The sequence below is a fragment of the Corynebacterium sp. HMSC073H12 genome (assembly GCF_001837775.1).
Lineage (GTDB): Bacteria > Actinomycetota > Actinomycetes > Mycobacteriales > Mycobacteriaceae > Corynebacterium > Corynebacterium amycolatum.
The window spans coordinates 72732-130402 of the sequence record NZ_KV834027.1; the positions used below are offsets into that span (position 1 = coordinate 72732).

Here is a 57671-nt window from a genome sequence, read left to right on the forward strand (position 1 = left end):
ATAAACTCGCACAGTTTCACATTTGCAGCCTGCATTCATACATGCAGCCAGCATTCATACATGCAGCCCGCAATTTTTGCGGTTGTCAGTTTTTTAGGGTGCCCTACTTGCGGAATCGCTGCTTAAACTCGTGACCAGCCAGGCGACCAATCTCCGACCCCAGGTTTTTTACCTGCTGTGAGCGGTGCTTGAATCCCCACTTGGTGACCTGCAGCAGTGACTGCTTCACAAAGCTGCCATCCATCTTGGACTCGCCGTACTCGCGCTCAGTAAAGGTGATCGGAACCTCCTCCACCAAGAAGCCAGCCTGTACAGCCTCAAAAGCGAGCTCGGTCTGGAACAGGTACGCAGCCTTGCCAATGTTGTCGAGATCGAGGGTTTCGAGAACTTCCCGTCGATAAGCACGGTAGCCAGCGGTGATATCCGAGATGCCCGCGCCGAGCGCCAGCGAGATGTAGAGGTTGCCGCCGCGGGAGAGAACCTGACGGCTCATTGGCCAGTTGACGGTCTTGCCGCCCGGAATGTAGCGGGAACCGATGACGACATCGGCACCGTCCTCGAGCTTCTCCAGCAGCAGATGGAACTGCTCTGGTGCGTGGGAGCCGTCGGCATCCATCTCGCAGAGAACCTCGTAGTCTCGCTCGAGACCCCAAGCGAAGCCCGCGCGGTACGCACCCCAGAGACCACCCTTGCCCTCGCGGTGCAGGACGTAGATGTGCTCTTCGCCGTTGTCCGACTTGTCAGCGGCAGCGATTTCATCGGCGAGCTCACCGGTGCCGTCTGGTGAAGAGTCATCGACAACCAAAATGTCGACGCGAGGCTCCGCTGCGCGCAGGCGTGCAATCACGCCCGGCAGGTTTTCCCGCTCGTTGAAAGTGGGAATGACAACCAGCGTCGACTCATTTAGGGCAGTCACTCGTGATTCTCCTTAGTGCATGTTCTGCTCAGTATCCCGGCCATCAACTTCATCTGCGCCTGCCCTGGCATCTCCGCCACGGCGACGCAGGACGGCACCAACCACACAAAGAATACCGAATGCGGTCAGTAGACCTTCAATCCACGTCCCGAAGCGGGCTGCAAAAGTCAGGTGGGCGTACTGAGGCAGAGTTTCAGTGAGTACCTTCTGCTCGAAGATTTTGCTCCGCTTTACGACGTCTCCGTGCGCATCCACAATCGCGCTCACACCGCTGGTTGCGGCGACGGCCGTGGAGCGTTGGAACTCCATGGCTCGCATGCGGCTCATGGCCAGCTGTTGGTAGGTCATGTCGGTGAAACCGAAGGTGGCGTTATTTGTGGGCGTGGCCAGCATGGTTGCGCCGTGTTTGACTGCGTTGCGGAAGGCACCATCGAAGACCACTTCGTAACAGGTGGCCACGCCTAGATTGACCTTCTTTAAACCATCGGTGCCTGGCGTTGTAACCACGGCATCGCCGTTGCCCGGAGTCATGTCTCCGGCGTGAGCGACCATGTCGGAAAAGTGACGTAGCAGTTCGCGGAATGGCATGGTCTCGCCGAAGGGCTGGAGATAGATTTTCTCGTGCTGGTCGCCGGGGCCGGTCTGCGGATCCCAGACCACCATGGTGTTTTGCACCCCATTGGTGTAGGTAAAGGTGCCGACCACGATGGGAGCGCCAATATTCATCGCGGCGTTTTCGATAATGCGTGCCGCTTCCCCATCCGTAAACGGGCTGACATCGGAGGAGTTTTCGGGCCAGATGACGATGTCCGGCTGCTCTTCCTTACCTTGGTGGACACGTCGGGCCAGCTCATTGGTGGCATCGGCGTGGTTTTGCAGGACTGCGCGGCGCTGGGCATTGAACTCTAAACCGAGGCGCGGAACATTGCCCTGGATAACCGCGACACGGGTGTTGTCAGCGGCCGTAGGCTCAGGCAGCGGTTGGGTCCACGCAGGAAGAACCCAGCCGACGAATAACGCTCCCACCAAAAGCGCAGCGGAGGTTGCATAGGAACGTAGCGTGAGCGCGACCAGACCCGCACCAACGCAAGCAGCGAGGAAAGTGACCAATGCAGTGCTGCCGATTGCCACTGCTGGGGCCAGCGGGCCGTCGACCTGCCCCCAGGCAACGCGGAGCCAGGGGAAGCCTCCGAAAGGCCAGCGGGCTAGCAGCGCCTCCCCTGCCACGAGCGCAGCGGCCATGCCAGGGAGCTTCAGCGCGAGGGGGAAACTGGATTGGGCAATCAGCCACATCGCAAGCGCCGCCGGAATTGCGAGCAGTCCCAGCACAATTGAGAGCGCCACGTAGGGGCCAATGCCGACGAAGGAGCCGATCCACGGCAGTGAGAAAAGAGCCGTCGCTGTTGCCCAGCTGAAGCCCACCACTACGCTGGATTTCCAATCGGCTGCGCAGAAGAAGGCAAAAATGAGCAGGGCGAGGCCGATCCAGGCCGTCCACCACCAGCTCATGGGCGCATAGCTTAAGAACTGCAATCCACCAGCGAGGATTGCAATGAAGGCGAGAACGAGGCGCTGCTTTAGTGGGGTAAGCGCGCGAAAGCGCGCCTGCCAGCGATTCGGATTCTCCAGAATGTCTTTCGAAGCGTCTTTCTGAGCGACGTTCCCGTGCTCGCTGGAGCGCGCTTGGCGGTTAGTGTGCACTTGTATAAGAGAACTCTCTACGTTTGCGAGTTTTTGAGTTAGCGCTTGTCGCTGTCGTCCTGGTCATCATCCCAGGCGTTGTCCGGTGCCGGTGGGACGATTTTATCCTGTGGGAAGGCCTTGCCATCCGCACCCGGGAAACCACCAGAGAATCCAGGGAAACCCGAAAAACCGCCAGCGCCAGCACCAGCACCAGCACCAGCGCCAGCTCCTGGAGTACCTGGGTTCATGCCGTACTGAGAGACCACCATCATGCTGCGGTCACTGAAGTTGCGGAGCCCGTTGAGCAGCGCCACCGATCCGCTCTTACGAATCAACCAGCGAGTCGGCGGTAGCACCATGAGGAAACCAACAACCGTGGTGACGACGCCCGGCAGGGCAATCAGCCAGGAGCCTACCAACAGAATTGCCGAGTCAGCCACAAAGTGTCCCGCGCCCTTTGCCGAGCGCTTGATTGCCTCCTCCGGATGCTTCTGTCCGTACTCGGTAAGAGTACGAGAAGTATCCAGCAGCAACTTCTGGTAGATGCGCTTGAACTCGATAGCGGCGAAGACCAACCCCACAATGAACAGGCCCAAAACCAATAGGACGGTCCAGCCGTAGCCAATCCATTCACCGAGTGCGATAAAGGCCGCAATCTCGGCAATGAGGTAAATAATTGTGAACCACTTGCTCATAGTTCCCCAGTGTAACCGCCACTAGATGAGCAAGTGGTTAGGGTTATCGGCCGGTTCTCTTGTCGTCTTCTAGCCGGCTGTAGCGGCAAGTTAGATGACGACTGGCGCTCGCCTACCGGTCAGCGCGCTCCTCTAAGTCGCCCTCTGTATCCAGGTAGGTCTGGCGCAGCAGATCCATGCGTTCCTGGTCGGGGTTTTCCCACATACCGCGCTCGGCGGCCTCCATCAGGCGCTCGGAAATATCGTGCAGAGCCCACGGATTCGACTGTTCAAAGAACTCGCGGTTTTCCGGGTTCGCAACGTACTCGTCGGTAAGCGTTTCATACATCCAGTCATCCATGACCTGTGCCGTCGCGTCGTAACCGAAGAGGTAATCGACCGTTGCAGCCATTTCGAAGGCGCCCTTGTAGCCGTGATTACGCATGGCTTGCATCCAGCGTGGGTTGACTACGCGGGCTCGGAAGACACGTCGCGTTTCCTCGTGCAGGGTGCGGGTGCGCACGGTGTCCGGGCGCGTGGAATCGCCCACATATGCCTCCGGAGCAGAACCCGTCAGCGCACGGACCGTGGCGATCATGCCGCCGTGGAACTGGAAGTAGTCATCGGAGTCGGCGATGTCGTGCTCACGGGTATCGGCATTCTTCGCGGCAACCTGAATACGGCGGTAGGCCGTCTTCATATCGTCAGCAGCCTCTTCCCCATCGACGCCGCGACCGTAGGCGTAGCCGCCCCAGGTCGTGTAAACCTTCGCCAGATCCGCGTCATCGCGCCAGGAACCGGAATCGATCAGCTGCAGCAGACCAGCTCCATAGGTGCCCGGCTTGGAACCGAAGATACGGCGCGGACGCTCCTGCTGGTCGGCCTTCGCATGGGCGCGCACGTAGTTGTCCTCATCGGATTCATCAAGCTTGACGACGAGCTGAAACGCATCATCCAAAAGGTCGATAACATGCGGAAACGCATCACGGAAGAAACCGGAAATACGGACGGTCACGTCAATGCGCGGGCGGCCCAGTTCCTCTAACGGAATCGGCTCAAGGCCGACGATACGGCGAGATGCGTCATCCCACACCGGATGCACACCAATCAGCGCGAGCACCTCGGCGATGTCATCGCCGGAAGTACGCATTGCGGAAGTGCCCCACACCGACAGACCAACCGACTTGGGATACTCGCCGTGGTCGGCGCGATAGCGCTCAATCAGACCATCGGCGAGGTTGACACCGGTTTCCCAAGCCAGGCGCGACGGCACCGCCTTGGGGTCTACCGAGTAGAAGTTGCGGGCAGTCGGCAGTACGTTGACTAGACCGCGCAATGGTGAACCGGAGGGGCCAGCTGGAACGAACTCGCCGTCCAAGGCCGAAAGAATGCGCGGGATTTCCTCGCTGGTAGCGGCCAAGCGCGGGAGAATTTCGTCGCGGGTGAACTGCAGCAGCTCGACAACCTGATCGAGGCCGTTCGGTGCCGCGATATTGGCAAATTCCTCGGAGCCGAGAACATCAGCCGCGATCTGTGCCACTGGTTGGTCAGGATTCTTCACCACGGCAGTCACCAACGCTGTGGCCAGTGCATCGATGGAGTCCACAGTGTGGCGCTCGTCGGAGCCATCCTCGGCCAGGCCGAGAGCTTCACGCAGGCCCGGGAGCGTCTGCTTGCCTCCCCACAGCTGGCGGGCACGCAGCATGGTGGTCACAGTGCCAATTAGAGACTCGTCTTCCGGTGCCTGGCTGAGTATGTGGAGACCACCGCGGATGGCGACGTCCTTAATCTCACAGAGCCAGCCGTCGACATGCATAAGCATGTCATCGAAGACCTCCTCGTCCGGGCGTTCGTCCCAGCCAAGGTCACGGTCCATCTTCGCGGCGGTCAGCAGCGTCCAAATCTCTTGGCGGATAGCCGGCAACTTGGCCGGATCCATGGCGGAGATGTTCTGGTGCTCGTCGAGAAGCTGCTCCAGACGGGTGATGTCGCCGTAAGACTCGGCGCGGGCCATCGGCGGAATGAGGTGGTCGACCAGTGTGGCGTGAGCACGGCGCTTGGCCTGTGTGCCCTCGCCCGGGTCGTTGACCAGGAAGGGGTAAATCATCGGCAGCTCGCCGATGGCAGCATCCGGGCCACAGGAGGCGGAAAGACCGACGGTCTTGCCCGGCAGCCACTCCAGGTTGCCATGCTTGCCCATGTGAACCACGGCATCGGCGCCGAAACCGCCCTCCGCCTGCGGCAGCGACAGGAAGCGGTAGCAGGCCAGGTAGTGATGCGTCGGCGGCAGATCCGGGTCGTGGTAGATACCCACCGGGTTGTCACCGAAACCACGTGGTGGCTGCACCATGACCACGACATTGCCGAAGGTCAGGCCCGCAATGTAGATGTCTTGGGTATCCGGGTGGACGTACAGGGTGCCCGGCGCGGCCCCCCACTTGTCCTGCATGTCGGAGCGGAGTTCCTCCGGCAAGGTAGCGAAAAACTTCTCGTAGGTGGCAGCGGGCAGGCGGAGCTCGGCTGCCTCCATGACCTCTTCGGTTAGCCAATCCGGGTCCTGGCCGCCGGCATCGATGATGGCGTGCATGAACGCATCTGGTTCATCGGCACCATCCTCGGCGGTGGCGTATCCGGGGATTTTGGTGGTGTCGCCGAGGTTGTATCCGGCGTCGGCAAGCGCGTGTAGCACCTTCAAAGTGGATGCTGGTGTGTCCAGGCCGACAGCGTTGCCGATGCGGGCGTGCTTGGTCGGGTACGCAGAGAGCATGACGGCGACGCGCTTGTCGGAATTGGCGATGTGGCGAAGTGCGGCGTAACGGGTGGCGATGCCGGCGAGGCGGTCGCAGCGCTCAAGGTCTGGAACGTAGGAAATGAGCTCGTCGGAGTCGATTTCCTTAAACGAGAACGCGACCGAGATGATGCGGCCGTCGAATTCGGGGACGGCGACCTGGGTCGCGACATCTAGCGGCGACAGACCCTCGTCGTTATCCTCCCACGTCGCCTTGGAGGATGTCAGAGCCAACCCCTGGATGATGGGGATGTTTAGGTCTGCGAGTGCGGCGACATCCCAACCGTCGTCGTCCTGACCGGCCTGCGCGAGCGCCGGGCGGTTGCCGCCAGCGGCGAGCACCGTGGTGATGAGCGCGTCGCAGGAAGCCAGCTCTGCCAGCAGCTCATCGCTGGCGGTGCGCAGGGACGCGGCGAAGATGGGCTTGGCGACGTAGCCACGAGCTTCGACTGCGTCAGCGAGCGCCTCAATATAGTGCGTATTTCCAGCCAGGTGCTGGGCGCGGTAGTAAATAATGCCGACGGTGCCGAGGGAATCTTCCTTGGTCACCTTGGAGCCGCGCTCCAGGAAACCCCAGGCCGGCATGCGAGTGGGCTCTTCAAAGCCAAGACCGGTCAGAAGCAGTGTGTCCGACAGGAAATTGTGCAGCTGTGCGAGGTTTTTCGCGCCGCCTTCCGCCAGGTAGATGTGCGTTTGCGTGGCGACGTTTGCGGGAACTGTCGAGTACTCGGTGAGTTCGGCATCGGGCGCCTGCTCACCCGAGACGAGGACGGTGGGAATACCGGAGTTCACAAAGTAGTCGATGCCGGATTCCCATGCGCGGCGGCCACCGAGAAGTCGGATGATGACGACATCGGCGCCGTCGGCAAGCGTGGGCAAATCATCGTCGAGCAGACGCGCCGGGTTTGCCCAACGGTAGGACACCTCCGGGTTGGCCTGAGCGGCCGCGCGGGCGGACAGAAGGTCGGTATCCGAGGTCGACAGCAGCAGAATCACGGTGTAGTCATTCACTTCCTGGGGAGCAACGCGTCCCCGGTCGGCGGGAGTCTGCCTTCTAACCGATGACGAGGTCTGACTGTGACAGTGGCGCGACCGTGCGGATTTTCACCGAGCTTCTCGTCAGCGGTATGGCAGTGGATTTCTCCATCACTCTACTGCAGCGTCTATTGCTCGAGTTCCAGCGACTGCTCCGCCGGCTGTTCCGGGAAGTGGGACCAGAGGAAGTCGGTGGCATTAGTCAGTTCCGCGAGCATCGGAACGACATGGTTCAGACCCGTCTTCGGCAGTAGCGGCGAAGTCGTGTTTTCGACGTACTCCAGGTCGGTGAAGCCGAGATTCAGCCAGGCATCACGTAGCTTGCGGACCTGGTTGATGGGAATGATGTCATCGTGCTCACCCGAGTAGAGGTACACCGGGGCATTCGGCACGAAGTTGCCGACGCGCTGGCGTGCCAGTTCCTTCTGTACCGGCTCGTAGCGCTTAATTAGCTCACTGAGTGACTCTCCGCTGGTCGTGTACTGGTCAGTGGTTTCAAACGCGTGATGGAAACCCAAGCCGCCCGCACAGTAGTTGCCCACGTTGTCCAGCAGGTTCTTGCCCTCGGGACTGATTTCTTCTTCGAGGACGCGGCGCAGCTCCGGATCTTTATCCAGGACAGAGTTGATTGCCAGCGCAATCGCGGCGGTCAGGGTCGTGCCATCAATCTGGTCGAGGACGTTTGCGAGGTCGGACGGCGGGCCGCCGGCGGCAGAAGCGGCGACGTTGAGCTCCGGAGCGTAGACACCTGCACGCTCAGCGGCTGCAGCGGCTGCGGAGCCACCCTGGGAGTAGCCATAGATTCCCACGGGCGCCTTTTGATCCACGCCTAGCTCGTGTGAGGCAGACACGGCATCAAACAGTGACTGTGCCGAGGCGATATTGTCGACGTAGTCCTGATTACCCTGGTCATTGCGGTGGTGGTCAATCATCACCACAGTCGCACCGCGCTTCAAGTTCGCGACCATCGGAATCGTCTCGTATGGAGCAATAATGTCCATCGGACCGAACTCAATCTTCAACCCGGTCTGCGATGAGACCGACGGGTCGCACTTTTCCGCGCCACCCTGCGTACCCGGCGCGATCGCCACGACCGGACGCGGACCGCTGCCCTTCCACTCTGTCTTCGGAGTTACCACAATGGCCGTGTCCACACTGGGATTGCCGAGGGAATCCGTGGAGTTGTAATGAATACGCTTGGCATCCACATTCCACAGCTTGTCGTTCACCATCATCTTGGCATCCTCGCTGCTGACCAGCGTGCCAGCATTTGCCGTGCGCGACGGGGTCAGCGGCAGAGAATTCAGTGGCGAGGCTGCGGCCACGCGTGCCTGTTCCGGTGTTAGCTGCTTGCCCGTGCCCTCGCTGCCTGACTGCTCATCGTCTTTCTCAATGCCGAGTAGCCTCTCCACATTCGGGTTCGGTACATGGCCGAAACCAGGCAATTCGCGGTTTGCACTTGACGACGACACCTTATCCGTCAGCCCACTATCTGACAGGCCCGGTACGCTTAGTGGCTGAGCGTTTGCAGGTGTAGCCAGGCCGATGGTCATAAGCCCCGCAAGCGCTACCCCGATTCCCGTTCGGATGGTGCGACGGTTTCGTCGTGAAGCAGAGTGCGTCTGTGTCGAGGCATGGCCGGTGCCGACGGTGTCGTTTGCGCGTGCCTCAGTGTCGTGATGTGGCATGAAATCTCCTGAATAACCTCAGATTGAAAAACCCCAATGAAGACTTCCCTTAATTCGGAGGAAGTTAGGTTATGGAAATAATAAGGTTTTAAAAAGGTAAATCGGTGGATTTAGTGAAGAATTTGTATGTTTTTTGCACGGGGCTATCAAAACTCCACTTCAGAATGGTTTCGTTGGGCTGAAAAGGTCCGGATAATGAGCCCCTGTTTTCGGGGGCTCAGCTCTGTGCGTGTTTGCGTATTCTTGGAAGTATGACTGCATCTGATCAAGGAGCTCGTACCCGTCAAGACGGTTGCCCCGGCACCCGAAAGGTTCATATCGCCGCTGATGGCGCGATTGGTCGCCTTCGCTTCCCTGGCGGGTTCCTCCCCGCGCCGGGCTTTGCCGTACTCGCCGATTTGGCCGAGAACTTCGGTGATGGCGATATTCACTTCACTTCCCGCGGCAATGTTCAGATCCGTGGCATCACTAACACCGGCGCATTCGCCGATGCCGCAGAAGAGGAAAAGCTGGTTCCCTCCACGAGCCACGACCGCGTGCGCAACGTTCTTCAGTCTCCACTGTCCGGTCGCGTCGGCGGTAATGCTGATGTCCGCGACTTGGTTCAGGATTTCGACGCGGCGCTCATTGCGGAGCCGTCTCTGGCAACACTTCCTGGCCGCACGCTCATGGCTTTCGACGACGGCCGTGGTGATGTCCTCGGTGAGCGCCCCGACTTCGGCGTTGTCGCCCACGATGAGAACACGTTCGAACTCATCATTGGTGGCGCGACCTCGGGGCTTATTGTCTCGCGTGACGACGTCGTGGAGGTCCTCATCACCACAGCGAAGGTGTGGAATGACAGCCGTGGCTCGGCCTGGCGTATCGCCGAAGCAGATGCGGCCGAGCGCGTTGCTGATGGCGTAGTCGAGGAGCTGGGCGAGCGTGTCCGTCGGCAGGAGCCGACCCCGGCTGAGAACTTCGATGCCACCGCCGGGCTGTCCCGCCAGATCGGTTGGATTGACCAGCCGGATGGGCTGGTTAGCCTGGCCGCTGGCCTGCGCTTTGGTGTCCTCCCGGCGCGTTTGGCCCGAGCTATCTCGCACACGCAGGTTCCAGTTCATATCACTCCGTGGTATTCGCTGATTCTGCACGATTTGGAAGAGGAAGTTGCCGAACAGGTCGTCAAGGTATTGGCGCCCAATGGCCTGATCTTCGACCGGAAGTCCACCTGGCTGCGCGTCAGCGCCTGCACCGGTCGCCCCGGCTGCGAAAAGTCGCTGGCTGACACCCGCGGCGATGCTTCTCATGCAATTGCCGATGGTCGACTACCCGAGGGGCGCGTGCACTTCTCCGGCTGTGAGCGCCGCTGTGGCAAGCCCAAGGGCGGTTACTTCGACTATCTCGCCACCGGGGACGGAGAATACGAAGTCACTGCTGTGGACTAGGCTTTAAGCCTATGAAGCGCTTTGAGTACAACACCGACGGTGCGGATATTTACCGCAACTCGTTTGCCATCATTCGCGAAGAAAGCGACCTTTCCCGCTTCGACGCCGATGAGGAAACCGTCGCTGTCCGAATGATTCACGCAGCAGGTCAGACCGACCTGGCCAAGGACATCGTCTTTTCCACGGGAGCTGTGCGCGCAGCTCGCCAGGCTCTCGAGGATGGCGCTCCTATCTTCACCGATGTCAACATGATCGCCTCGGGCATTACCCGCAAGCGCCTACCTGTTGACAACGAAGTCATCTGCTTGCTGCGTGATGAGCGCGTCCCCGAACTGGCTCACGAACTCGGCACCACTCGCACTGCTGCTGCCGTGGAACTGTGGAAGCCTCGCCTAGAGGGCGCGGTCGTCGCCATCGGCAACGCTCCCACTGCCCTCTTCCACCTGCTCAACCGCATCAATGAGGGATCCTTCCCCATGCCCGCTGCCATTTTGGCCATGCCAGTCGGCTTCGTCGGTGCTGCGGAATCCAAGCAGGCCACTATCGACTCCGGTGCCGACAACTCGGAGCTGAAGTACATCACCGTCACCGGTCGCCGCGGTGGCTCGGCTATCACCTGTGCTGCCCTCAATGCCATCGCCACCGCAAAGGAGATTCTCTAAACCATGTCCGGCTCCTACAGCGCTCAGCCTGGTCATCTCTACGGCATCGGACTCGGCCCCGGCGACGCAAGTCTCATTACACTCCGCGGTGCCGACATCATCCGTACTGCCGATGTTATTGCCTACCATGCCGGAACTCACGGGCGTTCCACGGCTCGCGCAATCGCCGCTGAACTGATTGACGCGCGTGACGACGCCGCCGTGGAAGAGCAACTGCAATACCCGGTGACCACCGGGCGCCCAGCCGACTACCGCGAGCAGCTGGCCGGTTTCTATGCAGAGGCCACCTCTCGCCTGCACAAGCACTTGGCTGCAGGCCGAAGCGTTGCGGTGCTCTCGCTCGGTGACCCGATGCTCTACAGCTCGTACCAGCATCTGCACCACGCTCTCAGTGAAGACTTCCCCACTGAGATTGTCCCTGGCGTGGCCAGCATTACTGCGGCGGCAGCAGAGATTGGCCAGCCGCTCGGCGAGGCTACCGAAATCGTCAGCGTTGTCCCAGCCACTGCAGATTCCGAGCGCATCGCTGCGGTTCTTGATGCCTCAGACTGTGTAGTCATTATGAAGCTGGGGAAAAACGTTGAGAAGGTTCGTACAGCTCTGCAGGCCGCTGGCATGCTCGAGCGCGCCTATGTTGTCGAGCGAGCAACCATGAGTGAGCGCACCAGCTACCCGCTGGCCGACGCTGACCCGGAGAAAGTTCCGTACTTTGCAGTAGCCATCGTGCCTTCCGCTGTCTACGGCACTGAACGGAGTGTTTCTGGGGTTCCTAATGCGCCAGCTGATGCCGCGGCGAGCGATACAGCCACCGATACGGCAATTGAGTCGGCCACCTCAGCGGTCGGTGAAGTCGTAGTTGTCGGCCTGGGCCCGGGTGCTGAGCGCTGGACTACCCCAGAAGTTACCGAGGAATTGGCACGGGCCACGGATCTGGTGGGCTACTCCACCTACATCAACCGAGTTCCTGAGCGCGCCGGGCAACGCCGTCATCTCTCAGATAACCGCGTTGAGGCAGAGCGAGCCACTATGGCGCTGGATATTGCCAGGCGCGGTGGTCGCGTTGCGGTGGTCAGCTCCGGTGACCCGGGGGTCTTCGCCATGGCGGCGGCAGTGTTGGAAGTCGCTGACGACGATATGTGGCGAAACATTCCCGTACGAGTCGTGCCGGGAATGACTGCGGCTCAGGCTGTCGCAAGTCGGGTGGGCGCTCCCCTTGGCCATGACTTTGCGATGCTCAGTCTCTCCGACAGGTTGAAGCCCTGGGAGGTCGTCGTTAAGCGAGTGCGTGCCGTAGCCGGAGCAGACATGGCGTTTGCTGTCTACAACCCGGCGTCCAAATCGCGGAGGTGGCAGATCCGAGAGCTACGCGCATTGGCCATGGAGTATCGCGAGCCGACAACGCCTGTGATTGTGGCGCGGGCAGTTGGCTCGGAGCAGGAAAACGTCACCGTGACCACGTTGGCGGAGTTCGATCCGGACGTCGTCGATATGCGAACAATGGTGATTATCGGTTCGTCGTCGACAAAGGCATACCGTGCTGGCAAAACCACCCGTGTCTACACCGCGCGCCACTACGGTGAGGGTGGCACGAGTGGAACCGGCGAGTTGCTGCGTTAGCCGCTACGCCCGGCGGATGACGGCGTTGTACGCCTCATCCACCGTTGTGGCGACGGTGGCGATATCTGCGCCGGGCAGTTGCGGGCGCTGCACGATAACGACCGGCTTCTTCAGGTCGCGGGCTGCCTCAATCTTGGCGTAAGTAGCAGCACCACCGGAGTTTTTGGTTACCACGCAGTCCACGGCGTAATCCCGCATGAGCTTTCGCTCCGCTGCGACTTCGTATGGTCCACGGCTGAGAATAATCTTCCGATTCTTCGGCAGCGGCGGCGCGGGCTGTTCCACGCAGCGAATGAGGTACCGGCCGTTGGAGTCACCGGCAAATGGAGCAAGCTGCTGACGGCCAATAGTGAGAAACGGGCTGTAGAAACGGTCGGCAACAACGTCCGCGGCCTCCTGCATAGAGGACACCTCAACCCAGTTGTCGCCGGGCTGCCTCTCCCACGCTGGGCGATGTAGCGCCACGAGCGGAAGACCGGTGGCGCGGGCAGCTTCAGCGGCAGATTCGCTGATTCGCTCCGCATAAGGATGCGTGGCGTCGATGATGACTTCGGTGGCATCGGCGATCAGCCATCGCGTGAGCCCCGCGGGACCACCAAAACCGCCGATGCGGACATTGCCGACGGGCAGCTTGGGGTTTGAAACTCGACCAGCCAGTGAAGAGGTGACAAACCAGCCCTCGCCCACTAGGCGCTTGGCCAGGGCGCGGGCCTCAGCAGTTCCACCCAGAATTAGTGCACGCATGGAATGGTCCGTCCGTGTTCATCGCGCGGGCGATCATCGCTGTAGAGGTAGCTATCCGGGAACGCCTCGGCGGTTAGTACCTTGCCGACAATGATGACCGCTGTACGAGTCACACCTGCATCCTTGACCTGCTGCGCAATATCAGAGAGCGTGCCACGGAGAATAACCTGTTCCGGGCGGGATGCGAAAGCGACGACTGCCACCGGACCGTGCTCGCCATAGTGCGGGGTGAGTTCCTTTACCACACGGTCGATGTCATGGGCGGCCAGGTGAATACACAGAGTCGCACCCGTGCGGCCGAAGTTTTCCAGGGTTTCGCCCTCTGGCATCTTGGAAGCACGCCCGGAGATACGAGTCAGCACGACTGACTGGCCGACAGTTGGCACCGTGAGCTCGTGTCCAAGAGCTGCCGCAGCAGCGGAAAAAGCTGGCACACCTGGCACAATTTCGTAGTCAATGTCGAGTTCGCTGAGACGACGGACCTGCTCTGCCAGCGCCGACCACACCGACGGGTCGCCGGACTGCAGGCGTGCGACATCCTTGCCCGCCGCATGTGCCGCTTGAATGGTCTCGATGATGGTATCCAGCGGCATACGCGCGGTATTGATAATCTCTGCGCCCTCGGGGCAGCTCTCCAGTACCTCAGGCGGGACAATCGATCCCGCGTAAAGGCACACTGGGCAGGAGCGAATAAGCCGGTCCGCGCGCAGCGTCAGCAAATCTGCTGCGCCCGGGCCTGCACCGATGAAATACACAGTCATTGTGGGTTACAGAGTCCTCAATATTTTTTAGACAGAGAAATTACGTCTATGGTAGCGCAGGCTCTACTGGCTTCACCGCCACCCACTGCACCACCGGCAACGCCGGCCGCCATGCAGTGAAAGTGCCGACTGCACCTGCGCGCTCCACGGAAAGCCGGGTGACATCCCCGCCATAGTCGCGACGTGCCTGCCACAGCAGAGCCTCAGACTCCAGCGTGACGGTGTTCGCGACGATGGTGCCACCCGGGGCAAGGCGTTGCCAACAGGTCTCAATCATGCCGTCTGCAGTGAGACCTCCGCCGATGAAAATGGCATCGGGGCGAAGATCCGAGTCAGCCAAAACCCCTGGTGCTGCGCCGTGGTGGACAGTCACATTGCCCGACAGGTTCGCCACATTCTTAGCAATTCGCTCTGCACGAACAGCATCGCGCTCAAAAATTTCCGTGTGTCCGCCGTGCCGAGCCCACTCAATGCCAATCGATCCTGTGCCACCGCCGACATCCCACAGCAGTGCTCCCGGCCGAGGATCCAACGCGGCGACGGTCATTTGGCGAATCGGTGCCTTCGTCAGCTGGCCATCCGAGTCAAAGTCACCGTCGTGCAGCCAGCCGCGCGCGCTTCCCGACGGCTCCACCGCCAGCACCGTGAGATTTCCAGCTGCAACCGGAGGACTCGCCACCGTGCCTTCGGCCACAGACTCCGGCAGCCCCGTCGCCTCCGAGCCACCGAGATTGGTCAGCGCGGTGAGTTTGGTGTCTGGGCGGTCGGCCAAGACAGTAGCGACCTCTTGCACTGAGTCCGCGTTTCGACACAGCACGAGGAAGGGGCGCAGTGCATCTGCTACCGGTACGACACGCGCGGCTCCAGGTATTCCCGGCTCCCCTGTCACCAGCGAAATCACCGGAGTGTCATGCAAGGGCCAGCCGAGGTAGGCGCAGGCTAATGAGGCCGACGATGGCGCTGGAATAACCTCCACGGCGCCACGGCCGAGCTCCCGGACCAGGGACGCCCCTACACCGTGGAACATCGGATCCCCACTGGCGAGGATGACATCGACTGTGGGGTCAACATCTGCCAGGGTGGCCTGCCAGTCCTTCCAGAAGCCACCTGGCCAAGGAGAGAGTTCGGCGTCCAGGTTGACGTCGGCAAGCAAACGGAGCTGACGGGGAGAGCCAATGATGCGGCGAGCCGATGACAACGCCTCGACAGCGCGGGCGGACAGACCAACGTACCCGTCGCAGCCAATCCCGACGACGCGAAGCTTCTGGCTCATCGGGGCATCTTCCGCCAAATCCAGCGAGGAGTCAGATGTGTAGCACGGGCGAGCAACGCCAGCTTGCGCGGCACCCAGACATATGGCTTGCGGCCGTCGAAGGCGGTGACGGCGGCCTCAGCTACCTCGGCGGGGCGAGAGGACATCGGCGCCGGCTTCATGCCCTCGGTCATACGGCCGATGACGAAGCCCGGGCGGACAATCGTCAGCTGAATATGGCTGCCGTGCAGGCGGTCCTGCATGCCTTGGAGGAAACCGTCGAGGCCGGCCTTCGCCGAACCGTAGACGTAGTTGGCGCGGCGCACGCGGGCACCTGCGATAGAGGAAAAGGCCATGATGCGGCCCGCGACCTTGTCGCGCACAGGCAGTTTGCCGGCGGCGATGTCGGACTCCATGCGCGCGACAATCTCTGTGAGAATCGACGCCTGAGCCGTGAAGTCGGTGTGAATGACCGCCGCCGCAGCCTCCCCGGACTCTTCACACTTCTGCTGATCGCCGAGGATGCCGAACGCGACAATCACCGTGTCGATGGGACCGTGCTGCCAGGCGTGCTCAACGAACTGGCGGTGTGCGGCGATGTCATCGGCATCAAAGTGGATGCGGTGCACCGCGACGGCGCCGGCATCGATGAGGCGACCGGCAATGCCGTCGAGCGCCTCAGTGCGGCGCGCAGCGAGCGTGAAGGTGTTGTGATTGGCCAACCGCGCGGCAACTTCCCCGCCGATTTCGCTGGTGGCACCAAGTACGAGTACGTGTCCCATGCGCTAGAAAATACCTTTCCCCTAAACCTCGGTTAGACGGTAATCAAATCGTGCGGACCGTTATTGACCGATTCGCCGCCATCTTCGGTGACAATGATGATGTCCTCCAGCCGCATACCGAATTCGCCCGGCAGGTACACGCCCGGCTCCACCGAAAACGCCATGCCAGGCTCGAGTGCAAGCTCATTGCCAGCCATAATGAACGGCTCTTCATGGGTGGACAGGCCAATGCCATGACCAGTGCGGTGAATGAAGTACTCGCCGTAGCCCGCAGCGGTGAGGCTATTGCGCGCAATCGCATCAATCTCTGCAGCCGTCACACCCGGGCGTACCGCTGCTACAGCAGCTTCCTGAGCCTTCCGCAGGGCCGCCCACGCTGCGGTTTCCTTCTCCCCCGGCTTGCCGACGACATAGGTGCGCGTGCAATCGGAGTGGTAGCCGAGTGGCAAGGTGCCTCCGATATCGACGACCACCACGTCGCCGTCCTCGATGACGCGGTCGGAGAAATCGTGGTGCGGATTAGCACCATTTTCAGCCGAGCCGACAATGACGAAGTCAATGGCGACATGGCCTTCCTCCAGGATGGCTGTCGAGATTTCATCGGCGACCTCGCGCTCGGTGCGACCTGCACGCAGCATGCCTGGCACACGAGCGTGAACGCGGTCAATGGCGGCGCCGGCCTCGCGCAGCTGATCAATCTCAGCGGCGTCCTTGCGCATGAACAGTTCCTTCAGCAGTTCTCCGGCCAACACAGTCTTGGCTCCGGTGAGATCCTGAATGGGAATCAGGTGGTCAGCGGTCAACGACGCCCCAATTGCGAGAGTGCCCACGTGGCCGACTAGGTCGGCGACAATGCGGTGTGGATCCTGACCGTCCTCCCACAACACCACATCGGCGTCGAGGTCGTTGATAGCGCACAATGGCAGGTCACCGCGCTCAACGGCGGGCAATACCAGCGTGGTTGTGCCGGCTGCGGTGACCACCAGCGCGGTGAGACGCTCATGCGAAGTGACCGCAGAACCAATGAGATACTGCAGGTCAGCGCCGGTTCCAAAGACTGCAGCGTCTGCATCGCGGGTGCGGAGTAGCTCCGCGGTGCGATCCAGACGCTGCTGATAGATGTCAAAGCTAAAGATACCGTTGCTCATAGTTGCCAACTGTACCCGTCAGCCTGCGCCCGTCGCCGGTTGAGTGGCCCCGGGGCGACGAGGCTTCGTCTGACCAACTTAACCGGCAACTAATTATTCAGCGCCACTACTCCCCTGCGAATCGCCTGAATAGCCTCGGCAGACTTATCGCGAATGTCCGTGGAGTAGCCCGTCTTCTTGATCTGCTGCAACAGATCAATGACCTGACGGCACCAGCGGACAAAGTCACCCGGAGTCAGCTCCGCGCCACTTTCGGCCGCTGCCTGCAGGCAGTACCCCAGCGGCGCCCCCGCAGTCCACTGATGAATTGCAGTGGCAAAAGCCATATCCGGCAAGTCCGTCACCGGCAGCCGGTAGCGGCGCTCATCCTCCGACAGTTCCTCCCAGATTCGGTAGGTATTCCCCAGCGCCTTGGCCAGCGGCTCGGTCGGCACCTCGTCACTGCCTTGGCTGGCCTTGCGGTTTTCAAAGACCAAACTCGACACCGCACCGGCTAGTTCCGCGGGGTCCAGGTCATCCCAAATACCGCGGCGCAGACACGTGGCCACCAGCAGATCCGAGCCGTTGTGAATCTGCGCCAGTCGCAGGCCTTCCTCCGTAATCGTCGGCTCCGCGCCCTCCGGCCATTCGACATAGTCCATCTGTGCCAGCAACTGCAGCATTCGGTCGAATGTGCGTGCCAACGTATCCGAGGCGGAATCGACGCGCTTTTGCAGCTTGGCCACATGCGCCTCAGCCTGCCGCAGCGTATCGGCGTGACGAGCCATCGTCTCCACCGCAGGATCTCCATGCAGCGGGTGCTCGCGCAATTCCTGCCGCAACTTCCTCACCGCCGGAGAGTTGCCACCAGTGCGGCGCTTCAGCCGCTTTGGCCCCTTCAGCCCCTTGCGGCCGATCTCTGCACGCACAATACCGAGCGCACGTCGCGGATGCCGATCCGCATCCCGCGGCAACTTAATCGAGCCGACTGTCTGCGGTGCCGCTGGGAAGATATGCGGCTCCACACGGCCTACAAATCCGCCGACGCTGATGACACCCGGACGAGGATTCGACTTCGAATGGTCCTCTCGGTACACCACCGCCAACTGCACCTTCTTACCCTTCGGCAGCGGAATAACCTCGCCTCGACGGAGCCTTCGCAGCGCGGTCACCGTTTCCGTGTGGCGGTCTTCAATATTGCGGCGCTTGGCGTTCTTCTCCTCCTGGGTCAGCTTCGCGCGCAGATCCAGGTATTCGAGCATCTGGGTCAGGCGCTCGTCGTCACGCGAACTGCCTTCCCCGCTTGACGACGACCCCTCAGCCTCCGCCCCTTCAGCGTGCGCATCGGCTCCCCTGCCGAGCAATTCCGCACGCAGGGCCGCGGCTTCTTGCTTGGCCTTGGACAGTTCGGCGGCGACTCCGACGATGTCGCCATCCGCCTGGAACTGTGCGAACGAGCGCTCCATGACACGCTTCGACCCCTCGTAACCGAGTGTCTGCAGGAGGTTGACGCTCATGTTGTAGCTCGGTGCGAAGGTGGAGATCAGCGGGTACGTGCGTGTGGATGCCAGCCCTGCGACGGCCTTCGGGTCCATTGCTGGGGCCCACTGCACTACGGCATTGCCGACGGTGTCGATACCGCGGCGGCCAGCGCGACCCGTCATCTGCGTGTACTGACCGGGCGTGAGATCTACGTGTGCCTCGCCGTTGAACTTGACCAGCTTCTCCAGCACAACCGTGCGGGCAGGCATGTTGATGCCCAGCGCGAGCGTCTCGGTGGCGAAGACGACCTTGACCAGGCCTTCGTTAAAGAGCTCTTCCACAATGTGGCGAAACGCAGGCAGCATGCCCGCGTGGTGCGCCGCAAAACCTCGGATGAGAATGCGGCGCCAGCGCAGGAAGCCGAGAACCTGCAGGTCTTCCTTCGGAATGTGAGCCACACCGTCATCGATAATCTTGGCGATGCGCTCCTGCTCATCTCGGTCAGTGAGTTCTGCGCGAGTAGCGCCGACCTGCGCCAACGCGCCTTCGCAGCCCGCGCGGGAGAAGATGAAAACGATCGCGGGCAGCATGTTCATGGAGCCGAGCATGCGGATAACATCGCCGCGCTTCGGCGGGCGGAACTTGCGCTGCCCCCTATCGCCCCAGCTGTATGAGCGCCCACCGCCCTTGTGCTTTTTGTACTGGTAGCGCTCCCTGGCCCCAGCATTCCCGTAGCCGAATTCGGCGCGACGGCACGCCTCCAGCAGGTCCTGATTGACCTTGTCCGACTTCGCCTCGAAAAGAGGATAGAGCCGGCTGCCCACTAGCATGTGTTGATGCAGCGGAACCGGACGCAGATCCGTGACAATAACGTCCGTGTGCCCGCGCACCGTGGACAGCCAGCGCCCGAATTCCTCGGAGTTGGACACCGTCGCGGACAAACCGATGACGGCCACGGACTGGTCGAGGTTCAAAATAACCTCTTCCCACACAGCGCCGCGCTCGCGGTCAGCGAGGTAGTGAATCTCGTCCATCACCACATGCGTGAGTTTCTTCAGCGTCGGCGAGTTCGCGTAGATCATGTTGCGCAGCACCTCGGTGGTCATCACCACGATGTCTGCGTCGCCATTAATTGAGGTATCGCCAGTGAGCAGGCCCACGCGGTCCTCGCCGTAGTCCTCGACTAGGTCGTGGTACTTCTGGTTGCTCAACGCTTTGATAGGTGTGGTGTAAAAGCACTTGCCACCGCGCTCGAGAGCTGCATAAATAGCGAATTCGCCAACAATAGTCTTGCCCGCACCGGTGGGTGCACAGACGACAACGCCCCGCCCTGCCTCAATTGATTGGCAGGCGCAGAGCTGAAAGTCGTCAAGATCGAAATCCTGTTGGCTGACGAAATCGCCGAGAAGAGTCATGTCTCTAGAGTGTCATAAACCGCGCTAGAGAACATCATCAAAGTCGCTTGTCGGACGATTTCGCAAGTCCTGCGTCGGCATCGGAGTCTCCGGAATCATTCCGTGTGGCCGCGGTGGGCGCGAATTGCGGGTCGGGCGCATCTGGGATGCCTGCGTCGGTGTCGGTGCGTTCACTGGCGTCGGGCCAGAGATCGGGGAGGTCGTCGGAGCTGCTGATGCCGTCGGCATGCCGCCCGGCTGAATCGACGTCGGCGTGCTTACTGAAGTCGGGGCGTCGATGCCGCCCACGTCGCCGATACCGCCAGCGGAGCCAATCGGACCGGAAGCCGTGATTGGTCCGGAGCCATGCTCGTCATCGACGTCCAACCACTCCGGTCGCTCATTTGCTTTACGACGGTCATGGATGCGACAAAATTGGATTGCGATTTCCACCAGCAATGTCAGCGCCGTCGCCATCGCGACCATAGATATTGGTTCCTGACCTGGCGTCATAAAAGCCGCAAAGACAAACAGCGACATGATGATAATGCTGCGTTTGTCCTTGATGCCCTCGTAGGTAATGACGCCCGCCATGTTCAACATCACCACGAAGAGCGGAACTTCGAAGCTGACTCCGAAAACCAGAATTAGTGCGAGGACGAAACCGAAGTATTGCGAACCGGTGAGCGCAGAAATCTGCGTTTCTTCACCAATCTGAAGCAAGAACTCCAAACCGAAGGCGACAACGAAGTAAGCCAGGACGGAACCCATGACAAACAGCAGTGCTGCGGCAGTCACAACTCGGCGGGTGGTGCGGCGTTCCTTCCGAACCAAGCCAGGGGTGATGTAGGCCCAAATTTGGTAGAGCCACCATGGCGACGACATCACCAGACCGGCCAACGCGCCGACCTTTAGTCGCAGCATGAACATTTCGAACGGACTGGTCGCCAGCAGACGACACTCCGCACCTTCGCCGCCGCCGAGACGCATCTCGGGTGGAAGCTGACAGTACGGATCCTTGAGCAACTCACCCAGGGATTTAAAGTGCAGCGGACCGACATCGGTCGAGGTAAACGGTATGCGGAACTGGCCAATTGTAAAGGCGGTCTGGTACCAGATGAAGCCCACAACAGTGCCAACGGCGATACCAGCAAGAGAGAGAACGAGACGACGCCGGAGCTCTTGAATGTGCTCGACAATAGTCATCACGCCCTCGGGATTGCGCTTACGTTGGCGCTTCCGAGGACGTGATGTGGATGTAGCTGAAGTCACGCTTCAACCGGCCTTCTACTACTGCTGCGGCTGGCCAGGGTTGTTCTGGCCAGGCTGCGGCTGGTATGGCTGCTGGTACTGCTGCTGCGGCTGAGCCTGGGGCGCCGGCTGCTGGTACTGCTGCTGCGGCTGGTACGGCTGCTGTGGCTGGGCCTGCGGAGCCTGCTGGATTGCAGCCTGCTCCTGTTGCTCGTCATCGTTGCGCATTTCCTTGACTTCGGACTTGAAGATACGCATGGAGCGGCCGAGCGAACGTGCGGCATCCGGCAGCTTCTTTGCACCAAAGAGCAAAACAAGAACAACCAGGATAATGATGATTTCCCAGGGACCTAGGTTCGGCATCCGCTTAGAGACCTTTCAAATGAATACAAATACAAGTGGCAAGTTGCCACATCGTGCGCGATAGAAGCTCTAGTTTAAGCTTTGTCGTTTCGACCATACTCTGCCAAAGCCTCAGAGGCTCGCGCAACAACGGCGTTTTTCAATTTTAGGGGCTCAGTGACTTTTACGCTCGGTGAACGGCGGAGCACAAAGGAGACTGTTGCGGCCAGGTCGGACATAGGCACGTCAGCGGCAAATTCCGACTGCCCTAAGCCTTGCTCAGAGACCAGTTCGGTAACTTCTTCTTCCTCCTCATCTTCGGTGAAAAAGACCGGTTCGTAGTCGGCGATCCAGGTGGCGTCGGCGTCGATAAGCACACTCGCCCATTCGGACGTTCCCGTTTCCGCACCAAAGGCGTGGGGATCACGGATATCGACGGGCTCTGGGCGGTGGAAACCGGCGGGAGTGTCGAGGACCTCGGCGGCCTCCAGGCGGTCGACGCGGAAGCTCTTCTGACGGCTGTCTTCCTGCGCACGGTCGACAGCGCGGAGGTACGTCGTGGACTCAACTGTATAAACGTTGACGCAGTCAAGCTCACGGACTGTAACCTGCCCTGAGGCATTCCGGTAACGCACCTTCAGCACTTTGCGCTGATGCAGCGCAGCATAAATCTGCTCGGAAAAGGCAAAGGCCTTGCCATCCTCCGCGGCGGTCGAGTCAATGATGGGAACGTTCGTCCCCAGGGCGCTGCGGAGCTTCGTCGCAGCTGTCTGCGCGGCTTCGGAGGAAGTGGTGGCTGCGGAGTCCTCGATGGTTTCCAGGATGAGCAGCAAGGTCGCGGTTTCCTCGGCTGTGAGCGCACGCGGGTGGCTGAGCACCGTTGCCTGAGGGCGTATGCGGATGTCAAAGCTGTTGCGGTAATCAACTTCGAAAGCCCTCACTCCGAGGAGTCCTGGCTGGTCAATATCGGCAATCTGCTCCACGATTGCCCGAATTCGGGCAAAAGGGATGGCCAGCTCGGTTGCGGCCTCTGTCATTGAACGGTGCTGCGAAAAATACGGTACGACTGCCAACAACTCGTCGACGCTGACACCTGCGTCCAGTTCTCGGGCTGCATGCACTGTCATTAGTTGCCCTCCAAAGTATTGCCCGTACCATTCAATCCGCCATGGCGCGCGAGTACCTGCTCCAACCGAGCAATAATTTCCGATCGTGCCTCTTCAGGTGATTCCACGATCAAATCCGGTGCGTAACTCAATCCTGTGGACACAATCTCGCTCACAGGTGCCGCTGGCAGCTCGTAGCGGCCCTCCCCCAGCGCTGTTGCTTTCATTACGACATCAGCGCAGGTATTCGGGGTAATACGAACGACCGCCTGATACGTCTTCCCACCGCGGTGCAACATCTCTTCCGCAATCTGTTGCAAGTCACCATCGGGCATTGGCTGCGTCGCCGACGTTCCCGTATCCGACACATCGCGGATACGGCTGAGCCGGAACATACGCGCCGCCTCACGCTGCGGATCAAAACCCAGCACATAGAAGCGTCCGCGCAGGTTAATCAAACCCCAAGGCTCCAGCATGCGCAGTTCATCATCCACGCCGTACTGGCGGGAGTACCACATCTCCACCGTCCGGCGCGGCGAGGTCATTGCGGTCAGCAGCGTGCTGAAATCCGCCCTACTCATATCCACCGCATCGGCTACCACCACCGACTCATCCGGCTTCGCAATGGCGCTGCGCTGCGCAAATGATGCGAGCTTCCGCCACGCCGCCACAGCCGTCGAACTCAGTTCCTCCGAACCAAACGCCGCATTCGCCGCCTGGAACACCACCGAAGCCTCCGCTTCAGTGAATTCGGGGTCGTGCTGGGGCCACCGCAGTCTGTTCAGACGCAGGCGCTTGACCTTATCGCCAGTGCTTGACGACGAAACCTCCACCGGGACCCCAGCTGCCAGGAGTGCTGCGGTGTCCGCACGTAAATACCGAGCCCGAGATTCCTCGGAAACACGGGAGTAACCCTCGACATGTTTGGAGATCCACGACTCGCTTACCCACCCGGTGTCGTCGGCAAGCGCCAACAGCAGCTGAACCTGGCGTTGGTTCTCACTGATCGCGGCGGTTCCGGGGCTTTCCGATACAGGTGGGACAGACACGACTGTGGGGCTCCTTTTCCTGGGCGGTTTCCTGGGACGGAACTAGTTTTCCGGCTGCGTATCCGAGGTCTTCTTCGCAGCCGTCAGAATCTCAATCATCTCGCTGACCTCATCGTTTTCCGTGGCAAAGGGGTCGCCGAGCATCGTGGAGACGGGATCATCGCCGGAAATCTTCAGGTGTGTCCAGTCCACGACGGTCTTCAAACTGGATTCTTCAGCTGCAACGAGGAAATCACCGCGCAGCTTCGCACGAGTAGTCGGCGGTGCGGTGCGGACTGCCTCAGCGACCTGCTCATCGGTAATCCACCGCGAGGCAATGCCACGGGCTTCCAGCGCGCGGAAGATGCCGCGGCCGGGACGGATGTCGTGGTAGGCCAAATCGATTTGATGAAGTTTGGGATCCTCCAGAGTCAGACCGCGGTCCAAGTAGCGCTTCATTAGCGAGTACTTAATGGCCCAGTCAATGTCGTGCTCAATGAGAGACCAGTCACCGGTTTCCACGGCATCCAGTGCGCGACCCCACAGCTCGACAATGCGGCCCATTTCCTCGTTGGACGTGCCGGCACCGGCAATGCCCTTGTCCTCGTTGACCATGTTTTCTTCGCGGACCTTCAGCCACTGCGCCGCAGCGTCCAGGAACTCGCGCTGAATCTGCAGCGCGGTGGCAGTTTCGCCACTGCGCAGTGGAATCTCGGCCTTGCCCGTCATATCGCGGCTCACCGCACGGATGGACTTGATCTCGTTGGCGACCTCGAAGTCCGGCAACTTCACGCCAGCTTCAATCATCTCCAGGACCAACTGAGTGGAGCCAATTTTGAGTGCGGTCGTCGTCTCACTCATGTTGGAGTCGCCCACGATGACGTGCAAGCGGCGGAATCGGTTGGAGTCCGCGTGTGGCTCATCGCGAGTGTTAACAATCGGCCGGGAGCGCGTCGTTGCACTGGAGACGCCCTCCCACACATGATCCGCGCGCTGCGAGAAGCAGTACTGAATCGGATCGTTGTGATACGGCGAGGTTGGGTACGGCAGGAAAATCTTCCCCGCCCCGCAAATGAGCTGTCGCGTAACCAAGAAAGGTAGCAGCAGCTTGGACAGGGACTTCAGCCCCAGTTCACGTCCAACCAGGTAGTTTTCGTGACAACCGTAGGAGTTACCGACGGTATCAACGTTGTTCTTCAGCAGGTAGACCTTGCCACCGATGCCCTCGTCAGCAAGCTCTGCTTCAGCCCTTTCGGCGAGTTCGTTCAGGATGACCTCGCCCGAGCGGTCGTACGCGACCAGCTGCGAGACAGAATCGCACTCAGCGGTGGCGTACTCCGGGTGGCTTCCGACATCGAGATACATACGCCCAGCATTGGGGGTGAAAATGTTGGTTGCCCCGTACTTGGCGATCACCGGTCGGAACATATATCGGGCAATCTCATCCGGCCCCAGGCGACGCGAGCCATCCAGCGTCAGAGTGATGCCGAACTCGGTCTCAATGCCGGTGATGCGTCGGGTCAGCGCTTGTGCTGGTACCTGCTGGTCAGTCACTTCTTACTGGCCACCCTTCTGGACATACGAGCGCACGAACTCCTCGGCGTTGTTCTCCAGCAGACCATCAATTTCATCCAGCAGATCGTCAGCAGCTGCAACGTGCTCCTGAGCCTGGCCGCCGCCAGAAACCTCGCCGAACTCTTCCTCGTCGCCTCCGCCGGAACCGCCGCCGAAGACCTGAGTGTTACCAGCCATGTTATTGCTCCTTCAAGAAATTCAACTTTTAAGTATTACTGCTCTATTACCGCACTATGCGTGCCTATTGTTCGTGGATAGCCCCGAGCGTACGCAGATGCTCGACCACCTCGGCCACTGTCTCCGCAGACTCCAACACGTCACCGCATTCTGCGGCAGTGAAACGGTCAACTTCATCCAGCGTAATGTAGGCCAGCGTGATTCCAGGCGACTCCACGTCACGAGTGCGTCGATACACCCCCGAAGTGTCCACCACTAAGCTGGTCCAACTGCCCGCGACGACATCTTTGCCAAAGCGGCGCAGAATGCCACCGCGCACATACGCACGCGAGGATTCCGGTGCGTATTCAACCGCGCGGTCAACCTCTTCCTCGGTCACCAGCGTGCGCATCGAGCCACGGCGCACCAGCGCATGGTACAGCCCACGAGCAGGGTCAATATCCGAGTACTGAATATCAATCAGCGCCAACTTTGGGTGATCCCAGCCCGCGCCCAGGCGGGTACGCAAGCCCTCCATGAGGTTGTATTTCGCCACCCAATCCAGCAGGTGGGCTGCCTTGCGGGGGTCGTCGGCAAGCACGTCGAGCACTTCACGCCAGAGCTTGACGACGTCGCCCTGCTGATCGTAGCTCTCCACGCGACGCAGGTACTCGTACTGCATTTCCACCGCGGACATCCATGTGACATGGTCCGCCAGCTGCAGCTTCTCGGTGCAGGTCAGGTCTCGGGAGACCTTATGGACCGCCTCGACGGGGTTGCGGAGCTGCAGATCGTCGAAACGCACGCCGTCCTCGATAGCATCAATGACCAAACCTGTGGTGCCCAGCTTGAGGAAGGTGGCGACCTCACTCATGTTGGCATCACCGATGATGACGTGCAGGCGGCGGAAGCGATTGGAGTCGGCGTGTGGTTCATCGCGGGTGTTGATGATGCCGCGGTTCAAAGTGGTCTCCAGCGAGACTTCAGTCTCGATGTAGTCCGCGCGCTGCGAAATCTGGAAACCCGACTCCTGCCCTATCTGGCCCAGACCGACGCGACCAGCGCCCGTAAACACCTGGCGGGTGACGAAGAACGGTGTCAGACCGGCGACAATGTCATCGAACTCGGTTTCCCGGGAGAAAAGGTAGTTCTCGTGGGCGCCATACGAGGCACCCTTGCCATCGACATTGTTGCGGTAGAGCTTGAGCACCGGGCCGGGGTTGCCCTCGGCATCGGTGGCTTCTGCGGCAAGCTGAGCTGCCCGCAGCATAATCTTGTCACCTGCACGGTCAGCGATGACCGCTTCGCGGGCAGTTGCCGTCTCCGGTGAGGAATATTCCGGGTGTGCGTGGTCGACGTAGAAACGGGCACCATTCTGCACCAGCAGGTTTGCAGCGCCGACGGCGTTTGGATCCACAATCGGTGGCTGGTGGTAGCGGCGCAGGTCAAAGCCGCGGCTGTCGCGCAGTGGCGACTCCGGTGCGTAGTCCCAACGGATGCGCCCCGACAGGCCCTCCTCCTGCTCGTGCGCGAAAGCTAGCACGGCCTGCGTAGAGGTGAGAATTGGGCTGACATCCGGGTTGTCCGGGCTGGAAATGCCGTACTCAATTTCGGTGCCGAAGAAGCGGTTCGGCTGTGCAGAATTTGCGGCGGAATTAGCCATGGCGAATCACCTCGACCGAGGCAACGCGCGCCGCCGGACGACCGGAGATACGAGCCCACTCATCTGGGTTCGAGGTGTTCGGCAGGTCCTCGTTCTGCGCGAACTCCTCCGCCACTGCGGACAGCAGGTGATCCAAGCTAATACCAGCCTCGCCGCCAGCGATAACCGACTTGATGGCGGACTTCTTCGCACGGTCGACGATGTTGGAAATCATCGCGCCGGAGTTGAAATCGCGGTAGTACATAACCTCGCCGGTGCCATCTGCATAGCGGATCCGCACGTACTCATTTTCTTTCGTCTTGGCGTACATCCGCTCAACAACCTGGTCAATGAGGTGGGCGACATTCTGCTCCACCCCGCCGCGTGTCTCCACCTCGGCTGCGTTATACGGCAGCTCTGGAGTCAAGTACTTGCGGAAGATATCCTTCGCCGCAGCCTCATTCGGGCGTTCAATGCGAATCTTCACATCCAGGCGTCCCGGGCGCAGAATTGCCGGGTCTATCATTTCCTCGCGGTTGGTGGCACCAATCACGATGACGTTTTCCAGTCCCTCCACACCGTCGAGCTCACTGAGCAGCTGCGGAACCACAGTGTTTTCCATATCCGAGGAGATACCCGAACCACGAGTGCGGAAAATCGAGTCCATCTCGTCGAAGAAGACAATAACCGGCTTGCCATCCTCAGCAATGTCACGAGCACGGTCGAAAATCAAACGAATCTGACGCTCCGTCTCACCGACGAACTTGTTTAGCAGCTCCGGACCCTTGACATTCAAGAAGTACGACTGCGCCCGCTGCGCCTCCGCTTCACTCTTACCCCTGGACAGCGCAATCTTGCGTGCCAACGAATTAGCCACAGCCTTGGCAATCAGCGTCTTACCATTGCCGGGAGGACCGTAGAGCAGCACGCCCTTCGGCGGACGCAGGTTGTACTGTTCAAACAGCTCTGGCTGCAGGAATGGCATCTCCACGGCGTCGTGAATCTGCTCAATCTGACTGTCCAAACCACCGATATCCGTGTAGGTGACATCCGGTACCTCTTCCAGCACCAGGTTTTCCACCTCGGACTTCGGAATGACCTCAAACGCATAGCCCGACTTGCGGTCAATCATCACCGAGTCCCCCGGCTTCGGCGACAAATCCCCCGCCAGCGACACTACGAATTCCTCACCGTGAGTATCCGAAGCCAAAATGCGCTCCCGATCCGGCAGCACCTCGCGGACATTGGCGATATCGCCGCTTTCCGGGTAACCGCAGTCCTCCACGATTATCGACCCCTCATTCAGACGCACCTGCGCGCCCGGCCGAAGCGCCCGCTCGTTAATCTCCGGCTGCACCCTCAGACGCATCCGACGATTACCGGTAAACACCTCTGCTGTGCCTTTCTCCGGCCCCGGCTTGAGGAAAATCCCGTACGTGCTAGGCGGCTCCAGCATGTCCTCCATGTCTTGGCGCAGCAGCTCTAGCTTGTTACGGGAGTCTCGCAACAGCTCAACCAGGCGATTATTACGAATGCCGAGGTTGTAGTTCTTCTGCTCTAGATCACGGATTTTGTCAGACGGCGTTGTCATGTACCCCAGATTACCCATTGGGTCCGCCGCTGTTGTCGCTTGGTCGATTTAGACCGTGTGTCGTATCACGCTTTACGACGGCTACACCTCCCAGCGCGAAGCGGCGGTCTTACAGCTTCTTTTGATTTCGTCGCTGTGGACGCGGAGGCACCGTGCCGTCGGCAAGCCTGCGTGCCCACACCAGGAACGCGGTATGCGCCTGCATACGGTGCGCCGGGCGGACGGAGAGATCCTGAACATTCCAGTCGCGGACCAGGGATTCCCAGGCGCGTGGTTCGGTGAAGCACTTCTGGGCGCGGATGCCCTCCATGACCTTCATTAGCTGCGGAACGGTGGCGACATAGACCATGAGCACGCCGCCAGGCTGGAGCACCTTCGAGACGGTGTGCAGGCATTCCCACGGAGCGAGCATGTCCAGAATGACTCGGTCGACTGGACCGCCGAGCGACTCGACGGAGGCTTCGTTGAGATCGCCGAGGCGCAAGTCCCAGTTGTCGGGCTTGTGACCCATGAAGTCGACAACGTTGCGTTCGGCGTGCTCGATGTGGTCCTCGCGGACCTCGTAGGAAATAAGCTGCCCGTCAGCGCCGATTGCGCGGAGCAGGTTGAGGCTGAGTGCGCCGGAGCCAGCTCCGGCCTCCAGTACCCGCGCACCTGGGAAGATGTCGCCCTCGACGATGATCTGTGCGGCATCCTTCGGGTAAATCACCGCAGCGCCGCGCGGCATGGACAGGACGTAATCGACCAGCAAGTGACGCATGGCCAGGTAGACCGTGCCTTCGCCGGAGGTGACGGTGGTGCCTTCCTTGGCGCCGATGAGGTCGTCATGGAGGATGGTGCCGCGGTGGGTGAAGAACTTGCCACCCTCCTCGAGGATGACGGTGAAGTGGCGATTCTTCGAGTCAGTCAGCTGGACTCGGTCGCCGACCTGGAATGGTCCGCTCAATGCCATAGGTGTGTGGGCTCCTTTTGGGGTTTGGTTGGGTCGGGCTAGATCGTGTTGGGGTCGTGTTGGATTGTGTTTGGTCGTGACTCGTACGGGCGCGAATGCGGCCAAATCGGGACGGTACTCTAACCTGGCTAGTATGCCCGACAATGCCCAAAGTTCTAAGTCAGCAGTTCAACCTTCCCGCCGCTCTAAGTTGGCGCTGTCGCCGTCGAGAGCTAATGACTACCGCCAGTGCCCGTTGAAGTACCGGTTCCGTGCGATTGACAAGATTCCGGAGCCGTCGACTGTCGCGCAGGTCAAGGGCACATTGGTACATGCTGTGCTCGAACAGATGCATGCCTGGCCCCGGGAAGAACGCACTTACCCAGCGGCGGTGAAGCGCCTGAAGCCGACCTGGGAGGATATGCGTGCAAAGGACGAGGAACTGATTGAGCTAGTTCCGGAGGATGATTACTACAACTTCCTGGTCGAATGCCGCGGACTGCTCAAGGGGTACTTCATGATGGAAAACCCCATGGGCTTCGATGCGGCCGAGATGGAAAAATTCGTTCAGCTGGTTATCGATCCGGATGCGGATCAGACCGTGCCGTTGTCGGTGCCGCTTCGTGGTTTTATCGACCGCGTCGATATTGCCCCGACTGGTGAGGTCCGGATTGTCGACTACAAGACGGGCAAGAAGCCTTCTCCTCGCTTCCAGGATGAGGCACTTTTCCAGATGCGTTTTTATGCGCTGGCGTGGTGGCGACTCACCGGTCGTATCCCGGAGCAGTTGCGGTTGATGTACCTGAAGGTTGCCGATGATCTGGTACTGAGCCCCAACGCGACAGAATTAGAGGCTTTCCAAGCGGAGATTGCCGACTTGTGGTCGGCCATCGTGCGCGACGGTGAAACCGGTGACTTTGTGCCGAAGAAGTCCAAGCTCTGCGGGTGGTGTTCTTTCCAGGAGTTGTGCCCTGCCTACGGCGGGGTCACACCGGAGTACCCCGGCTGGCCAGGCGCCGTCGGTGATGGTGGCACTGAGTAAAAGTTGCGGATAGCGGTGGCTCTCGAGGGTTGTTAGCTTTCGCGGGGTGCCGCCGTCGGCGGTAACGGCGCCAGTAAAAGTTACTGACTAGGTTTATAGCGGGTGAATGGAATTAACTGTTCAGTTTTTGCCATAAACCTAGTCAGTTTCTCTATGCGGTGTTTTAGGTAGACCCTCACTACAACAGCACACTGCCGAAAGCGAAACCAAACGCGACGGCCAGGGCAATGCAAAGTGTGCCCGGGATGATAAACGAGTGGTTAAACACGTATTTGCCGATACGGGTTGTACCAGTGTCATCCATCTCCACTGCGGCAAGGAGTGTCGGATAAGTCGGCAGTACGAACAGCGCTGAAACCGCGGCGAACGAAGCAATTGCGGTAATCGGCGAAACGCCCACCGCCAGAGCTGCGGGCATGATGGCTTTGGTTGTAGCTGCCTGTGAGTACAGGAGAGCTGCTGCAAAGAAAAGCACGACCGCGAGCATCCATGGCATCGAGGTCAGTAGGCTGCCGGACGCGGTCTTAATGTCGTCGATGTAGTGGTTGATAATTGTGGTTCCCAGCCACGCCACACCGAGAACGCAGACGCTGGCGGACATGCCCGATTTAAACACTGGGGTGTTCAAAATAGTTGCTGCGTCTAACTTGCAAGCAAGCACGATAACGGTAGCGGCGGTCAACATGATTGACATGATCGCCTCGTTTCGTGGAAGCGTGGGATCAGCGATGAGCCCGACCTGCTCAGTGCTGATGGTCGCGTAAACCATCACCGCGAGAATCGAAAGCAGGAAAATCGCCACGGACCACTTGGCCGACTTGGTTGGTATGTATTCGCTCATCTGGCCACGTGGCTTAGAGACCAACCCCTTTTCCAAGCGGCTTTGGTACTCCGGATCGTCGCAAAGCTCCTCGCCGAGATGATTGGTGACAAAAGCAGTAGGAAGGATTGCGAGGAACGTTGACGGGATGACAATAGCCAAAAGTGTGAGGTAGCCAACGCCCTGCGGTTCCATAAGCGATGCCATCAACACCACGGCTGCGGAGATTGGCGATGCTGTGATTGCCAGCTGTGACGCGATAACTGCGACGGACAGCGGGCGGGACGGGCGCACGCCTCCCTCCTTGGCTACTTCTGCGATAACCGGCAGGGTCGAAAACGCGGTGTGGCCGGTGCCGGCAAGCAGCGTCATGAGATAAGTGACTACTGGTGCCCAGTAAGTAATGTGGCGCGGATTCTTTCGAAGCAAACGCTCGGCAAGATGGACGAGGTAGTCCATGCCACCGGCTTTTTGCATTGCCGAGATGGCCGCAATGACCGACATTATGATGCCGATGACATCGAAGGGTATGTCATCTTTGGTAACCGGGATACCGGTAATACCGAGCGCCAAAACGCCAAGACCACCGGCAAAACCGATTGCAATCGAACCAAGACGCGCGCCCAGGACGATAGCAGCTAAGACGATGAGGATTTGGACTGCAACTAACACGTGAATCTCCGAAAAGTCACAAAGCTATTCCGGAGACCGTCTAAGACAGGTTGTCGAGTCGAGACTCCCCTGCTACGTATCGCTTACCTCGGTACTCTGGGTGCATAAGATTTTCGGTGCTCAGGACGCGGTCGAGTTCAGACTCATCCATAAGTCCTCGCTCAAGCACAATGTCGCGGACAGACCTACCAGTGCGAGCGGCCTCTTTGCCGACCATGTCTCCCTCGTAGTGGCCAATGACCGGATTCAAGTAGGTCACGATACCAATCGAATTGTCGACATAGCCACGGCACACATCAGCGTTTGCAGTGATACCGGTGATGCACTTGTCTCGAAGAGTATCGGTGGCGTTGCGTAGCAGACTAATCGTTTCAAAAAGACATGCGCCAATGACTGGTTCCATCACGTTCAGCTGAAGCTGGCCGGCCTCGGCGGCCCAGGTCAGCGTGACATCATTGCCGAAAACCTTGAAGCAGGCTTGGTTTGCGACTTCCGGAATCACTGGGTTAACCTTCGCCGGCATAATTGACGAACCAGCAGCACGCTCTGGCAAGTTGATCTCGTTCAAACCAGCACGCGGACCCGATGCCAGTAGGCGAAGGTCGTTGCACATCTTAGAAATCTTCATGGCCGCGCGCTTCAAGCAGGCGTGCACGCTGACGTATGCGCCAGTATCGCTGGTAGCCTCAATTAAATCCTTCGCGGAGGTCACATCAAAACCACTGACTTCCCGAAGCGCTTGTGTTACGGCCTCGCGGTAGCCCGCCGGCGCATTCACGCCAGTGCCGATGGCAGTCGCACCGAGGTTAATTTGCAGCAGGCGTGCCGACGCGGTTGCGATGGACTCCTGCTCCTCCTCAAGGTTGTTGGCAAATGCGTGGAATACCTGCCCCAGAGTCATAGGAACGGCATCCTGGAGCTGTGTGCGCCCCATCGTGATGATGTCGTTGAATTCATCGCCCTTGGCATGCAGCGCTTCAACCAGGGAATCAAAGTGCTTCTGCAGGTTTAGCAGAGACATGTGGACAGCAAGGCGGAAACCAGTTGGGTAGGCGTCATTGGTCGACTGGCACTGGTTGACATCATCATTGGGGTGAATGATGTCGTAGCGTCCCTTTTCCTGGCCAAGGAGTTCTAGCGCGAGGTTGGCAACGACCTCGTTGGTATTCATGTTGACACTTGTTCCAGCTCCGCCCTGGAAGACATCGATTGGGAACTGATCCATACAGCGTCCCTTTTCCAGGATTTCATCACAGGCGGCGACAATAGTTTCCGCAACATCGCTCGGCAGTGTATGGACGCGCTGGTTGGCAATAGCAGTGGCCTTTTTCACCATTACCATGCCGCGAATGAACTCCGGCACATCATTGATGGTCTTGCCAGAGATTTGGTAGTTGTCGATTGCGCGCTGGGTATGTATTCCGTAATAAGCTTCTGCTGGAACCTCCATGGAGCCAAGCAGGTCAACCTCGGTGCGTGTTGCGGACATATGGACAATCCCTTCTAGGAGTCGCAGCCTTGTGGGCTGCAGTGATTGACAAGACATGGTTGTGTTGTCAAAACTACAGCGTCGGCGTGCTTGCCGCATTCACACAGGAGATTGCTGCTTCAATCCGGCTAACGCCGTGCGCCCTTCTATGGTCAACGCTACTACTTACGCAAAAACAGGTAAAGATTGAAATCCTTTAGTGAGCTCGCATCTGGCTCTTGCGAGCTCGCATTTGGCTACGCGCGACTAGCTCTCCCACCAATATGCAACTAGACCCGTGTAGCCGTCCCCAAAGCAACTCGGCGCGCCCAAGCTAAAAACACGCAACTAACTCCGCGCAACCGGACCTAGTAACTAGATTCGAGCGATACGGATGTTGGAGGCCAAGATTGCCTCGGCACCAATCTTCGCCAGGGCATCCATGAGCGGGTTGGCCTCGGCCTTCGGGACTAGCGCGCGAACTGCTACCCAATCCTCGTTAGCCAGCGGCGACACGGTCGGGCCAGACAGGCCCGGGGTGAGCTTGGATGCCTCTTCCAGCGCGGACGCACGGATGTTGTAGTCAATCATCAGGTACGTCTTGGCATGCAGGATACCGGTCATACGACGCAGGAACACCTGCTGCTCCTCGGTGACCTCCACACCCTGGCGGCCGACCACGACTGCCTCGGAGCTGACTAGAACCTCGCCGAAGGGTTTGAGCCCCTGCTTACGCAGGGTGCGGCCGGTGGAGACAACGTCGGCGATAACGTCGGCAACTCCCAAGCGGATGGAAATCTCCACTGCACCATCAAGGCGAATGACGGTGGCGTTAATGCCACGTGCCTTCAGGTCTTCGCGCACCAGATTCGGGTACGAGGTGGCAATGCGCTTGCCCTCCAGAGCTTCTACGGTCCACTCCTCATCGGCTGGGGCGGCGTAGCGGAAGGTCGAGGCGCCGAAGCCCAGATTCAGAACCTCATCGACCGGAGCCAGCGAGTCAGCGGCCAGGTCGCGGCCGGTGATACCCAAATCCAGATGACCGTTGCCAACGTAGATCGGGATGTCCTTCGGGCGAAGGAAGAAAAACTCAATGTCGTTGGCTTCGTCGTGGATGGTCAGGCGCTTGGAGTCGCCTCGACCCGGGTAACCAGCTTCCTTCAGGATTTCGACTGCCGCCTCGGACAGCGATCCCTTGTTGGGCACGGCAATACGCAGCATGGTGTTGATTTTCTCCTACAGGTACTTGTAAACATCCTCGGGGCTCAGCCCGCGACCGACCATGACCACCTGCAGCCAGTACAACAGCTGCGAAATCTCCTCTGCGAGGGCTTCGTCAGATTCGTGCTCAGCTGCAAGCCAGACCTCACCGGCCTCTTCGACAATTTTCTTGCCCTGGAAATGCACACCAGCGTCTAGCGCCTTGACTGTGCCCGATCCCTCGGGACGTGACTGTGCTTTTTCCTTCAGCTCTGCAAACAGGTCATCAAAGTTCTTCACCTGGTCTATTGTTCCATGTCGTCTACTCGCCCGCGAAAGCAGCCCGCAATAAGCCCAAATTCGAGGTATCCAAATTGCCCGAAATGAAGCGCGCCGGGGGTACTAGCGTCTCCACATCAGCTTGCGAAACGCTCACATCCGGCATTGGATTCCACACCACCGTGCATCCCGCAGCGAGTGCAGAGCGCACCCCCGTTGAGGAGTCTTCGATAGTCAGGCAGTCCTCTGGCGCAAATCCGGCGAGCTCTGCGCCACGCAAGTACGGATCCGGTGCCGGCTTGCCGTTGGCCACCTCATCGCTACACACTGTCGCCGCGAAGTGCTGCTCCCCCATGACATCAATGCAGGGTTGCGCCACGTGTCGGCGAGTATTGGTCACCAACACCACCGGAATGTCAGCAGCTCGGGCCTGGTCCAAAATCTCCGGCACGCCCGGGCGCCACTCCACCCCATGCTCTAGAACCAATTCTGTGAAGCGGTTTTCAACGAATTGGGAGCCCGAGGAAAATAGCTCGTCGTCAAGCGTGCGTCCCGCGTGATCAGCACAAATCGACAGCGTGTCCCAGAGCGTGTTGCCGACGCACTGCATGCGCAACTCCGGAGTCAGGCGACGGCCTACGAATTCCGAGAGGTCGTACGTGGCAATCTCCCACAGGGGTTCCGTGTTGATGAGGCTGCCGTCCATGTCCCACAAAATTGCTTTCACACCATGCGACTATGCCAGGTGAGAATGTATTTGGCGATTATGTCAGCAAGGCCACGGGATTAAGGGCTAGGGTTTTAGGTAGAAAAGTACCGCCAGGGATTTCAGGAAGATAGTGCGTAAACGTGTCCCGCGCGAAAGAAAGGCATTAACAAGCTATGACCAACCCCACGACAGATTCGCTCGCGCAAGCCATCGACAACCCCGAGGCCTATTTCATTCCGCTGGGGCCTATCACCGAAAATGAATTGAGTTACGAACGATTCATGCCCACCAGCTTCACTTACGGTGCGTGGGGTCCGTTCCAGCACGGGGCGCCGCCGTCTGCCCTACTGACGCGCATGTTGGAACGTCGCCGCCTAAAGAGCGAGGGAATGCGCATCACTCGCATAGCTGTCGATTTGCTCTCCGCCGTGCCGTATACGGAGTTGCGGGCGCGCTCGTGGGTGTCGCGACCGGGACGTCAGATTGCCAAAGTTGAGGCTGAATTGCTTGCCGACGTCAAGGGTGTCTGGCGCCCCGTTGCCACTGCATCTGCGTGGATGATGGCCACGGCGGATACGCGGGATATTGAGCGCGCTTTCGACAAACATGTGCCTGGCCCGGCGGAAAGTACCGCGGAGTACATTCCGCTTACTGAAGACTGGAGTGGTGGCTACATTGAGTCCATTGAAGCCCGTGCAGCAGCGACGAAGGATGATGCGGGGACGAAGATTCACTGGGTACGCGCGCCACACCCAATTGTGCTCGGTGAGGAGCCGACTGCGGTGGAGCGAGTCATGCAAGTCGCCGATACGGCCAACGGCATCGGTGCCACGTTGAGCCCGCATCAGTGGGCATTCATGAACACTGATTTAGTAGTTCATCTGCACCGACTCCCCCAGCTCAGCCCGTCGGAGAAGTCGGCGGAATCGGAGTCGCAGCCGGAAGGCGGTGGCTGGGTGGGAATCTCTGCCCGCGGTTCCATCGGGCCCGATGGAATCGGTATGACGGCGGGCGAGCTCTATGATGCGCACGGACCGATAGGTCGCAGCATGCAGACTTTGCTGGTGCGCCCGCAGGGATAGTCTCGGATGACACACCCCCGCACTGCCCACAGATTTACCACAGATACGGGGGTGGATAGCGGCCTAACGACGCAGGTCAGGGGCTAAAAATACATCACACATTAAAGTACTTCGCTTCCGGGTGGTAGAGCACGAACGCATCGGTGGACTGCTCTGGGTGCAGCTGGAGCTCCTCAGAGAGTTCCACGCCGATGCGCTCCGGCTGCAGCAGGTCAATCATGCCCTGACGGAAGGTCAGATCCGGGCAGGAACCATAGCCGAAGGAGTAACGAGCGCCACGGTACTTCAGGTCAAAGAAGTCCTGGGTATCGTCGGAGTCTTCCGCGCCAACACTTGTGCCGTCGGAGAACGCGAGCTCGGAGCGAATGCGCTGGTGCCAGTACTCGGCCAGCGCCTCGGTGAGCTGCACACCGATACCGTGAACCTCCAGATAGTCGCGGTATTCGTTCTTGGCGTAAATATCGTTGGCGAAGTCAGCGATGGGCTGTCCCATGGTCACCAGCTGGAACGGCATGACGTCGGTCTGCCCTGCGGCGATGGCATCTTCGCGCGAGCGAATGAAGTCAGCAATGCACAGGAAGCGACCGCGCTGCTGGCGCGGGAAGGTCCAGGACACCACTGGCTCGGCCGTGGGGTCGGGCTGCTCCCCTTCCGCAGGCAGCGGCAGTACGTGGACGGTATCGCCCTCAGAAACTGCCGGGAAGTAGCCATAGACGACAGCCGCATGCTGGAGAATGTTCTCGGCGCGCAGGCGCTGCAGCCATGCGCGCAGGCGTGGACGACCATCGGATTCGACCAGTTCCTCGTGGCTCGGTCCCTCGTCGCCGCGGGTGCCGCGCAGGCCCCACTGCCCCATGAACAGAGCGCGTTCGTCGAGGGTGGTCAGGTAGTCGTCGAGGGGCAGACCCTTGACGATGCGGGTTCCCCAGAACGGCGGTGTCGCAACGGGGACATCAGCGGCGACGTCGGAACGCTCTGGCACCTCGGGGGCTTCAGCAGCAGCCTTGGCGGCGCGCTGCGCAGCGATGCGCTTGGAACGCTCACGGCGGGCGCGGCGAGCTTCCTTCTTCTCGCGGGCGGCGACGGCCTCAGGCGAATTCTCGTCTGGGCCGAGGCCCTTCTTAGCTGCCATCAGCTCATCCATGATGCGCAGTCCTTCGAAGGCATCCCTGCCGTAGTAGACATCGCCGTGGTAGAGCTCGGACAGGTCGTCTTCCACGTAGCTACGCGTCAGCGCGGCACCGCCGAGCAGCACTGGGAAGCGGGCGGCATCACCGGCGGAGTTAATCTCCAGCAGGTTGTCCTTCATCACCACAGTGGACTTCACCAGCAGGCCGGACATACCGATGGCGTCGACATCTAGTTCCTTGGCCGCGGACAAAATCGTAGCAATCGGCTGCTTAATGCCCAGGTTATGCACGGTGTAGCCGTTGTTGGAGAGAATAATCTCCACCAGGTTCTTGCCGATGTCGTGGACATCGCCCTTCACCGTGGCCAGCACAATCGAGCCCTTGGAGCCCGTGGCATCCTCGGCATCCATAAAGCCCTCGAGGTAGCTCACCGCGGCCTTCATCGTCTCGGCCGACTGCAGCACGAATGGCAGCTGCATCTGACCGGAACCGAACAGGTCACCAACGGTCTGCATACCTCGCAGCAGGTCCTCGTTGACGATCGCCAGGGGTTCCTTTTCCTTCATGCCCTCATCGAGGTCAGCTTCGATACCTGTGCGCTCGCCGTCGATGATGCGCTGCGCCACGCGGTCGAACAGCGGCATAGCGGCGAGTTTCTCAGCGCGGGCATCCTTCGCGTCAGCGGCGGAGACTCCTTCGAAGAGCTCCATGAAGACCTGCAGTGGGTCGTACTCCCCGTCGGGGTGTCCCGCTTCACGACGGCGGTCGTAGACCATATCGAGCGCGACTTCGCGCTGTTTGTCGTCGATCTTGTTCATCGGCAAGATCTTGGAACTGTGGGCAATGGCGGAGTCCAAGCCGGCCTCGATGCACTCATTGAGGAACACCGAGTTGAGCACCTGGCGAGCCGCCGGGTTCAGACCGAAGGAGATGTTGGACAGGCCGAGCGTTGTGTGCACGTTCGGGTGGCGGCGCTTAAGTTCGCGGATGGCTTCGATGGTTTCGATGCCGTCGCGGCGAGTTTCCTCCTGCCCAGTGGAAATCGGGAAAGTCAGACAGTCGACAATAATGTCCTGCTCGCGCAGTCCCCAAGTGCCGGTGATGTCGGCGATGAGGCGCTCGGCAATCTCGACCTTCTTATCCTTCGTACGCGCCTGACCGTCTTCGTCGATAGTCAAAGCGACCACGGCAGCACCGTGCTCAACAACCTGGCGCATAATACGCTGGTAGCGCGACTCAGGGCCATCGCCGTCTTCAAAGTTCACAGAGTTGACCGCACAGCGACCACCGAGGTGCTCCAGGCCAGTCTTAAGAACTTCCGGTTCCGTGGAGTCCAGCATGACCGGCAACGTCACCGAGGTGGCGATTTGAGATGCCAGGGTTGCCATGTCATCGCGACCGTCGCGCCCCACGTAGTCGACACACAGGTCAATCATGTGTGCGCCATCGGTGACCTGACCGCGGGCGGTGTTAAGGCACTTCTCCCAATCACCGGCCAGCATGGCCTCGCGGAACGCCTTGGAGCCGTTGGCGTTGGTGCGCTCACCAATCATGGTGATACCGGTTGTCTGCGTCAGCGGGGTTGCCGAGTACAGAGAAGCGACCTCATCGATTGGCTTTGCATCCGGATCCGTCGATGGGCGTGCTGCCTGAACGGCTGGGCCCTGCTCAGCGTAGGCGCCAGCGCCGGTAATAGCATCGCGAACAGCGGAAATATGCTCTGGCGTCGTACCACAGCAGCCACCGACCATCGCCAGGCCAAACTCTTCAACAAAGCCGCGCAGCGCAGTGGCCAGTTCTGGGGCGGTCAGCGGGTAGGTCGCACCGTTCTTGCCCAGCACTGGTAGACCCGCATTCGGCATCACCGATACCGGGATGGACGCGAAGTTGGACAGGTAGCGCAGGTGCTCGCTCATCTCGTCCGGACCCGTTGCACAGTTCAGACCAATCATGTCGATACCCAGCGGCTGCAGCGCTGCCAGGGCTGCACCAATCTCCGAGCCCATCAGCATGGTGCCTGTGGTCTCGACAGTCACGTGGACGACAATCGGAATCTTTTTGTCGGCCTGCCGCATTGCGGCCTTGACACCGTTGACGGCCGCCTTTACCTGCAGCAGGTCCTGACAGGTTTCAATCAAAAACGCGTCCGCGCCGCCGGAAATCATGCCGAGTCCGGCCTCCGTGTAAGCGTCGCGAAGCTGAGCGTACGGAGCGTGCCCCAAAGACGGCAGTTTCGTGCCCGGGCCCAGCGAACCGAGGACAAAGCGTCGCATGCCCTCGCGCCCCGGCCCCATTTCGTCAGCGACCTTGCGGGCGATTGCGGTGCCCTTGTGCGCTAGTTCCTGGATACGGTCTTCGATGTCGTAATCCGCGAGGTTCGGGAAGTTACAGCCGAAGGTATTGGTTTCGACCAGGTCGGCGCCGGCCTCGAAATAACGCCGGTGAATCGTCTCGATAATGTCGGGACGAGTGTCATTGAGAATCTCATTACAGCCCTCGTAGCCGAGGAAGTCCGCGTCAACGTCGAGGTCAAAAGACTGCAGCTGGGTGCCCATGGCGCCGTCGCCAATGAGTACACGGCTGTCCAGTGCGGTGAGGAACTCGGAAGAGTGGCGATCAGTCATAAGTAGACACCTTAGTCTACTTTCATAACCGCGCCGTTAATCGGGCTGGTTATTCCATCTCAAAGTAGCTTTCCGCCTTCACCGCAGGTAGATCCAAACCGGCAGCCTTCGTTGCGGAATTGATAATCGCGAGAATCGCGTCGAGCTCCTCGTCAAAAAGCGAGCCACCGTGCTCATGCTCAATCGCAGCCACGCGCTGTAGGCAGTTCTCTACCGCCTGCGTTGCGGCTTCTTCTCGCTTATCGACGGCCAGCTCCGCCGCCTGATCAATACCAGCGGCGGCCTCACGGAGAGCTTCCCCGACCTGGTCGGCTACCGCTTCGTCAAAAAGTGGCTCCCAGAACTCGCGTTCCTCGGGCTGCAGGTAGCTGCCGGTGGCAAACATGCGCAAATCGGCAACTAGCTTATCGATGTTCTCTTTCGTTACTTCGACAGCAGACAAATCTGAGTTGCTCATGCTCAAATTTTAACGCCCAGCAGCGCGTCCAGCGCGGTGGCAACGAATTCTCCGGCGCCCGCTGCGCCGATTACTGCGGCATCCTCTGCTCCGCCAGCTTCTGCCTTGTTGCCGATAGCCGAGGACCACTCCGCAGCCCAGGCATCGATAGCGTCCAGTGCAGCCGGCGTATCCAAGTCATTGGCCAGGCTTGCGCGCACATCGGCGACCAGTGCCGCTGCCGCGCTCACCGCCTTCTCATCGGTGGCAGTCTTAGTAGCTGCGCAAGCCGCACGCCAGGTCTCGAGACGTGCCTTGGCCGCCTCCAGCACCTCGTCCGACCAATCGCGATCAGAGCGGTAATGGCTGGCGAACACGCCAATACGAATCGCACTCGGATCCACGCCGGCGGCCACCAACTTGGAGACAAACACCAGGTTGCCCAGTGACTTGGACATCTTGACACCATCCAGCGCAATCATGCCAGCGTGAACATAGTGACGGGCCATACGTGCACAACCAGTAGCGGCCTCAGCGTGAGCCGCCGAGAACTCATGGTGTGGGAAAGCCAGGTCCGAGCCACCGCCCTGAATGTCGAAGGTAGTACCCAAGCGGTTGGTAGCAATCGCCGAGCACTCAATGTGCCAACCCGGCCGGCCCGCACCAAAAGGAGCCTCCCAGCTCGGCTCCCCGGGGCGCGCGGCACGCCACACCAGCGCGTCCAGCGGATTCTCCTTGCCCGGACGATCCGGGTCGCCACCGCGCTCCGCAAAGAACTCCGCCATCTGCTCTGCCGAGTAATTGGACTCGTAACCGAAGTTTTCGGTGGCATCCTTGCGGAAATACACATCCGGGTACTCGTCATCGGTGAGCTGATAGGCCGATCCATTTTCCAGCAGCTTCTCGACCATTTCCACGACCTCGCCGACGGATTCAATGGCACCGATGTAGTCGCGCGGCGGAATCACCGACAGGTTTTCCATATCCGAGCGGAACAAATCAATCTGCGAGGTGCCCAGCTCGCGCCAGTCCACCCCATCGCGCTCCGCACGCTCGAACAACGGGTCATCGACATCGGTAATGTTCTGCACGTAATGCACCGAGTGCCCATTGTCCAGCAACTGACGGTAAATCAGATCAAAGGTGAGGTAGGTTGCCGCGTGTCCCAGGTGCGTGGCGTCATAGGGCGTGATGCCACACACGTACATAGTCGCCTCTGGCCCCGCTTCCACCTGGGAGACCTTCTGATCCGCGGTGTCGTAGAGGCATAGGGGTACCGATGCTGAGCTTTCGTCGTCAAGCGAATGCGCCGTACCTACATTGCTGGCGCGGTTGAACACATCGAAGCGCGCATCGCCGAGACTGGGAACCTGTGGTTGGGGCCACGAATGCATTAAATACTCACTACCTCACTAAACAGCGTTGATCGTGCCGAAGCCGAGCAACACCATAACAATCAAACCGACCGGGATGCGGTACGCGGCGAACCAAGCGAAGGAGTGGTTCGACACAAACTTCAGCAGCCATGCGATAGACGCATAACCGACGACGAAGGCAATCAGCGTACCGATGGCCAATTGCGCACCACTAGCGGCCTGTCCCGCCGCAGGGTCAAACGCGTCTGGAAGCGAAAAAATTCCAGCAGCGAAAACAGCGGGGATAGCCAGCAAGAAGGAAAAGCGCGTTGCAACCTCTCGATCCAAGTGCAAGAACAGGCCGGCAGACACCGTACCGCCCGAGCGCGACACCCCCGGAATGAGCGCCAGACACTGCGCGAAACCCATGACGATGGCATCTCGCATGGTCAGCTCTTCATAGTTGCGCTCACGACGGCCGAACTTCTCTGCGGCGATAAAGACAAAGGAGAAAAGCACCAACACAGCGGCTGTAATCCAGAGATTGCGCAAATTGTCGCGGATGAGATCCTTCCCCAGCACGCCGATGATGGCAATCGGCAGTGTACCGACAATCACCATCCACCCCATGCGGTAGTTGAAACCGCGTGCTTCCTTATTGAACAGGCCGGCAAACCAACCAGTGAGAATCTGCCAGATGTCCTTGGCGAAGAACACCAGCACAGCCAATTCGGTGCCGAGCTGTACTACAGCGGTGAAGGATGCGCCGGCGTCCTGGCCCCACAGCAGCTCAGAGACAATCCGCAAGTGCCCCGAGGAACTCACCGGGAGAAATTCCGTCAGACCTTGCACTACGGACAGGATGATCGTCTGCGCCCAGGTCATACCGGTGCCGGCGGTATCGACAGCAGTATCCGCTGAGGCGCTTAGTGTCGTCATGATAGTCACGGGTGTATAGGCTACTCGTCCGATTTATGTTGTGGCTATAGCGACGTTTCGGCGCGGCCGTAGCGAGACCTCTCCCGTGGCAGTTTTCCCGCGACCGCACACAGGTGTCCTAAAGTAAAAATCGTGCAACAACGAATTCTGGGCAACAGCGGTTTACGCGTCTCCGCCTTGGGGCTGGGTACGGCCACCTGGGGTGCGGGTACCAGGCAAGACGAGGCCGGACGCATCCTGACGGACTTCCTCGACGCCGGAGGCAACCTTGTCGATGCTTCCCCACTCCACGGCGGCGACACTGTTGCCGACATGCTGGGTGCAGTCATCGCAAAGCGCGGCGTTGCCGACGAATTGGTGCTTTCGGTCGCATCTGGCATACACCCCGAGCGGCCCGTCGGCAGGCGCGTGGACTGCTCGCGTAAGACACTGCAAAAAGACCTCGACGATACGCTCGGACGTCTCGGCGTCGAACACATTGATCTGTGGTCGCCCGGCTACTGGGATGGGCTGACCCCACCGGAAGAGGTCGCCGACACCCTGGAATGGGCTGTACGCACGGGGAAAGTACGTTACGCCGGACTGCGTGGATACAGCGGATGGCAAGCAGCGGTGACGCATGCCGCCGCGAATCGAATCGCTCCGGTGTTCGCACAGCATGAGTACTCGCTGCTCCAGCGAAGCCCTGAGGCTGAGCTGCTGCCCGCCTGTGAGCATTTGGGTCTCGGCTTTATCGGTGGCGCCCCACTGGCCCAAGGTGTGTTGACCGCCAAATACCAGCACATCATTCCGGAGGACTCCCGCGCTGCTTCCGAACACGCCGACGCAGAGGTACAGGACTACCTCGACACACGCGGCGTCACGGTCGCAGGTGCGCTGACCACCGCAGCCAAGGGGCTCGGCGTCAGTGCTGCCGTCGCAGCGATTTCCTGGGCGCGCGATCGGCCGGGCGTCACCTCGATCCTCGTTGGCGCTCGAGACCGCGCTCAGCTACGCGAAAACCTCACCGCCGAACAACTCACGCTGCCACCACAGATTTGCAACGCGCTTGACGACGTCACGCTGTAATCAGTAACCGCATTCTTATAAAGGCTTATAAAGCGCAACGAATGCGAGAACTTCCCACGGCTGGAGGCGTCCACAAAGTAATCCGGCCGGGGTGGTAGTTTCTATAGCGTGAGTGAAAACAGTCGTCGACGTGTCATAACCTCCCTTCTAGCGGGGCTTTCCGCTAGCGCAGTGGTCCTGGCAGGGTGCTCCTCCGATGTGGAAGGAGACATCGATGCCGGAATGGGCAACGCCACGCCAGTACCGGCCGCTTCACCCGCTGCTCCCGATACTGCTATCGGGAAAGCCAAGAAGATTGATGAGGGCATCACTGATGCCGTGCTGGTCGGCGATCGAGTTGTCCTGAAGGCCGGGGACAAGATGTTTGCCGGTCCGCTGAATAACCCAATCGAGCGTTCGATGAAGCTGGACGCGAAGTGTGGCGAACTCGCGCCGGGCGGCCCTAATGCTCTGCTGCCGTGTGAAGATGGCATCCATGTCATCACTGACCAGGCTACGGAAGCGGCCGTTGTCGGCCGTGGCACTAACTACTCCGCCGCAGTTGGTCTGGAAGGCGGCCGCATCATCGGTGCCCATGCGGATAGCAATGTGGTCGATGTGTTCGGCGCTGACGGCGAGTTGGCCAGTGACTTCAAGGCTGCCAATAACGGTTCGCAGCTCGTTGTGATTCCCAAAGCGGACAGTGACGCGGACGTCAAGCTGTTAGAGGTCAACCGCCCGGAGACTTCGGTGCATGAGCTTAAGCTCGATGAGTCCCGCGCTGGCTCTGCGCTGCGTGCGGGTATCGGCGTCGGCAAGGTGGCATCTGGTGACCATGTCATCGCTGCCGCAGACACCAAGGGCAACCAGCTGCTTATTTACACTGCCACCGACATTATTCGCCTCCACCAGGCAGCTCCGGCTCCGGAGGCTCCGTGGGCGGTAGCAGTCGATGAATCGCGCGGAATTGTCTGGGTCACTTCGACGAAGGTGAACAAGCTGACTGGCTACGACGTCAGCTCGGGTACCCCAGTCAAGGTCGCGGACATCAACACGGTTGCAGACCCACAGTCGATTGTTGCCACCGAGGATGGCCAGATTGGCGTCTTCTCGGCTACCGGTGACGGGGCTCAGATTTTTGACTCCGCGGACGTCGATAAGGCAGTTGCTGATTTCAAGCAGGATGCAGAGAAAATCCGTGAGGAGATGTCGGTTCGGGAGCCAGCCGATAAACTACCGACCGGTGCAGGTGACACCAAGGGAGCAGACAACTCCGAGGGAGAGACTAAGTAGATGCCTTCGAAACTTCGCGCCAAGTCCTATCAACTCGCGCTAAAAGCAATGTTCCAGGTTCCGCCGGAGCAAATTCACGAGGTCATTTCGAAGAGTCTGAAGGGGCTGCAGAAGTCGGAGAGTCTTCAGCGGGCGGTGAGCAAGCTACTCGTTGTTGACGATGCTGTGCTGCGTCAAACCGTGTTCGGTGTGGACTTCCCGCGTCCGTTGGGGCTCGCCGCGGGCTTCGACAAGGCTGCTATTGCCCCGGATTGCTGGGGCCCAATTGGTTTTGGCTACGCGGAACTGGGAACCGTGACTGCCAAGCCGCAGCCGGGCAATGATCGTCCGCGTCTGTTCCGCCTGAAGGAAGACCGCGCCATCTTGAACCGTATGGGTTTCAACAACCCCGGTGCCGCCGCTGTAGCGGAGAACCTGCGGGCGCGTCGCAGCGATGACGTCATCGGTATCAACATTGGCAAGACCAAGGTAACTCCGCTCGAAGAGGCCGTCGATGACTATCGAGAATCGGCCAGCCAGCTCGGAGGCTTGGCGGACTATGTGGTTGTCAATGTCTCCTCACCGAACACGCCGGGTCTGCGCGACCTCCAGGCGGTGGAGTCCCTGCGGCCGATTCTGGCAGCGGTGACTGAGGAGACAGACTCGCCGGTGCTGGTCAAGATCGCTCCAGATCTCTCCGACGAGGATGTCATTGCAGTTGCTGACCTGGCTGTTGATCTGGGGCTGGCGGGCATTGTGGCAACCAACACCACCATTTCTCGCGAGGGCCTGCGTACGCCCGCGGATGAAGTCGCGGAGATGGGTGCCGGTGGAGTCTCGGGTGCACCTGTGGCAGCTCGGTCACTAGAGGTACTGAAGCTGCTGCACGAGCGCGTCGGAGGCAAACTTGTTCTCATCAGCGTCGGCGGCATCGAGACTGCTGAGCAGGCATGGGAGCGGATTGCCAACGGCGCTTCCCTGCTGCAGGGCTACACACCGTTGATCTATGGCGGTCCAGACTGGATTCGTGACATTCACCAAGGGTTGGCTCGCCAGATTCGAGCTCAGGGCTTCTACTCCATTTCGGAGGCTGTCGGCTGTGGTCTGCCGTGGCGTGGTTAACTGCTGAGAACCGTTGAGGCTTTTTCATCCAATAAACACGTGACCCCGGGTCCTGCTGCCATGAAGGCGCTGGTCCCGGGGTTTTCTGTATGAGTATCGTGCCCGGTCGGTCGAGTTGCCCGTGTGGGCGTCGTATCCCTACTCCCCGACGTTCTCCCACCACGGCGTGATGATGGCACGCGCAATCGAGTGGAAATACAGGTTGAAGCCAAGCACTGTCGGCGTCGCATCTTCCGGAACATCAAGCTTTTCGACGTCGACCGCGTGCACCGCATACATGTAACGGTGTGGGGCATGCTGCGCCGGTGGGTTAGCTCCGTAGTGACCACGCATGCCCGAGTCGCCGACAAGCTGAATAGCACCGTCTGGCAGCTTAGAGCCGTCTTCGGAGCCAGCTCCCTGTGGTAGCCCCTTTTCGGTCGCTGGAATGTTGAACACAGCCCAGTGCCAGAATCCCGAAGCAGTCGGGGCGTCCGGATCGAAGCAGGTCACGGCAATGGACTTAGTGCCCTCCGGCAGATTGGCCCAATCCAGCTGCGGGGACACATTCGACGGAGCGCGGAATTCATCCGCAATCTTCTCGCCGTCCTTGATATCTGGCGAGGACAGCTCGAAGGTTGGCAAATCCTTCAGCGGTGCGTACGGATCCGGGCCCGGGAAAACCGGAGCATTTACAGTGTTATTTGTAGCGTCGTTTGTGGTGTCGTTGGAATTCGTAGTCATAACTACCAGTGTGCCTACTTTATGAGCGCGCTGCAGGGACTTCGCCAGACTACCTATCCTCAGTGCAAATCCAAGGCGGATGCGGGGCTAACAACGGAGATGTAATTACACCCAGGTTTGGCACCTTAATGCCCCGATGACCTGCCAATTTGTGTTTCATTATGTAGTCGGGATACAGTATCACAGGTCAGCACGGAAGTGCTTCCTACCCGGTCCGGGTGGCGGAATGGCAGACGCGCTAGCTTGAGGTGCTAGTGCCCTATTAACGGGCGTGGGGGTTCAAGTCCCCCTCCGGACACAAGATAAATCCCGAGAAACTGCAGTAAATGCAGCTCTCGGGATCTTTGCGTTTTCTGGCGGACCTCTATGGTACTGCCCTATTGCAGCGCCGAGGTCAAGCGGAAAACAGAGTCCAGGTACCGCTGGCGAAGGGGGCGGTCATTCCATTCCTCCTGGGTGAGCAGGAGGGATTCGTCGCGGTACTCGTCGGCAAGCGTGATTAGTTTGTCCACGATGGAACCGGCGGCGGAAAGAAGCGTGATCTCGTAATTGAGGCCGAACGAGCGCATATCTAGATTGGACGAGCCGAACATGGCCATGCGGTCGTCGATAACCATGAACTTGGAGTGCAGGACGGCAGGCGCCGGATAGCGGTAAATCTTCACGCCAGCGGTTAGCAGTGCCTGGTAGTAGGACTGCTGCGCGTGGCCGACCATGAACTGATCGGACTCTTCGTTAACGTAGAGCTGAACGTCGATGCCTCCATATGCGGCGGAGGTCAGCGCCATGAGCATGGACTCGTCCGGGACAAAGTACGGGCTGACGGCGATAATCCGCTCGTGCGCCTGGTAGATCATGTTATTGAACACGCGCAGGTTCGGCTCCGTGCTGAAGCCCGGACCCGACGGCAGCACCTGGACCACGTTGTAGTTGTCGTTGACCTCAGTGGTGTGGAGTGAATAGTTCCTGGTGGCATCTGGGGTCTTGTACAGCTCGCTGGTCCAATCAACCGCAAAAATTGCGTCGAAGGCCAGCGCAATATCGCCCTCGAGCTCAATCCAGGTGTCCACCCAGCGGCGGCCGATCTTATGGTTCTTTTTCTTCTGGTATTCGGGCTCAATCAAATTCTGCGAGCCCATGAATACAATGTCGCCATCAATCACTACGAGCTTGCGGTGATTACGCAGATCCAGGCGGCGCCAGGTGAGCTTCAGTAAGCTCACGGGCAGCATTGGGTGCCAGGAGATTTTGGACTGGTTCAGGCGTTTTTTCAGCTTGTAGTAGCCGGGGTATTTCCACGAACCAATTGGATCGACCAGTACCTTGACCTCTAGTCCCCTGTCGTGCGCGCGCTCGAGAGCCTGTATGAAAGGCTCCGTGCTGGAATCCAGTGCAAAGATGTAGGACTGCACGTGGATAGATTTCTGAGCCGCATCGATGGTCTCAATCATGCGGTCAATGGAGGCATCGAATTCGGTGAAAAGTCCTTTTTCCGCGCTGGCAATTGCCGGCATTCCCGTGAGCTGACGCGAGAGCTTGAATACGTTGACAACGTCATCTTCTATCTTGGCATCTTCCGGTACGTCGGGCAGATGCTCGGTACGTTCCGCAATGAGCTCCTGTGCCAGTGCCTGTACCTTGTGCCTGCGGCCCGTGATCTGCTGCGAACCCAGGAAGAGGAACAGAGGTAGGCCGATAAATGGGATCAGCAGAATCACTAGCAGCCACGCCGTCGATGCCGATGGGCTTCGGTTTTCCGGCACCCATCCAATCGCGATGAACTTAATCGTGTAGTCGAGCGCGAAAAATAGTACTTGCCACCACGTTAAGTCCTCCACCAGCCATGGGAAGGCGCTCATCAACCAATCCATGCAGATGATATTACTGAAGCAATTTTCAGTATTTTTGGTCGCTGCCCATTAGGAGTGCTCTCCCCTCTTTTGCGACAGCTTATTGTGACATCTGAAATTGAATACTGGTATCAATACGTAGTAATGTTCACCTCATTGAACATAGTAAGTGTTTGGCATGTCGACTTCGAAAGGACTTACCCCTCCAAATGACTGAGAAGGCTCCTACGAGCACCGAGCTCGACGTTGCCACTAACGTACTGAAGTTGATGGCGGACAAGACGCGGCTCTCCATCCTGTCACTCCTTCGTGACGGGGAGATGACCGTCACCGCCATCGCTAGTGCGCTCGATCGCCCCATCCCTGCGATTTCTCAGCACCTGGCGAAGTTGCGCATGGCCAATATGGTGCAGGCCCGCAAGGAGGGCACGTCTAGCTTCTATTCGCAGCCCGACGAGCACCTCACCAACCTGGTGGTCAACGCTCTCCACTTCGCCGAACACACGCTCTACAGCGATCCGCCCCATCATCGCGGTCAGTAGGCACACACGGATACGCTCGCTTTACGACGAAAACCCCGCGACCCAACCGGACAGACTCCGATAGGTGATCGCAGGGTTGCTTGTCTTTGGCGCTGCTAGTTTCCCACCCGCGCGGCTAGGAATTGGTCTCGCTGGTGGGAGCTACGTTGTTCAGTATCTAATCGTCGAGCCCGGCGTTCGGTGCCCTTCCTTTGTCGAAAGCCTCCATGATGCGCTGGGCAGCGAGCGTCGGTGTGAGCTGCCCCGAGCGGAGTTGTTTTTCCACCAGGGAGCTCTCTATCTGCACAGCCTCGTTGGTGTTGAGTCGCTGCAAGAGCGTTTCGTGCACCATGGACCACATCCACTTAATCTGCTGGTTAGCGCGGTTTTCATCGAAGAGATGATTCTCGTGCATAGCCTCGACATGGTCTTCGATGGCTTGCCAGAACTTGTCGATGCCGTCGTCTTCCAATGCCGACATAGTCAGCACCGGTGGAGTCCAGACTTGATCTGAGGAACGCACCATCTTCATGGCCGTCATCAGATCACGCGCAGCGCGCTTTGCCGGGCGCAAGTTCTTACCATCCGCCTTGTTGATAGAAATCACGTCGGCCATCTCCAGCACACCCTTCTTGATGCCCTGGAGCTGGTCACCAGCGCCGGCGAGTGCCAGAAATGCAAACGTATCCACCATCTGTGCCACCGCGACCTCGGACTGGCCGACGCCGACAGTCTCGACGATGACAATGTCGTAGCCTGCGGCCTCCAGCACCACCATGGCTTCACGGGTTGCCTTGGCGACACCACCGAGCGTGCCCGCAGAAGGCGACGGACGGATGAAGGCTTCATCCGCGGCCGAGAGCCGGGACATACGGGTCTTGTCGCCCAGAATCGAACCACCGGACTTCGTCGACGACGGGTCGATGGCCAGCACTGCAACGCGGTGGCCCTCCTCAATCAGCTTCAGCCCGAGGGTTTCAATCGTGGTTGATTTACCGACGCCGGGGACACCGGTAAGGCCGACACGCATAGCCTTTCCGGAAAATGGCAGCAACTTCACCAGTAGTTCCTGAGCCAGCACCTTATGTGCCGGAGCAGTCGACTCCAACAGCGTGATCGCCCGAGCCAACTTAGTGCGGTTCCCAGCTCGCACGCCCTCAAAGAGGTCGTCGACATCTATCCGTCGTCGCGCACGACGGACTACTTCGGGAGCTACAGCGGTCTTTCCCTCAACAACCGTGCCAGCGGTAGTGACGAGGGTGCCCAGGTTTTCTTCAAGATACTCGTTCATCGCTACTTCTCAATTCCGACAACGCGCTGAGCTGAACACTCAGCCCAGCGCGTATGCGGTAGTTAATTAGGACTCTTCGTCAACCGCAAGGTCGAGGCCCAGCTCGGCAGAGAGCTTGGTCATCATGTCGATTGCCGAATCAGCGATGACGGTGCCCGGCGGGTAAATAGCCGCGGCGCCGGCATCGTAGAGTTCCTGGAAGTCGCCCGGTGGGATAACACCACCGACGACAATCATGATGTCCTCTCGGCCCAGCTTTGCCAGCTCATCGCGAAGAGCAGGCACGAGCGTCAGGTGTCCGGCGGCTAGCGAAGAAACACCGACGACATGGACATCCGAGTCGACTGCCGATTTGGCGGCCTCCTCCGGAGTTTGGAACAGCGGTCCCACGTCAACGTCCATGCCGAGGTCCGCGTAGGCGGACGCGATGACCTTCTGGCCGCGGTCGTGACCATCCTGGCCCATCTTGGCCAGGAAGATACGCGGACGGCGACCTTCCTGCTCTTCGAACTTATCGGCCATGGCGATGGCCTTGGAGACGTTAGACACGGCACCCTCCTTGCCAACTTCGTCCTTGTAGACGCCGGAGAGGGTACGAATCTCGGCCTGGTGGCGGCCAAAGACCTCTTCCATTGCGTCGGAGATTTCACCGATGGAGGCCATGGCGCGAGCACAGTCGACAGCGAGCTTCAAAAGGTTCTTGTCAAGGTCCCCCGGTTCACCCGGGTTACGGCAAGCGTCGGTCAGAGCGGCCAGTGCCTTCTGAACCTCTTCCTCGTCGCGCTCGGCGCGCAGGCGAGCCAGCTTGTCAATCTGCTCCTGGCGCACGCGGGAATTCTCAACCTTGAGAACCTCGATGGCTTCGTCCTCTTCGACCTGGTACTTATTCACGCCAATGAGAGCCTGGCGCCCCGAGTCAATACGAGCCTGCGTACGAGCTGCGGCCTCTTCAATGCGCAGCTTCGGAATGCCTTCGATGGTGGCCTGTGCCATACCGCCAGCCTCTTCGACCTCGTCGATGTGCTGGCGTGCACGCTTGACCAGCTCGTTGGTCAACCACTCGATGTAGTAGGAACCAGCCCACGGATCAACCGGACGCGTGGTGTTGGACTCCTGCTGGAGCAGCAGCTGAGTGTTACGAGCAATACGGGCCGAGAAGTCAGTCGGCAGTGCCAAGGCCTCGTCCAGGGCGTTGGTGTGCAGCGACTGGGTGTGGCCCTGCGTTGCGGCCATAGCCTCAACAGCAGTACGAGCGACATTGTTGTAGACATCCTGGGCGGTAAGCGACCAACCGGACGTCTGCGAGTGGGTACGCAGGGACTGCGACTTCGGGTTCTTCGGACCAAACTTGCCAACCAGCTCAGACCAGAGGATACGGCCTGCACGCAGCTTGGCAATCTCGGTGAAGGTGTTCATCGAGATGCCCCAGAAGAAGGACAGACGCGGAGCGAACTTATCAACTTCCAGGCCAGCGTCAATACCGGCCCGCAGGTACTCGATGCCGTCGGCAAGTGTGTAAGCGAGCTCCAGGTCGGCCGTCGCACCGGCTTCCTGAATGTGGTAGCCGGAAATCGAAATGGAGTTGAACTTCGGCATCTTTGCCGAGGTGTACTCGAAGATCGAGGAGATAATTCGCATCGAGGGCTTCGGCGGGTAGATGTACGTGTTACGAACCATGAACTCCTTGAGAATGTCGTTCTGGATCGTACCGCGCAGTTGCTCAGTCGAAACGCCCTGCTCTTCAGCAGTGACAATGTAGAAGGCCAGAATCGGTAGCACAGCGCCGTTCATGGTCATAGACACGGAGACGCCGCCCAGGTCGATGCCCTGGAAGAGCTCACGCATGTCGTAAATCGAGTCAATTGCCACGCCGGCCATACCGACGTCGCCGGACACACGCGGGTTGTCTGAGTCGTAGCCGCGGTGGGTAGCCAGGTCGAAAGCGACCGAAAGACCCTTCTGGCCAGCCGCGAGATTACGGCGGTAGAAGGCGTTGGATTCAGCTGCGGTGGAGAAACCAGCGTACTGGCGAATAGTCCACGGCTGGTTGGTGTACATGGTCGGGTACGGCCCGCGCATGAATGGGGCAATACCCGGGAAAGAATCTACCGGGTGGCCCTCGGCAGCCGCGGCGTCGCGGTCAGCGCGATCGTAGACGCGCCTGACATCGATGCCTTCTGGAATGGTCCACACTTCACCAGCTTCCGCGGCAGCTGCCTTGTTGGTGGCAGCTGCTGCGTCGTCGGTGTTGCGGGAGATGTCAGCGAAATTTGGGATGGTGGTCATTACTTCCTTCACGCTCCCAGTTCGTTCAGCAGTCGGGACAGCTCCGCGACAGCATCGATGGTCATGTTCAGGTATCCGTCGGGGCGAGCGTCCTCAGCGGCATTAGCTAAGCTCTTCTCGGAGCCGGCCACCAGGACCTCCTTAGCGCCTGCGGCGCGGGCGGCCTTGACAGCGTCCTGGCCCGAGGCTTCGTACTCGCTGTCGGCTGCGCACAGCACGACAATCGGAGAGGCCTTCACTGCCTCTTCGAAACCGGCCTCGCCCGGCACAACCTGGCCGGGGTTAGCGACGGCGATACCGCCGGAAGCCAGCAGGTTGGAGGTAAAACCAGTGCGGATGTTGTGCTTGGCCAGCGGACCCAGCGGCAGCATGGCAATCAGCGGACGGTTGCCCTTTTCAGCCAGGAAGTCATCGGAGCGGTTGCGCAGCGCCTCGAAGTCGCGTGCCCAACGGCGAATCGGATCGCCCTCCGGGCGAGCCTCGGGAGCCAGTGGGGCTTCAGCCAGGTTCGGGAACTCGTTGATAGCGGTGACCTTGGTGCGGCGATGTGCGATATCGGCGCGGCGCTTTTCCCAGGTAGCGTCCAGGGCGGCGCGAATATCGGCCTCTGCGGAGGTGAAACCGCCGGCGGCCTCAGTGCCGGTGAAGATCTCCCACGCCTTGTCGGCCATTTCCTCGGTCAGGTCCTCCACGAAGTAGGAGCCACCTGCCGGGTCGGCGACGTAACCAAGGTGGGATTCTTCCAGCAGCAACAGGTTGGTGTTGCGGGCAATGCGAGCCTTGAAAGTCTTGGAGACGTTCGGCATACCGCCGACAACTGCGTAGTCAAACGGCAGAACCTCAACCGAGGAGGCACCGCCGACACCTGCAGCGAAGGAAGCGACAGTCACGCGCAGCATGTTGACCCACGGGTCACGCTGGCTGAACATAACCGGAGCGGTCACGGCGTGCATCGGGGCACGGCCAGCTTCAGGGGCGCCGATGACCTCAGCGACGCGAGCCCACAGAACGCGAGCGGCGCGGAACTTCGCAATGGTGTCGAACTGGTCGTCGGTAGCGGCGAAGCGGAAGGTAATCTGGCCGAGCGCTTCTTCAGCGTTCAAGCCCGCATCGGTCAGCGCACGCAGGTACGCGACACCAACGGCGAGACTGTAGCCGATCTCCTGGATGTTGTTTGCACCCAAGTTGGAGAAAACAACGCCGTCGACAAGCAGGGCGCGGACGTCGCCCGGCTGCTTAGCTGCCTTGGCGGCCAGCTGAATGGCTTCGTCGAGAGAAACATCGTCAATGCCGGCAAAAGCAGAGGTCAGCGGAGCTGCAGAAAGCTCGACTGCGACGTTGTCCGGATTAGTCGGGTTTGCCTGCTCGATGTAGGACGTCAGTGCTTCCGCAACCTGTGCAGTCTTCTTACCAGCATGTACGGCAATCGGAGCAAGGTCGAGGTAGACGTTGTTAAGCAGAGCTGGCACGTCAGCGGCATCGAGGGAGCCGGTGAAGTCCAGGCGGATGTCCGTGGTGCCGTTTTCCAGGGCAGTCAGCAGAGTCTCGTTGACGGCCTTTGGGTCAAGTGCATCCTCACCCGGGTACTGGCGACCGAAGGTCTCTCGAACGCCCCAACCGTTGGTGTTGTCCGAAGTGACCTTTGCGCCACGGACGAATGGGAACTGACCCGGAGCTGGGCTTTCCGCATGCTCATCCGCGCGGGTGTAGAGCGGACGGACATCGACACCGTCGTAGGTGGTCTGAATCAGTCGTTTCCAAATATCGAGCGGTACATCTGCAACATCTTGCTTGTGCACCCGCGCGAATACCTTGGCCACGCCCTGATACCAGGAATTCTGCAATTCCTCGAAGTTTGGTGGCAGCGTGGAAGGTGATTCGGGGGTCGTTCGGTCAGTCACGACAGACCTTCTCCCTTACATGTTCTAAGCAACGTCCCCATCAATCCATGGCCGAGGATATTCGGCTGCGACAATTTCCGAATTCTCCGCGACGGAAAGGGATCTAAAGGCGTTGGCTTCCTCCAATAGTCAATAAGAGCCACTAGGCAGACGCTAAGACTCACCCGAGTGTCCGTGCACTGAACTTTTCAGCTACTTGTGCAATACCCTTACGTTCGGTTTTGTGCTGACGGGCACGTCAAGTGCTCGAGCCAAGGCATAGTGGCCTTGACTCCCATCCTAGTGAAATAAAGGGCAAACGCCTTTAGCCGCTGACTCGCCCTCCTTGCAGAGCCTCCAACTCGCAGGTCACACGCTTCTCCGCAATCCCCGGTAACCTCAAATGGGTGAACGTATCCGATGTGCGAATTACCCCTACACTCAAAAAGGTTCTGCTGGTGCTAGCCGTAGGTGTGGGGGTCGTCGTCACGCTGTACGTCGATGTTCCCACCGTCGCTACCATCCGGCAGTGGTCCATCGATGCCGGTGACTGGTTCCCTCTCCTCTACTTTCTCGCATACGTTGCACTGACTCAGTTTCCAATCCCCCGCACCGTATTCACTTTGGCTTCCGGAATCCTCTTCGGACCAGTGCTCGGTTTCCTGCTCGCAATTACTGCGACCACGGTGTCTGCCCTTCTCTCCCTCTGTATTGTGCGGTTTTTGGGACGCGACTGGTTTCGCACGCACCTGACCAACCGCCGTCTCCTCAGTCTCGACCACCGGTTGGAACAACGCGGCTGGCTCACAGTGCTCAGCTTGCGCATGATTGCTGGTGTGCCGTTTTCGTTTCTTAACTACGCCTGTGGGCTGTCGTCGATACGCATCGTGCCGTATATCATCGCCACTGCCCTAGGTTCGGCGCCGAACACACTCGCCGTCGTTTTGCTTGGCGACGCGCTGTTGGTCGGCTTCGACGTGCGCTTTGCGGTGGCCACGGGAATTCTGCTCGTGCTTGGCTTGCTGGGACTTCTTGCGGACGCCAAGTTCCCTGTCGTAACCGGTTCTTCGAAACGTTAAAACACCGCTTGGCGCTCTAGAACTAGACGTGAGTTTTTCGGCGAGCTGGTGTTGGTTGCCCGTGAGTTTGCTGAGGGAATGAACGTGTCTTAGCCCAACTGTCAAGGGGTGGGGCTAGACTAGAACGTATGTACTCAGTCTTTGCCAGGTATCGCGGTCGATCTACTCGCAGGGCAGATCACGTTCGGGCTTCTGCGCAGGCACTTTCCGGCCTGGAAGGCGTAGGAACTGTTGAGGTTGCAGGTATCGAAGAGCTTCGCGCAGCTCCTGAAAATGCTGTGGGAGTCACCACGCTTGTGCTGGCGCTATTGGCCGCAGGTGACTGGGCAATAGGTATCGGTGTTTGTCCTCAGGACGACATTGAGCAAGCGCATCTGGCATCGAGCTCAGTCATCGGTAAGGGAGGCAGAGCCGGCACGGTAAAAACCCGCATTCGGACTAACAATCCGCGCGGTAAGGACTACTCGGAGGATATTGGTGCAGCATTCACATTGCTGCACCACGTTATCTCTCGCAGGTCCCCCGAAGGGCGCGAGGCAACTGGTTTGGTTCGCGCTGGTTATTCACAGGTAGAGGCCGCGGAAGAATTGGGAGTTTCTAAGCAGGCCGTCAATCAGCGCCTCGCAGCAGCTGGCTGGCAGGCGGAGCTGGCCGGGTGGAACCTGGCCGTCCACCTGCTTCAGCGAGCTGACGAGTTATAAAAACTTACTGCCCATTTTCTGGGGCGTAAGGGTCACGTGACCATCCTGAAAAATCTGGACGATCGGTGGAGTGTGCACCGCCGCCTGCATTGGTATTACCGGTACCAGGAGCCGAGGGCAGGTCACGTTTGCCGGAGGGAACTGACGGCGCAGCGGGCGCGGCCGGTGAAGCCGGTGTCGCAGGTTCAACCGCTGCCGGGCGGTTCTGGCCACCCAACTGTTCAGGCTGAGCGGGCTGAGTCGACTCAGCGCGGCGGTTCTTCTTCCTCTCAGGGGTATTACCAGCTGCTGCAGTTACCGGATCATCAACCGGGCGGTTAGCGACCTCGTTCGCCGCGGCAACCGCACGAGCCAACTCCGGGTTGGTCGACATGTCGAACCAGTTCTCATCGCGGCCCTGCTCAGCTTCTTCCTTGGTCTCTCGGCTCACGGCCGGAGGCTCATAGCGGAAGACACCGTCGGCATCCTTCTTGCCGAAAGCCCTAGCGA

46 protein-coding genes and 1 tRNA gene (1 of these 47 only partly in view) are annotated in these 57671 nt (G+C 59.6%); 12 read left to right on the forward strand and 35 right to left on the reverse strand.

Annotation, left to right across the window (positions count from 1 at the left end; translation table 11 throughout):
• Positions 1-103: 103 nt before the first annotated feature.
• The 5 genes from HMPREF2708_RS02475 to HMPREF2708_RS02495 all read right to left on the reverse strand — a co-directional run bounded on the left by HMPREF2708_RS02475 (position 104) and on the right by HMPREF2708_RS02495 (position 8784).
• On the reverse strand, positions 104-916 hold the full coding sequence (locus HMPREF2708_RS02475; protein ID WP_049170520.1) for a polyprenol monophosphomannose synthase: 813 nt from the start codon (positions 914-916) through the stop codon (positions 104-106).
• Between the two features lie 12 nt (positions 917-928).
• Entirely contained in the window at positions 929-2617 is a 1689-nt protein-coding gene (gene lnt, locus HMPREF2708_RS02480; protein ID WP_070546148.1) for an apolipoprotein N-acyltransferase, read from the reverse strand.
• Positions 2618-2655: 38 nt separating this feature from the next.
• Positions 2656-3294, reverse strand: a complete 639-nt coding sequence (locus HMPREF2708_RS02485; RefSeq protein ID WP_070831884.1) for an FxsA family protein — start codon at positions 3292-3294, stop codon at positions 2656-2658.
• 112 nt (positions 3295-3406) lie between these two features.
• Entirely contained in the window at positions 3407-7057 is a 3651-nt protein-coding gene (gene cobN / locus HMPREF2708_RS02490) for a cobaltochelatase subunit CobN (RefSeq protein WP_070831887.1), read from the reverse strand.
• A gap of 167 nt (positions 7058-7224) precedes the next feature.
• Positions 7225-8784 (reverse strand): lipase family protein, encoded by a 1560-nt coding sequence (locus tag HMPREF2708_RS02495; RefSeq protein ID WP_070831890.1) that lies wholly within the window; start codon positions 8782-8784, stop codon positions 7225-7227.
• A gap of 251 nt (positions 8785-9035) precedes the next feature.
• On the opposite strand from HMPREF2708_RS02495, the gene cobG reads away from it, so the two are divergent.
• The 3 genes from cobG to cobJ are packed head-to-tail and all read left to right on the forward strand — an operon-like array spanning position 9036 to position 12490.
• Positions 9036-10211: a precorrin-3B synthase gene (gene cobG, locus HMPREF2708_RS02500; RefSeq protein ID WP_070831893.1), complete on the forward strand. Its 1176-nt coding sequence runs from the start codon at positions 9036-9038 to the stop codon at positions 10209-10211.
• An 11-nt stretch (positions 10212-10222) separates the two neighbouring features.
• Positions 10223-10873, forward strand: a complete 651-nt coding sequence (locus HMPREF2708_RS02505; protein ID WP_070831896.1) for a precorrin-8X methylmutase — start codon at positions 10223-10225, stop codon at positions 10871-10873.
• Between the two features lie 3 nt (positions 10874-10876).
• Complete coding sequence (gene cobJ / locus HMPREF2708_RS02510; protein WP_070831897.1) at positions 10877-12490, forward strand: precorrin-3B C(17)-methyltransferase; 1614 nt, start codon at positions 10877-10879, stop codon at positions 12488-12490.
• A gap of 3 nt (positions 12491-12493) precedes the next feature.
• Here the strand turns inward: cobJ and HMPREF2708_RS02515 are convergent, their stop codons facing one another.
• From HMPREF2708_RS02515 to HMPREF2708_RS02585, 15 genes are all read right to left on the reverse strand, one after another.
• Positions 12494-13234: a cobalt-precorrin-6A reductase gene (locus HMPREF2708_RS02515; protein ID WP_070831901.1), complete on the reverse strand. Its 741-nt coding sequence runs from the start codon at positions 13232-13234 to the stop codon at positions 12494-12496.
• The gene (gene cobM / locus HMPREF2708_RS02520) at positions 13222-13995 is read right to left on the reverse strand and encodes a precorrin-4 C(11)-methyltransferase (protein ID WP_070831904.1); all 774 of its coding nucleotides are present in this window, start codon (positions 13993-13995) and stop codon (positions 13222-13224) included. The genes HMPREF2708_RS02515 and cobM overlap by 13 nt, the downstream gene beginning before the upstream one ends.
• A gap of 46 nt (positions 13996-14041) precedes the next feature.
• Complete coding sequence (locus HMPREF2708_RS02525) at positions 14042-15268, reverse strand: bifunctional cobalt-precorrin-7 (C(5))-methyltransferase/cobalt-precorrin-6B (C(15))-methyltransferase (protein WP_070831907.1); 1227 nt, start codon at positions 15266-15268, stop codon at positions 14042-14044.
• Positions 15265-16029 (reverse strand): SDR family NAD(P)-dependent oxidoreductase, encoded by a 765-nt coding sequence (locus tag HMPREF2708_RS02530; RefSeq protein WP_070831910.1) that lies wholly within the window; start codon positions 16027-16029, stop codon positions 15265-15267. Before HMPREF2708_RS02530 ends, HMPREF2708_RS02525 begins: the two co-directional genes overlap by 4 nt.
• Before the next feature lie 32 nt (positions 16030-16061).
• Positions 16062-17177 carry a M24 family metallopeptidase gene (locus tag HMPREF2708_RS02535; RefSeq protein WP_070831914.1) on the reverse strand — a complete coding sequence of 372 codons (1116 nt, stop codon included), beginning with the start codon at positions 17175-17177 and terminating at the stop codon, positions 16062-16064.
• An 89-nt stretch (positions 17178-17266) separates the two neighbouring features.
• Positions 17267-20053 carry a DEAD/DEAH box helicase gene (locus HMPREF2708_RS02540; protein WP_070831917.1) on the reverse strand — a complete coding sequence of 929 codons (2787 nt, stop codon included), beginning with the start codon at positions 20051-20053 and terminating at the stop codon, positions 17267-17269.
• Positions 20054-20077: 24 nt separating this feature from the next.
• Positions 20078-21304, reverse strand: coding sequence for a twin-arginine translocase subunit TatC (tatC, locus tag HMPREF2708_RS02545; RefSeq protein ID WP_246840308.1), 1227 nt, complete (start codon positions 21302-21304; stop codon positions 20078-20080).
• 18 nt (positions 21305-21322) lie between these two features.
• On the reverse strand, positions 21323-21646 hold the full coding sequence (gene tatA, locus HMPREF2708_RS02550) for a Sec-independent protein translocase subunit TatA (protein WP_005510726.1): 324 nt from the start codon (positions 21644-21646) through the stop codon (positions 21323-21325).
• A 74-nt stretch (positions 21647-21720) separates the two neighbouring features.
• The gene (locus HMPREF2708_RS02555) at positions 21721-22752 is read right to left on the reverse strand and encodes a helix-turn-helix transcriptional regulator (RefSeq protein ID WP_070831922.1); all 1032 of its coding nucleotides are present in this window, start codon (positions 22750-22752) and stop codon (positions 21721-21723) included.
• The gene (locus HMPREF2708_RS02560; RefSeq protein WP_070831925.1) at positions 22752-23780 is read right to left on the reverse strand and encodes a helix-turn-helix transcriptional regulator; all 1029 of its coding nucleotides are present in this window, start codon (positions 23778-23780) and stop codon (positions 22752-22754) included. Before HMPREF2708_RS02560 ends, HMPREF2708_RS02555 begins: the two co-directional genes overlap by 1 nt.
• Before the next feature lie 42 nt (positions 23781-23822).
• On the reverse strand, positions 23823-25313 hold the full coding sequence (pafA, locus tag HMPREF2708_RS02565; protein WP_070831928.1) for a Pup--protein ligase: 1491 nt from the start codon (positions 25311-25313) through the stop codon (positions 23823-23825).
• Positions 25314-25316: 3 nt separating this feature from the next.
• Positions 25317-25511, reverse strand: a complete 195-nt coding sequence (locus tag HMPREF2708_RS02570) for a ubiquitin-like protein Pup (protein WP_070831931.1) — start codon at positions 25509-25511, stop codon at positions 25317-25319.
• Between the two features lie 64 nt (positions 25512-25575).
• On the reverse strand, positions 25576-27153 hold the full coding sequence (dop, locus tag HMPREF2708_RS02575) for a depupylase/deamidase Dop (RefSeq protein WP_070831934.1): 1578 nt from the start codon (positions 27151-27153) through the stop codon (positions 25576-25578).
• Entirely contained in the window at positions 27146-28723 is a 1578-nt protein-coding gene (gene arc, locus HMPREF2708_RS02580; RefSeq protein WP_246840309.1) for a proteasome ATPase, read from the reverse strand. Before arc ends, dop begins: the two co-directional genes overlap by 8 nt.
• Positions 28724-28832: 109 nt before the next feature.
• Entirely contained in the window at positions 28833-29675 is an 843-nt protein-coding gene (locus HMPREF2708_RS02585; RefSeq protein ID WP_070831940.1) for a tRNA (adenine-N1)-methyltransferase, read from the reverse strand.
• A gap of 133 nt (positions 29676-29808) precedes the next feature.
• Between HMPREF2708_RS02585 and HMPREF2708_RS02590 the strand changes: the two genes are divergently transcribed.
• Positions 29809-30696 (forward strand): RecB family exonuclease, encoded by an 888-nt coding sequence (locus HMPREF2708_RS02590; protein WP_070831943.1) that lies wholly within the window; start codon positions 29809-29811, stop codon positions 30694-30696.
• 178 nt (positions 30697-30874) lie between these two features.
• Here the strand turns inward: HMPREF2708_RS02590 and HMPREF2708_RS02595 are convergent, their stop codons facing one another.
• The 5 genes from HMPREF2708_RS02595 to HMPREF2708_RS02615 form a co-directional block, all read right to left on the reverse strand.
• Positions 30875-32188: an anaerobic C4-dicarboxylate transporter gene (locus HMPREF2708_RS02595; RefSeq protein WP_070831946.1), complete on the reverse strand. Its 1314-nt coding sequence runs from the start codon at positions 32186-32188 to the stop codon at positions 30875-30877.
• Positions 32189-32228: 40 nt separating this feature from the next.
• Positions 32229-33677, reverse strand: coding sequence for an aspartate ammonia-lyase (gene aspA / locus HMPREF2708_RS02600; RefSeq protein ID WP_070831949.1), 1449 nt, complete (start codon positions 33675-33677; stop codon positions 32229-32231).
• Between the two features lie 354 nt (positions 33678-34031).
• Positions 34032-34877, reverse strand: coding sequence for an ATP phosphoribosyltransferase (gene hisG / locus HMPREF2708_RS02605; RefSeq protein WP_070831952.1), 846 nt, complete (start codon positions 34875-34877; stop codon positions 34032-34034).
• A 15-nt stretch (positions 34878-34892) separates the two neighbouring features.
• Positions 34893-35156, reverse strand: coding sequence for a phosphoribosyl-ATP diphosphatase (locus HMPREF2708_RS02610; RefSeq protein ID WP_005510825.1), 264 nt, complete (start codon positions 35154-35156; stop codon positions 34893-34895).
• A gap of 22 nt (positions 35157-35178) precedes the next feature.
• Positions 35179-35862 carry an HAD family hydrolase gene (locus HMPREF2708_RS02615; protein WP_083321845.1) on the reverse strand — a complete coding sequence of 228 codons (684 nt, stop codon included), beginning with the start codon at positions 35860-35862 and terminating at the stop codon, positions 35179-35181.
• A 155-nt stretch (positions 35863-36017) separates the two neighbouring features.
• Between HMPREF2708_RS02615 and HMPREF2708_RS02620 the strand changes: the two genes are divergently transcribed.
• Positions 36018-36926, forward strand: a complete 909-nt coding sequence (locus tag HMPREF2708_RS02620; RefSeq protein WP_070831958.1) for a thioesterase family protein — start codon at positions 36018-36020, stop codon at positions 36924-36926.
• A 94-nt stretch (positions 36927-37020) separates the two neighbouring features.
• On the opposite strand, the gene metH is transcribed toward HMPREF2708_RS02620, so the two are convergent.
• From metH to HMPREF2708_RS02640, 4 genes are read right to left on the reverse strand one after another with little or no spacing between them, the layout of a single operon-like run.
• Positions 37021-40680, reverse strand: a complete 3660-nt coding sequence (gene metH, locus HMPREF2708_RS02625; RefSeq protein WP_070831961.1) for a methionine synthase — start codon at positions 40678-40680, stop codon at positions 37021-37023.
• 49 nt (positions 40681-40729) lie between these two features.
• Positions 40730-41137, reverse strand: a complete 408-nt coding sequence (locus HMPREF2708_RS02630; protein WP_070831964.1) for a hypothetical protein — start codon at positions 41135-41137, stop codon at positions 40730-40732.
• A 2-nt stretch (positions 41138-41139) separates the two neighbouring features.
• Positions 41140-42510, reverse strand: coding sequence for a cysteine--1-D-myo-inosityl 2-amino-2-deoxy-alpha-D-glucopyranoside ligase (gene mshC / locus HMPREF2708_RS02635; RefSeq protein WP_070831968.1), 1371 nt, complete (start codon positions 42508-42510; stop codon positions 41140-41142).
• 18 nt (positions 42511-42528) lie between these two features.
• On the reverse strand, positions 42529-43410 hold the full coding sequence (locus HMPREF2708_RS02640; RefSeq protein ID WP_070831971.1) for an undecaprenyl-diphosphate phosphatase: 882 nt from the start codon (positions 43408-43410) through the stop codon (positions 42529-42531).
• 132 nt (positions 43411-43542) lie between these two features.
• Between HMPREF2708_RS02640 and HMPREF2708_RS02645 the strand changes: the two genes are divergently transcribed.
• The 3 genes from HMPREF2708_RS02645 to HMPREF2708_RS02655 all read left to right on the forward strand — a co-directional run bounded on the left by HMPREF2708_RS02645 (position 43543) and on the right by HMPREF2708_RS02655 (position 46851).
• Positions 43543-44478: an aldo/keto reductase gene (locus tag HMPREF2708_RS02645; RefSeq protein ID WP_070432142.1), complete on the forward strand. Its 936-nt coding sequence runs from the start codon at positions 43543-43545 to the stop codon at positions 44476-44478.
• Positions 44479-44586: 108 nt separating this feature from the next.
• Complete coding sequence (locus tag HMPREF2708_RS02650; RefSeq protein WP_210400309.1) at positions 44587-45750, forward strand: hypothetical protein; 1164 nt, start codon at positions 44587-44589, stop codon at positions 45748-45750.
• Complete coding sequence (locus tag HMPREF2708_RS02655; protein WP_070831977.1) at positions 45751-46851, forward strand: quinone-dependent dihydroorotate dehydrogenase; 1101 nt, start codon at positions 45751-45753, stop codon at positions 46849-46851.
• Between the two features lie 138 nt (positions 46852-46989).
• Here HMPREF2708_RS02655 and HMPREF2708_RS02660 read toward each other — a convergent pair whose 3' ends face one another.
• Entirely contained in the window at positions 46990-47574 is a 585-nt protein-coding gene (locus HMPREF2708_RS02660; protein WP_070831980.1) for a YbhB/YbcL family Raf kinase inhibitor-like protein, read from the reverse strand.
• A gap of 212 nt (positions 47575-47786) precedes the next feature.
• Here HMPREF2708_RS02660 and HMPREF2708_RS02665 point away from each other — a divergent pair.
• Positions 47787-47872, forward strand: a tRNA-Leu gene (locus HMPREF2708_RS02665).
• Positions 47873-47951: 79 nt separating this feature from the next.
• Here HMPREF2708_RS02665 and cls read toward each other — a convergent pair.
• The gene (cls, locus tag HMPREF2708_RS02670) at positions 47952-49445 is read right to left on the reverse strand and encodes a cardiolipin synthase (protein WP_083321846.1); all 1494 of its coding nucleotides are present in this window, start codon (positions 49443-49445) and stop codon (positions 47952-47954) included.
• 188 nt (positions 49446-49633) lie between these two features.
• Here cls and HMPREF2708_RS02675 point away from each other — a divergent pair, with 188 nt between their 5' ends.
• Positions 49634-49966 carry an ArsR/SmtB family transcription factor gene (locus HMPREF2708_RS02675; RefSeq protein WP_038625442.1) on the forward strand — a complete coding sequence of 111 codons (333 nt, stop codon included), beginning with the start codon at positions 49634-49636 and terminating at the stop codon, positions 49964-49966.
• 157 nt (positions 49967-50123) lie between these two features.
• Here the strand turns inward: HMPREF2708_RS02675 and meaB are convergent, their stop codons facing one another.
• From meaB to HMPREF2708_RS02690, 3 genes are all read right to left on the reverse strand, one after another.
• Entirely contained in the window at positions 50124-51236 is a 1113-nt protein-coding gene (gene meaB, locus HMPREF2708_RS02680) for a methylmalonyl Co-A mutase-associated GTPase MeaB (protein WP_070831983.1), read from the reverse strand.
• Positions 51237-51302: 66 nt separating this feature from the next.
• Entirely contained in the window at positions 51303-53522 is a 2220-nt protein-coding gene (gene scpA / locus HMPREF2708_RS02685) for a methylmalonyl-CoA mutase (RefSeq protein ID WP_070831985.1), read from the reverse strand.
• An 8-nt stretch (positions 53523-53530) separates the two neighbouring features.
• The gene (locus HMPREF2708_RS02690; protein WP_070831989.1) at positions 53531-55423 is read right to left on the reverse strand and encodes a methylmalonyl-CoA mutase family protein; all 1893 of its coding nucleotides are present in this window, start codon (positions 55421-55423) and stop codon (positions 53531-53533) included.
• Positions 55424-55809: 386 nt separating this feature from the next.
• On the opposite strand from HMPREF2708_RS02690, the gene HMPREF2708_RS02695 reads away from it, so the two are divergent.
• Positions 55810-56481 carry a TVP38/TMEM64 family protein gene (locus HMPREF2708_RS02695; protein ID WP_052317814.1) on the forward strand — a complete coding sequence of 224 codons (672 nt, stop codon included), beginning with the start codon at positions 55810-55812 and terminating at the stop codon, positions 56479-56481.
• Positions 56482-56609: 128 nt separating this feature from the next.
• Positions 56610-57182: a DNA-binding protein gene (locus tag HMPREF2708_RS02700; protein ID WP_070831991.1), complete on the forward strand. Its 573-nt coding sequence runs from the start codon at positions 56610-56612 to the stop codon at positions 57180-57182.
• A gap of 4 nt (positions 57183-57186) precedes the next feature.
• Here HMPREF2708_RS02700 and HMPREF2708_RS02705 read toward each other — a convergent pair whose 3' ends face one another.
• Positions 57187-57671, reverse strand: partial view of an SPFH domain-containing protein gene (locus tag HMPREF2708_RS02705; RefSeq protein ID WP_070831995.1) — the final stretch only. The gene runs 907 nt beyond the window's last position; 485 of the gene's 1392 nt are visible here — the last part of the coding sequence; its start codon lies off the right edge, out of view; it ends in the stop codon at positions 57187-57189.

Excerpts from the sequence above, each read along its gene's own strand:
- HMPREF2708_RS02485 (WP_070831884.1), bottom strand. The coding sequence starts at position 3,294 with ATGAGCAAGTGGTTCACAATTATTTACCTCATTGCCGAGATTGCGGCC.
- HMPREF2708_RS02495 (WP_070831890.1), bottom strand. The coding sequence starts at position 8,784 with ATGCCACATCACGACACTGAGGCACGCGCAAACGACACCGTCGGCACC.
- cobG (WP_070831893.1), top strand. The coding sequence starts at position 9,036 with ATGACTGCATCTGATCAAGGAGCTCGTACCCGTCAAGACGGTTGCCCC.
- HMPREF2708_RS02505 (WP_070831896.1), top strand. The coding sequence starts at position 10,223 with ATGAAGCGCTTTGAGTACAACACCGACGGTGCGGATATTTACCGCAAC.
- cobJ (WP_070831897.1), top strand. The coding sequence starts at position 10,877 with ATGTCCGGCTCCTACAGCGCTCAGCCTGGTCATCTCTACGGCATCGGA.
- HMPREF2708_RS02515 (WP_070831901.1), bottom strand. The coding sequence starts at position 13,234 with ATGCGTGCACTAATTCTGGGTGGAACTGCTGAGGCCCGCGCCCTGGCC.
- cobM (WP_070831904.1), bottom strand. The coding sequence starts at position 13,995 with ATGACTGTGTATTTCATCGGTGCAGGCCCGGGCGCAGCAGATTTGCTG.
- HMPREF2708_RS02525 (WP_070831907.1), bottom strand. The coding sequence starts at position 15,268 with ATGAGCCAGAAGCTTCGCGTCGTCGGGATTGGCTGCGACGGGTACGTT.
- HMPREF2708_RS02530 (WP_070831910.1), bottom strand. The coding sequence starts at position 16,029 with ATGGGACACGTACTCGTACTTGGTGCCACCAGCGAAATCGGCGGGGAA.
- HMPREF2708_RS02535 (WP_070831914.1), bottom strand. The coding sequence starts at position 17,177 with ATGAGCAACGGTATCTTTAGCTTTGACATCTATCAGCAGCGTCTGGAT.
- HMPREF2708_RS02540 (WP_070831917.1), bottom strand. The coding sequence starts at position 20,053 with ATGACTCTTCTCGGCGATTTCGTCAGCCAACAGGATTTCGATCTTGAC.
- tatA (WP_005510726.1), bottom strand. The coding sequence starts at position 21,646 with ATGCCGAACCTAGGTCCCTGGGAAATCATCATTATCCTGGTTGTTCTT.
- HMPREF2708_RS02555 (WP_070831922.1), bottom strand. The coding sequence starts at position 22,752 with ATGACAGTGCATGCAGCCCGAGAACTGGACGCAGGTGTCAGCGTCGAC.
- HMPREF2708_RS02570 (WP_070831931.1), bottom strand. The coding sequence starts at position 25,511 with ATGGCTGGTAACACTCAGGTCTTCGGCGGCGGTTCCGGCGGAGGCGAC.
- dop (WP_070831934.1), bottom strand. The coding sequence starts at position 27,153 with ATGGCTAATTCCGCCGCAAATTCTGCACAGCCGAACCGCTTCTTCGGC.
- arc (WP_246840309.1), bottom strand. The coding sequence starts at position 28,723 with ATGACAACGCCGTCTGACAAAATCCGTGATCTAGAGCAGAAGAACTAC.
- HMPREF2708_RS02585 (WP_070831940.1), bottom strand. The coding sequence starts at position 29,675 with ATGGCATTGAGCGGACCATTCCAGGTCGGCGACCGAGTCCAGCTGACT.
- HMPREF2708_RS02590 (WP_070831943.1), top strand. The coding sequence starts at position 29,809 with ATGCCCGACAATGCCCAAAGTTCTAAGTCAGCAGTTCAACCTTCCCGC.
- aspA (WP_070831949.1), bottom strand. The coding sequence starts at position 33,677 with ATGTCCGCAACACGCACCGAGGTTGACCTGCTTGGCTCCATGGAGGTT.
- hisG (WP_070831952.1), bottom strand. The coding sequence starts at position 34,877 with ATGCTGCGTATTGCCGTGCCCAACAAGGGATCGCTGTCCGAGGCGGCA.
- HMPREF2708_RS02620 (WP_070831958.1), top strand. The coding sequence starts at position 36,018 with ATGACCAACCCCACGACAGATTCGCTCGCGCAAGCCATCGACAACCCC.
- metH (WP_070831961.1), bottom strand. The coding sequence starts at position 40,680 with ATGACTGATCGCCACTCTTCCGAGTTCCTCACCGCACTGGACAGCCGT.
- HMPREF2708_RS02630 (WP_070831964.1), bottom strand. The coding sequence starts at position 41,137 with ATGAGCAACTCAGATTTGTCTGCTGTCGAAGTAACGAAAGAGAACATC.
- mshC (WP_070831968.1), bottom strand. The coding sequence starts at position 42,510 with ATGCATTCGTGGCCCCAACCACAGGTTCCCAGTCTCGGCGATGCGCGC.
- HMPREF2708_RS02640 (WP_070831971.1), bottom strand. The coding sequence starts at position 43,410 with ATGACGACACTAAGCGCCTCAGCGGATACTGCTGTCGATACCGCCGGC.
- HMPREF2708_RS02655 (WP_070831977.1), top strand. The coding sequence starts at position 45,751 with ATGCCTTCGAAACTTCGCGCCAAGTCCTATCAACTCGCGCTAAAAGCA.
- HMPREF2708_RS02660 (WP_070831980.1), bottom strand. The coding sequence starts at position 47,574 with ATGACTACGAATTCCAACGACACCACAAACGACGCTACAAATAACACT.
- cls (WP_083321846.1), bottom strand. The coding sequence starts at position 49,445 with ATGGATTGGTTGATGAGCGCCTTCCCATGGCTGGTGGAGGACTTAACG.
- HMPREF2708_RS02675 (WP_038625442.1), top strand. The coding sequence starts at position 49,634 with ATGACTGAGAAGGCTCCTACGAGCACCGAGCTCGACGTTGCCACTAAC.
- meaB (WP_070831983.1), bottom strand. The coding sequence starts at position 51,236 with ATGAACGAGTATCTTGAAGAAAACCTGGGCACCCTCGTCACTACCGCT.
- scpA (WP_070831985.1), bottom strand. The coding sequence starts at position 53,522 with ATGACCACCATCCCAAATTTCGCTGACATCTCCCGCAACACCGACGAC.
- HMPREF2708_RS02700 (WP_070831991.1), top strand. The coding sequence starts at position 56,610 with ATGTACTCAGTCTTTGCCAGGTATCGCGGTCGATCTACTCGCAGGGCA.